Here is a 57643-nt window from a genome sequence, read left to right as displayed (position 1 = left end):
AGTTTTCAAAGAGCAATTTTTCGAGACAGGATATTATTATATCATCTCATCTTTATTGTGTCAATCACTTTTTTTAAAACTTCTAAATCAACTCAGCGACAGTTATTAATAATATATTAGAATATCAATCTCGTCAAGAGTTTTTTTAAAACCTGAAAATTAAGGAACAATCACTACTAGGTTTCCCTCTCAGGAATTTCTATATTACTATCATGCAGCAGCAATGTCAATAAAAGTTTTAAATTTATTAAATTCATGTTCACTTTGCCCTTAATGAATATTACTCCTAATCTACCATTTGCCCACAATAAAAAAGCACCTGAGCATAATTAGGTGCCAGGCACTACTTTAAATAAATAATTAATTTTCACTTTCAAGAATGTCCTTTATTTTCTTGAGATCTTTGTTGTTTGCTCTTTTCATCATGGTGGACATGAAGGGGGCAGCTATTTTCGAAAAGCCGGTTGGATTTCCTTTATTCCTTAATTTCATTAAAGTACTGTTGTCAGAAAGAGCTTCCCATGTATATGTGGTCTCCATTGGAAAAGGACCATTCGCTGTTCTCATTACAAGCTTCTTCCCTGGAATATACTCAGAGATTTCATAAACATAAGCTAGTTCACGTCCAAGAAATTGAGCTTTAAAAGCAACTTTTGAACCAACTTTCAAGGGCTGTGGTGTTTGCCACTCCGCTGATTGAATATTTACATACCATTCTGGTGCATTGTCCGGATTCGTTGCGTATCCTGATACTTGGTCAACTGGACGCTGAATTTTTATCTCTGTAAAAACATCTACCAAGAATGTTCCCTCCAAGTCCCTCGTATTATTTTTCACAATATTTTTTAAGCAAGTCTCTAAGCAGGTATTTCCAACCCTCTGCATGGTCTTGTTCCCAGCTATCTCTAAGGACGCCAGATGCAGTATGAGAAAGCTGCAGTAGAGTTCCTCCATCTTTTTCTAGAAGACGATAGGTATAGGAACTGTTTACCGCCCCTTGCATTCCTAAGTGGCCATGCAAACGGATTTCTTCCGGGGCGTTCACATAATAAACATTCCCCCAAACAGCCCCCTCATTTTCACGCCATCTTTCGATAAATTGTCCACCAGGGAATGGATCGAAGGTAAAATGTGATGGTACTCCTTTGGGAGCGATGCGGAATTCCCACCAATCACCCGCATTTTCTGTTAATGCTTTGAATACTTGTTCACGAGGAGCATTGATGTGCACCTCTTGCTCGATACGAAAAGCTTTGCTTTGTTCTTGATTGGTTATTTCCATGGCTGACTCTCCTTCTGTTTTATTAGTTTCAACTACCGTACGCAGATTTAATAGTGAATTGGCCGTGGTTTGCATGTATTTCCCCACCCAGCGGTTATGCACTTCCTGAAGCGGGACCGCGTTAAGAAAATTCCGCCGGTACTTCCCCTCACGTCTGACGATGACTAAATTTCCTTCTTCCAAAATCGATAAATGCTTCATGATAGCAAATCTTGTGACTTCGGGAAAATATTCAATTAGTTCGCCTGTTGTTTTGGCTGATTGTTTAAGGATATCCAATATCTCTCTTCGTATCGGATGTCCTAAAGCTTTAAATAAGGTTGAAAGTTCGTCACTCATTACAACGATCCTTTCTATACGAGCTCTAAATTTATTATATGTTACTATTTGGTCACATATAATACGTGACCAAATAGTAACATATAAATCACAATGGGTCAAGTCACAAAACAGATAGCATTATCATACTTTAATTTACCCAATTATTATTTTGAATCACTATGAAACCTGGATGGCTTGCATAAGTTCGGCCTCCTGAAAATATGATTAAATTAAGAATCTTCAATAAAGGGGTTGTTCGAATGATCATTTTTAATAAAATCGCTTTATTTTTTGTAGTTCTATATTCAGTTTTCATTATTATTAATACTTATTTAGGAGAAACCGAACGGATCCAATCAAATGTTATTTACCTCTTTATGAATGGATTTGCCTACATTGTCTCAGCTTTAGAACTTGAAAAAGAAAAGCAGAAATTTGAAGTGAATTTTCTATAGTTACTATTGATACCTACCCCTATAAACGAAATGAAAAAACTAATCAAACGTTTGATTAGTTTTTTCAGATTTCGGCAGCCCATTCCAATTCGTCATTCGAAGTGTTTTGTGTCGAATAGAGTTCTTTATCTTTGCGGTATTTGTACGGAATTTTTGCGGTTTGCTTTATAAATCCACAAAAATAAGATTCTACCATTTTGATAGAATCACGATTTCTTTGATAATAAGTTTTTCGCAATGAAAGCCGCGTCCTCTCCAACTCCTAAAAGAAGAGCTGAGCCTCGGCGATGCTGCCAGGGTATTCCTAGTAAGTATAGTCCGTCAATCTCCGTTATTCCTCTATGATGCTTAACATCCCCATTAACATCCACTAGATTCTTAATATCAATCCAAGAATAATCTCGTCTAAAGCAAGTAGCCCAAATAACATTCTCAACTCTTATTGTTGAAAGATCCTCAAATTCAATCTCATTTTGCATAATTGATTTAGTTCTGCTCTTTAACTTAACAGCATGATTTTTTATCTTCTCTTTCAGTTCATACCCAAATATCGGATCAGGTTGGCTTTGCACTTTTTTCCCGATCCAAGAGTCTCGACTCGCCTGTAAAACCCCCAGTTTATCGAACCACCAGAAGATGCTTCTGCCAGCTATGGTTAAAGGAAGAAATCGAATTTTTGGGCCAATTGATAAGTACGTTTCATGATGCTGTGATACTTCTACGGCTATCTGCCCGCCAGAATTCCCGCCACCGACAACTAAGACGGAACCTTCGTTAAGTTGGGCTGGATTTTTATATTTAGATGAATGAAGCTGAACAACGTAATTTGGCAGTTTTTTTGCAAAAGGTGGAATATTAGGAGTTTGAAAAGGCCCTGTTGCAACGACCACTTGTTTTGTTTTAATATCTGATTTATTTGTTGTTATAGTAAAAAGGCCATTATCTTTCGCTACTTTCTGAACATGGCAATTTAAATGAATGGGTAAATCAAATGTTTTGGCATATCGCTCCAAATAATCAGCAATTTCATCTTTAGTTGGAAAACCGGATGGGTCCCCTTCTAACGCCAATCCAGGCAAAGAACTATAAGCACGTGGTGTGAACAATACAAGGGAGTCATACCTTTTCCGCCACACTTCCCCTATAGCAGCGTGGTTGTCGAGAATGATAAAAGATAAAGAGGTTTGCATTAGATAATACCCCATTGATAATCCCGCCTGGCCGGCACCAATAACCACCACATCATAGATTATGAATATCTCTCCCCTACAAGATTACATAAAAAACTACTGGCTGTTTCCCAGTAGCAGGTGTTAATACTATTCATACATTCTACTAATTTCCATTTCTCCATGCTTATTCTTTTATTTCAATTACAAACGGGAAGGCTCTTACTTTTCCATTTTGCTTGAACTCTGCCCAAACTTTGTAGATACCTGGCTTTTCAAACTGTGTTTCAAAAATTGGTTCCTTATCGTTAGAAGGATGAACATGGAGAAACTTTTTACCATATTCATCAAGAATCACAACATGCCCCATTGCTCCTAAATATGGAGTCAAATTTGTTTGATCTAAGTCGAAGGATAATGTTACGGGTTCTCCTGCCTTAAAGGAATTCATGCTTAATTTTACCGTTTCACCATCTACCGTTTTGCTAAAATTAGTGTCAGGTACTAGCTCATGACCGTGTTCTGGAGTGCTAGGATTGCCCGCGATAAACGGAACCGGCTCTACCTCATATGCTAGACTCTTTGGTTTAATATCGATATATGCTTTGTAAAATCCTTCAGGGAGATTCTTTTCAATTGTAAATTCGCCTTTTCCTGTTCGTTCTGGGTGTACGTGGTAATACTTCTGTAATTGTTCATCTACGATAATTAGATGCAAAATCTTCTCATGGTTTACTTCCAATTCATCAACCGGGCTTCCAGCTTTATCTTTTAAGAAAATCTTGATATTTCCTTGATTAATTTGCACAAATGCATTGACTTCGCTGCCTTGCTGATGTGAATTGCCTTCATGCGCATGGCTGCTTCCAGTTTCATCACTGTTATGATTTCCATTCTCTTCTCCCTCGGTACCATGCCCTTCCTCCTGAGCCATTGATCCGTGGCTGTCTGCTTCGGCAGCCATTCCTTTATCATCTGCAATCCATTTATCATAAGCACCGAATCCAAGCACGACTAAAGTAACGTAAAGAATTCCTGCAATTGCCCATTTTCTCATCCTTTTCACTCCTAAAGGTTTTCACCTGTATTAGATGATTATATTGTACGTCGATTCTATTCCGTTCAAACCGCAGATATTTTGAGTGATACCGCAGAATTTTGTGGTAGTGCCGCACGGTGATTGTTATTTAGAAACCATGAAAAAAACCTTAACTGGATATGTTAAGGTCATTAATGCTGGTTTTTTTACTTCTTTTTTGAAAGGTAAAAAATACGATTCCCCCCAAAATTACTATTGCAATTAGGGTGATTTTCAAAAGCAAAGGCAGAATCATAAATGCTATGGCAAACCATGCAAACAGAAGTGAAATCGGGCTGGTTGACCTGAGTATTATATATATAACCTTACCGCAACCTGAACGAATGAATGATGTTGCTTCTAATAACAATATCGTCGGGTTCATGATCGCCCCAAAGACCAACGGGATAACCACATCTGGGGAAAACTCTGTTTTTAGGGCTACTTCCAATAAATATGCGAAACCCACGGCGAAGGCTTGCATGAAAAAGTCGAGGTGTGCAGATTTGAGTTTCCTAGCATTGGTAAACAGCTTTGTCATGGTGGTATTCTTTTGATAATGTACTGCCGCAAGTGGGAGCGATAAGACGATTCCAATCATAAAAGAGAATAATCCCCACTGTAGTAGCTGATCGTTCATGTATCTTCATCCTTTCCGTTTCCATCCTTTTTTAATAAGTAATTTTAAAATTAAAACCCGTTTTTGAATTAAAATAGTTAGTTTAAAAATATTTGGCCTGCTCTAATCGAACGTGATCCCACTTTTCGGTTTGACAGGTTTTATGAACTGCTCTTATCGACCGGCACTGTACTTTTTCCTGTCTCTCGGGCTTTATGAACCTTTCTTATCGACTCACACCGCTCTTTTTCTTGTCTCTCGGGCTTTATGAACCACCCTTATCGACCGGCAAAGCACTTTTTTTAGTTTGAGGGTCTCTAAACTACCTTTCAGAGTGACCTCGGCGCTTCTTTTTTACCCTTGACGGGCAGTCTGAACACCTCAGAGTGATCGCGACATTTCTTTTTCACCCTTGACGGTCACCCGAACCCCTCAGAGTGACCTCGGCGCTTCTTTTTCACCTTTGACGGGCACTCTGAACACCTCAGAGTGACTACGGCGTTTCCTTTTTACCCTTGATAGACACTGCAAAAAAAAGACCAGTCTTTTTATAGTTAGACACTCCTCAGCGCATCAATTGGATTCAACCTCGAAGCCTTCCTGGCTGGTGCAATTCCAAAAATGATTCCGATTGCCGCCGAGAATCCAAGGGCCAGGATGACCGTTGATACCGAAAGGGCAAAAGTGGCGCCAATCAACCAACACACGGCAAAAGCGATTAACGTTCCAAGCAAGAAGCCGATGGTACCACCAAAAAGGGATAAGAATACGGCTTCGAGCAGGAACTGCTGTTGAATCCGTTTTGGTTCTGCTCCGAGAGCCTTTCTAAGCCCGATTTCTGTCGTTCTTTCTGTTACCGAAACCAACATCATATTCATAATCCCAATCCCGCCGACAACAAGCGAAATCGAGGCGATCCCGCCAAGCATGAGGGAAAGCATTGTTGTAATCTTATTCATCGATGCAAGCATATCCTGCATGTTTATTACAGTGAAACTTCCGTTCTTGTAATTAAATGCCTGGTTTAACACAGATTCGATATCACTGGTTATTTTTTCAGATTTATTGGCATCACTCATGTAAACATCCACGCTAGAAATATACCCTGTTCCAAGAAGGCTCATTGAAGTGGTATAGGGGATTATGACAGCATCGTTATTAGAGGCATCCGAAAAGCTGCCCGTCTCCTGTAATGTGCCAATCACCGTGTAGGTCACACCAGCGATACGAAGCTTTTTGCCAATGGGATCCTCCCCCCAAAACAAGTCATTGGCAATGTTGGAACCAATCAGGCACACTTTATTTTTGTTCTCGATATCAAGAATATTTAGCCCCCTGCCTGTTTCGATCAGGTCATCAGTTTTTGAAAAATACACATCGTTCTTACCTTGTACGAACACATCTGTTTTTTCACTGCCGTTATAAACCACCGTCGTTTTTCCGGTAAGGGTTGGAGAAACTCCGGCAACATTATCGATCTCTGAAAGCCTTTTAATATCGCTGGCCATTAAACCTTGCTTGAGCGGTGTTCCCGTTGCCTGAACGGTTATTTTATCTGCCCCAAAAGAAGAAAACTCGCTTGTCATTCCAGTCATCGCTCCCTTCACGATCGTGATCAAAGCAATGATGGAAGCAACGCCAATTACAATTCCCAGCATCGTCAAGAAGGAACGCATTTTGTTATGGATGAGATTCATCCAGGACATTTTGATATTTTCTTTAAACATGCACATGCTCCTCCTGCAGTTTACCGTCTAATATCCGGACAATTCGGCTGGCGTTTTTGGCAATTTCAACATCATGGGTAATCATAATAATGGTTTTTCCTTCTTCATGAAGCTCGTGGAAAAGTTCCATAATTTGCTGACCTGTTTTTTGATCAAGTGCTCCAGTTGGTTCATCTGCCAGCAAAATAGTTGGCTCTGTTACCATTGCTCTTGCGATGGCTACCCTCTGCTGCTGGCCTCCAGATAGCTGATTCGGGCGATTATGCAATTTTTCACCGAGCCCGACCCGAATTAGCATATCCCGTGCCTTCTGTTTCCGTTCTTTTTCAGGCAATTTTGCATACACAAGTGGAAGCTCCACATTTTGAATCGCGCTCAGTCTGGGTAGGAGCTGGAACTGCTGAAACACAAATCCAACCTCCTTGTTACGAATCGCGGCAAGTTCCACTTCGTCTAATTCATCCACTTTCTGATCCGATAAAATGTAGCTGCCGCTTGTAGGAGAATCAAGACAGCCAATTATATTCATAAGCGTGGATTTTCCTGAACCTGAGGGTCCTAAGACCGCCACAAAATCACCTTTATGAATGGTTAGATTGATTTGATTTAAGACCACTTGTTCTTCCTCTCCCATGTAATAGGTTTTGGTAATCTGATTCATGTTGAGAATTTGCTCAGTCATTATTGATTACCTCCATGCATCATGGCTGGTGCGGCATTATCTTTATTTGAAATGATTACTCTTTCGCCGGGGTTAATTCCACTTTTAACCTCAATCGTCGTTCCGTCGTTAATTCCGGTTTGAATATATTTTTTTGATGTCATCCCTTTTTCTGCCGGAATTAGAACATACGGTTTATTTTTACTATCAAAATTGATTGCCTTCATGGAAAGGGTTGTTACTCCCTTCACGTTTTGTTTCAGTATTTTTGCTTCTGTACTCATTCCAACTTTAACCGCTTCATCCTTGGACAGGTCAATCGTTGCGGTAAAATAAGAAACACCGTTTTCGTTTGTTGCTTCCTTCGAGACGGCAGCAACCGTTCCCTTTATTTCCTTTTCAAGCGCATTAATGGTCACATTAACCTCCTGGCCTGTTTTTAAATATTTAAGGTCATATTCATCTACCTTTACGTTTGTTTGTAGAACGGAATAGTCTACAATATCGATGAGCTGTGCCCCTGCCATTAACTGTGCATTTTTCTCTACATAGATTTTTGAGATTTCCCCGTTTAATGCAGCCTTTATTTTTTTATCCTGTTTGGTAACCAGTAAGACATCGCCGTTTTTCACTTGGTCACCGGCTTTCACCTTTATTTCTTTAATCTGCATGGCTTCTCCACTCATGATTGTTTTCTTGTTTTTGGCTTCTACTGTACCTGAAAAGGTATAATAGGTTGTTATATCAGCGGTTTGAGCTTTTTCTTCTTCAACATTGCCAGATCCCTTCGGCGTGAATAGCACTGCTGACATAATTGTGGCTGCTAAAAGCCCAACAATCGACCAAATGACAAGCTTCTTTTTTCCCTTCTTTTTTTGTTTTGTATTCATTTCCTTACCTCCATTATTTGATGTTCATCTGAATAATTTCATTTTATTTCCAATTGATATCTTCAAAGCCGCACACTTTTGGAGAACTTCCGCAGATTTTTGCGGTAGTACCCCCAACGATTCTCATCTCAAAGGGTTTTTGCTCGAAAAAAAAGACCGGTACATTGTACCGGTCCCGCCTAATATAAATCTTCTGCTGGCAGAATCCCCAGGCTTTTCGCTTTTTTGATGGCTTCCACCCGTGAATTCACATTTAGTTTTTGAAAAAGCTCTGTCAGACTATATTCCAATGACCTCTGGCTGATCAGCAATGTCTTGGAAATTTCTTTATTGCTATGCCCCTTCGCCAATTCGCGCAGGAGTTTTTCTTCTTTTTTGCCAATGGTGGTCTTTTCATTTGTGTTCTCGCCTTGGACCACAATTTCTTGGCGTCTCAACTGTTTCAGCAGCTGCATCGGGATGATGGCCTCTTTCCTTGCTGCACTTCTTATTGCCTGGACCAATTGCTCACGAGTGGAGGTTTTTGAGATAAAGCCAGAGACACCTGAATCCATGAGCAAATTAAAATGCGGCGCAATATCGAATCCTGAATAAATCAGAATGATGGCGTCCGGGGCATCGGCGAGCACCTTTCGTGCCAAATCAGCTCCATTTATATTCGGCATATATAAGTCAAAAAGAATCACGTCAAAACTCTTAAGACGTACCAGGTCCGAAACCAGATAGACATCTGTCTCAATCGTGACATTCATATCCGGCTCTGCTTCAATTAACATTTTGGTCCCTTCGACAACTGATCTATGATCATCAACTAATAATATTTCCATAGTAATCACCTTTTTGCTGCATAGTTGTTGGGATATAGATATCTACTTGAAACCCTTGTTGAGGAGCAGAATATAGTTCCACTTTTCCCTCTAAACTAAGAACCCTGTTTTCAATTCCCGCAATTCCCATATGTTTAAATGAACCTCCAAAACCGGATAAATCCATTCCTATTCCATTATCAGCATAAGAAAAATGAATCGTATCCTTATTACTGGTTAATTTCATCGTTACATTGGTCGCCTTTGAATGCTTATTCGCATTATTTAACAGCTCTTGTACAATCCGATACAACCCCAATATCTGATCTTCCGTCAGCGGATTTTGTAGGTCCGTAGCTGAAAAATCAATTTCATAATTCGAAAACATCCGCGCATAGGAAAATAGGCTTTTTAACGATTCTACCAGTCCCATTTTTAGGAGAAAAGGGGGCCGTAATTCATTGCAGGTAATGCGGATTTGATGAATCGCATCCAGCAGCCCCTCTTCAATTTGCATCAATTCATCCTTTGTTTCATTATGAAAAGAAGAAGACGATCGTAATGATTCCAGCTTGCGATACCAGATAATCAAATCCTGCAGAACAGAATCATGCAAGTCACTCGAAAGGGATGCCCGTTCCTTTTCCGATAACCTATACAAAAGTTTTAGCATCCATTTTGGGGTTATGTTATAGGTGACCATGTCCTCTAGACGTTTCATCAGATCTTCAGTCCGCTGCAAATTATCATAGAGGATGGTGACATAATGAACGGCTGTTTCAAGCCACTCCTCCTCCATCTTTAGCAATGGCTGCTTGATGCCTATTCTTAAATAAATCCATTGCTCCTTTTCGGTAATCTTGACCCATTTTTCATTCTTGCTGCCCGGAACCTCTTCATGGTCTCTAGGTACTTCTTCAATGGATACTTCGGTAACTGGAAGTACCTGCTTTACTTCATCTATTAGTCGATTCTCAAGATCTGTTACTTTCATGACGTTGGCAAGGTCATTAGAGAAACGGTTGATGCTTTCTGTGAGCGACTTATATCTTTCTTCGCTTTGGATTAACTCCTGCTCTTCCTTTTTACGCTCGGTAATGTCTTTTACGATTCCATGTACACCATTGAGTTGACCAGAAAGGAAGATAGGAACAAAGGTAATATTAACGGTGCGCTGCTCTCTTTGCCCTGACCGAATGATCCGACATTCGACGTCCTTTGGTTCCCTCTTTTTCATGACCTCTGAAAGAACTTGATAAACATCTATATGGTCCTCATCATAAATCAACCCGAGAAAACACCGGTCAGTAAGTTTATCAAAATCGATACCTGAAATTTTTTCAAATGATCGATTAGCATTTACAAAATCCCCATTTAAATCAATGGAAAAAACCCCATCCAAATTATTCTCAAATAAGGACTTATATCGCTGTTCGCTCTCTTCTAATGCCAACTCAGACCGTTTTTTCTCGGTAATATCCAAGCTTATGCCATCAAGACGTTCAATCTCGCCCATATTATTCATATAAGGTTGGATGATCATTTGATTCCACCTTGTTTCTCCTTCTCCATGGATGAATCGGATTTGACTATTGACCGCCATTCCTTGATCTAGATTATCCTTCGCTTCTCCCATGAGCATCTCATTATCATCCGGATGGATATGATCATGCATACGTATTGGACTATTAATTATCTCATGTCTTGGGATGCCTGCTAATTTTTCAATGCTTCCGGAACAAAAGGTTAAGCGGGAAAAATCCTTATCCGTTGACCAAACTGCTGCGTTTACACTTTCCAAAATATTCTCCAGTAATTGCTCCGTCTGTTTTCGCTCAGTTATATCTCTTACGACGGCTACAACATATTTCACATTCCCAAAACTATCGAAAACAGGCTTAACCTTTGTCTCAACATAAACGGTTGTACCGTGTGAGTGCAGCAAGCGATATTCCAAATCCATTGGCATTTTAGTTTGAATCACTTGAACGTGTAAGGAACGAACTCGGTCTCGGTCCTCAGGGTGAATAATTTCGAAGGCATCCATTCCCTCATATTTTTGAACGGTAAAACCCGAAATCTGTTGAATGGATGGTGATACATAACGAACAATTGCTTGATTATCAACAAGCACTATACCGTCAGAGGTGTGATCAGCAACAATTTTGTACCTTATCTCCTCATTAAGCAGATCCGATTCATTTTTCATTCGCTCTCCCCCTTTTGCTCTCCGTTTCTTTTCTTTAGTAATTATTATAATAGAAGAAAAATATCGAAAACACGCAAAATTATGGGGAAGGAACGCAATTTATTAAAAGAACATCCTAAATAAAGAAATTATATAAGGGGATACTAATGTCATTCAATGGGAAATGGGAGGATATCAACTTGCGAAGCAATGAAAATACATTATCTATTTTCGCCTTGGGCGGCATCAATGAAATCGGAAAAAACATGTACGTGGTGCAATATGATAACGATATTATTGTCGTCGACTGCGGCGGTAAATTTCCAGATGAAGGTTTGTTAGGCATTGATTTGATCATCCCTGATATGACGTATTTAGAAGAGAATCAGGAAAAAATAAAAGCTTTACTTGTGACGCATGGGCACGAAGATCATATCGGCGGGATTCCTTATTTTTTAAAAAAATTAAATGTACCCATTTATGCAACCCAATTTACTTTGGGGTTAATCGAATTAAAAGTGGACGAGCATCGCCTTAAAGGGGAAACCAAATTGATTCCGATTGACTCGGAGTCCAGGCTTGAGCTTGGGCAGATAGGTGTTTCCTTTTTCCGTGTCAGTCACAGTATTCCTGACTGCCTGGGCATTGTTTTTCATACACCTGAAGGAAACGTTGTCCATACCGGGGATTTCAAATTTGATTTAACACCAGCTAATAACCAATTTTCCGATATTCATAAAATGGCCGATATCGGCAGCAAGGGTGTATTAGCTTTAATTTCGGAAAGCACCAATGCCGAAAGAACTGGACTATCCCCATCTGAACAAATGGTTGGCCACCATATGGAAGAGGCATTTAGGGATGCGACAGGAAAAATATTAGTATCGACCTTTGCATCTAATGTGAATCGAATTCAGCAAGTCGTGGAAGCAGCTATCAAGACAAACCGAAAGCTGGCACTTTTAGGCCGGAGCATGGTGAATGTGGTTTCTGTCGCAATTGAACGGGGTTATCTTGATGTGCCGGAGGGAATGTTGATTGAGGCACTGGAAGTAGATAAACTGGCTCCTGAAAAGGTCGCTATTCTCTGTACCGGAAGTCAGGGGGAACCTATGGCCGCCCTTGCCCGCCTTGCCAGCGGCAACTATCGTGATGTAGCGATTTACCCTGGAGATACGGTTATTTTAGCGGCCTCTCCGATACCCGGAAATGAAAAGGATGTTTCAAAGATCATTGACAACTTATTTCAACTGGGGGCAAAAGTGATTTATGGATCTGGCAGTACAACCGGAATGCATGTTTCCGGGCATGGCTATCAAGAGGACTTGAAGCTGATGCTTACCTTCATGAAACCAACCTATTTTATTCCGATCCATGGAGAGTATCGAATGCTGCACCATCACCGTCTTCTCGCCGAAGCGATTGGGGTGGAGAAAGGAAATACCTTCATTATTAAAAATGGAGATGTCGTCGATATCGAAAACGGGGTGGCTAGGCAAACTAGGAGAATACCTGCGGGAGATACGTATGTAGACGGAATGGGTGTCGGTGATATTGGGGAGATTGTGCTGCGCGACCGAAGACAGCTTTCTGAGGACGGAATGCTAGTAATTGTAGTAACAATCAGCAAAACAGACCGAAAAATTATATCAGGTCCTGATACGATTACCCGCGGCTTTGTCTATGCAAGAAATTCCGACGATCTCCTAAAAGAAGTGAATCGTCTTGTGAAGAAAACCGTCACTGACCTGCAGGAAGAAAACAGACATCAATGGAATGTAATGAAACAAAGCATCAAAAAATCTGTCGGGCAATATTTATTCACCCAAACAAAACGTAAACCAATGATCCTTCCCATTATTATCGAAATCTAGATACGACGGTGTCAGGCACCCTCCGTGGACAAATGTCCACGGAGGGTGCCTGACACCTTTTTGTTGTAAACGCTTATAAATAAATTGACTTGGGGATATGTTAGCGGTTACAATATAAACATAAGTTTAAGCTTTAAACATTTGTTTATAAGTTAGGGGGGACGTTTTATGCCTGAAGGTATGAATGAAAAAGAGCAATTGATTCTGAATTTAATACGCAAGAACCCCTATGTTTCACAGCAAGAGCTTGCCCAAATATTAGGCTTATCCCGGCCTTCTATTGCCAATATTATTTCTGGTTTAATTAAGAAAGGAAATATTTTAGGCAGAGCTTATATTTTAAATGAATCACAGCACGTTATTTGTATCGGCGGGGCTAATATTGACCGTAAATTACACGTCAAAGAAAAAGCCCAGTTAGGTACGTCCAATCCGATTTATGCCACTCACAATGCAGGCGGGGTTGCACGGAATATCGCTGAAAACCTAGGACGGCTTGGGCTTGAGGTGTCACTTATCTCTACGAGCGGCGCCGATAAGGACTGGTCATTCATCGAAGAAGCATCGTCACTATACATGAACTTAGAAACAGTGACCCAATTCCCTGAAAAATCAACTGGTTCTTACACGGCAGTTTTGGATTCCTCTGGTGAATTAATTATTGCGTTAGCGGATATGGAAGTGTATGAGGCAATTACACCTGACCTGCTTGTTAAGCAGGATGTATTACTGAGCAGAGCAAAATGTATTATGGCCGATTTAAACTGTCCGAAAGAAACTCTTCAATTCTTGTGTCATTTCGCCAAAAGCCATGACCTGCCGATTGTCTTAATACCTGTTTCATCACCAAAGATTAATCGATTACCAGATGACTTAGACGGTGTTACCTGGCTTATCACAAACCGCGATGAATCTGAGGCTTACTTCCAAACGGAAATCAAAAATGAGGAAGATTGGAAGAACACTTTAGAAAAATGGCTGTCACTTGGTATAGCCAATGTGGTCATTACCAACGGTAAACAAGGCTCAATGATTGGCAACAAAACAGAGGGGATTTTTCATGTTCCTTCTATTGAAACGAAGGAAATTGTCGACGTAACAGGTGCAGGTGACGCTTTTTCCTCAGCAGTTATTTACTCCTGGTTAGAAGGCAAATCCCTAATTGAAATTGCCAAAGCTGGAAGCATTAATGCATCGAAAACACTGCAATCATCTTATACAGTCAGACAGGATTTATCCGCAGAAAAACTACAAAAAGACATGGAGGAATAATCATGAAACAATATATTACATTATCAGAAGAAGTACGTACTGCTAAGGAACAAGGAAAACCAATCGTTGCCTTAGAATCTACGATCATCTCTCACGGTATGCCCTATCCACAGAATGTCCAAACTGCCCGTGAAGTGGAACAAATTGTCCGTGATCATGGAGCCGTACCAGCTACTATTGCCATTATAGATGGAAAAATTAAAATTGGCTTATCCGATGAAGAGCTTGAAATGTTCGGGAAAAGTTCAGATGTTGCCAAAGCATCACGACGTGATTTAGCCTATTTAATCGCTACAAAAAAACTTGGGGCTACAACGGTTGCCGCTACTATGATTTGCGCAGAAGCTGCAGGAATTAATATCTTCGTCACTGGCGGTATTGGCGGAGCTCACCGAGGCGCTGAGACCACTATGGATATCTCCTCAGACCTTGAGGAACTTGGACAAACAAATGTAGCCGTTATTTGTGCAGGTGCCAAATCAATTCTAGATTTAGGATTAACCATGGAGTATCTTGAAACAAAAGGTGTACCAGTTATTGGCTATCAAACCGATGTACTCCCTGCTTTCTATACACGTAAAAGTGAATTCCCGCTAAACCTACGTGCTGATGATGTAGAAACAATCGCCTCAACACTAAAAGTAAAATGGGACTTAAACCTAAAGGGCGGAGCCGTTATTGCCAATCCAATTCCAGAAGAATTCGCTATGGATGAGAAAGTCATTAATGGCGTCATCGAAGCTGCTTTAAAGGAAGCAGAAGAAAAACACATCACTGGTAAAGATGTAACACCATTCTTACTAGGTAAAGTCAAAGAATTAACCGAAGGCAAAAGCCTTGATGCCAATATTGCTTTAGTAAAAAACAATGCCGTTGTCGGAGCAAAATTAGCAGTTAGTTTCAATGCAATGAAATAATTTATTTTGGGGAGTGGATAGCTCCCCATTTTTTATAGATACTTTCTGAGCTTTTCCTTTGTTTCTTGGTCAGCAAAGGATGCTTCAACACTGTTGATGTAGATTTGTTTAAATTCCTCGTAACTAGCCTTAAATTCTTCGAAAACGATGTTACATTCATTCGACATCGTTGTATCGGATACGGTTCTGTTGTCTGTATTTACGGTTACTCTGATTCCATCCTTGTGGAAATCATAGATGGGATGATCGCTAAATTGACTCACTGCTTTTGTTTGGACATTGCTTGTCGGGCACATTTCCAGCACCACTTGTTTTTCCTTTACGACGTTATATGCCTCCTCACAGTCTCTGATAAAAACCCCATGGCCGATTCTTTCAGCACCCAAAAGCTCAACAGCTTCCAGGACATTTTCTCCGATTCCCGTTTCACCTGCATGAATGGTGACTCTGTAGCCATATTCTTTGGCAAGGGCGATTGGTTCCACGAATTTTCTAGAGAAACCGGCCTCTTCAGAAGCACATAAATCGATAGCCACAACCCCTTTACCTAGGAATCTCTTTCCTTTTTCAACAACCTCAAAAGCACTTTCCGGAGACATCGTTCGCATACATGACAAGATTAGGTTTCCTTTTATATCGAATTGAGCTTCAGCATCCTTCATACCCTCCAACACACTCTGGATGATTTCTTCAACCTCTAATCCCTTTTTCGTATGAAGTAAGGGAGCAAACCGAACCTCCATGTATTTCACATTTTCCTTGGCAGCATCTTCATACAGCTCAAACGTAATTCTTTTTAGATTTTCTTTCGACTGCATCACGAGGTTGGGTATTGCAAATTTCTCCAAATACTCGTCGAGTGATTCACAGTCTAACGGTGCAATGAGATCCTTTTGGAGCTCTTCTATATCAAAGGAAGGCAATTTAATCCCCTCTTTTTTGGCAATATCAATAATCGTTGCTGGTCTAAGACTGCCATCTAAATGGCAGTGAAGTTCTATTTTAGGTAGCTTTTCAAAGTTCATGGTGAACCTCCTTAAAATTTTTTAAAATAAAAAAAATTCCTGATTACGAAGAAAATACAGCTGCGTGTACCTTCTTCGTAATCAGGAATTATTGGTTCCTGGTAGAAACCTCCAAACCATATTATTGGAGTTATACGAATTTTTTTCATCAATTTTTATAAAAGGATAATAGAATTTATTTTTATTGTCAAGCAGCTTACTCAAACAAGTAATGTTTACCAGAGCATTCTGCTATAATTTTTATAACAATCTTTAAGAATAAGAAAGGCTGACTTTATGAAAAAAATGATACTCTCTATCGGATTGGTAATTTGTATTATCCTTTTATTATTTGGAACCTATAAATTAATGAATTCCCGTACATTCCAGTTATTCGGCGACTTAACCTACAAAGTGGACACCAATCAAAAAGTGGTTGCCTTAACCTTTGATGATGGACCAACCAAAAATGTCGAACAAATCCTTCCACTACTTGATAAATACCATGCAAAAGCTACTTTTTTTCTAATTGGCGGCGAGATTGAGAAATTTCCCGAAGATGCAGCAAAAATCGCAAAAGCAGGCCACCAGGTTGGCAATCATACCTATTCCCATAATCGAATGGTGTTCAAATCCCCTTCCTATATCAAGAAGGAAATTGAAAAAACCGATGATTTAATTCGGGAGGCTGGATTCAAGGGAGAAATCGATTTTCGTCCCCCTAATGGAAAAAAGCTGCTAGGATTGCCCTACTACCTCAATAAGCACAATCGAGATACGATTACTTGGAATCTTGAGCCAGATACCTACTACACCACTGCCTCTGATAAAGTGAAGTATGTAGCAGATCATATCAAACCGGGTTCGATTATCCTGATGCATCCAATGTATGATCGCACTGACAATGAGCTAGAGGCCATTGAAGGGATATTAAAAACCCTTTCGGACGAAGGATATAGGTTTGTAACCGTTAATGAACTTCAAGCTATTGGAAGCAACTGAGTATAAAAAGGTGATGAAATGACAAACATTAGAGATTTGGCAAAAATGGCTGGTGTATCGGTAACGACGGTGTCCCGCGTGCTAAATAATCACCCATATGTAAGCGAGAAGAAAAGAATCGCAGTTTTGGAAGCCATCAAGCAAAGTAACTATCAGCAAAACATTAATGCCGTCCATTTAAGCATGGGAAAAACGTTTCTTATTGGTGTCGTTGTTCCTTTCATTGAACATCATTATTTTGCCTTATTAATTAAAGGTATCGCTAGTGAGGCATTGGAAAACAACTACAAGCTGGTATTAATTCAAACCAACTATTTGAAGGATAGAGAACTGGATGCTATGCAAATGCTGAAACAAAAGCAGATTGATGCGTTGATTATCTGTTCAAGAGAATGTGAATGGTCGATCATCGAAGAATATTTACCCTACGGTCCCATTGTCTTGTGCGAAGATACAAGAGGCAAAAAGGTGTCTTCAACCTTTGTCGATCACTATAAAAGCTTCATGTTTGCGTTAGAATACTTACATAGTAAAGGTCATCGAAGCATCGGCTACTGCATTGGCCGCCGCACCGGAACAAATAGCAGATTCAGAGAAACGGCTTTTAAGGATTTTCATGTGAACCATCACATTCCTTATGAACCTGCTTATATTTTTGCGGATTGTCTTTTCTTTGAAGATGGCGAGAAAGTTATCGAACGGATGGGGCAAATGCCTAATCCTCCCTCTGCCTTATTGGTGACCAACGATGATGTTGCAGCAGGAATCATCTTGTCTGCACAGAAACGAAGCCTGTCAGTACCGGGTAATCTCTCCATAATTGGATTTAATAACCAGCCGATTGCAAAAATGATGAATATCTCGACGATTGAAATTCCTCTGGTGGAAATCGGGAGAAAACTATTCCACCAAGGTATGAACGATAGCAGTGAAATTATCCACCAAGAAATACCTGTTACACTAATTGAACGAAAAACGGTTTAGACTTGAGGCTGGTAATGCTTCAAGTCTTTTTTTATCGCAAAAATCTTTCCAAAAACGCTTGACCTGAAACGCGTTTCATAAAATATGCTGATTTTGTAAGATTTACAACACCAGGCCGGCGTGATCAGAATCCTTTCCGAGCGTAACGGCGTTGTTGTATTTTTCCCGGAGGTGTAGGAAATGCAAAAACCAATTGTGTTTTTTGATATTGATGGAACATTATTAACCGAAGAAAAAACCATTCCCGATACCACAAAGAAAGCCGTTCAATTGCTTCAGGAAAAAGGAGTTCACACCGTTATAGCCACTGGTCGTGTTCCAAAGATGTTTTATTGGATTCAAAAGGAATTAAATATTGATTCCTATGTATCTATGAATGGACAATATGTAGTCTTTGAAGGGAAGGAAATTTACGCAAACCCAATTGATCCAGAGAAGCTGCAATCACTTACAACCATGACCGCTAGTAATGGTCATGCCTTAGCCTACTGCAGCCACAACGATTTTAAAGTAAGCGAAAAAAATCATCCGGTAATCGAGTCTGGCTTCGACGCTTTGATGATGGCCTATCCTGAAGTGGACACCGAGTTCTATAAACACTCTTCCATTTATCAAGGACATCTATACTGCGAAGGTAAGGATGAGAAATTGTATTTTGATCACTTCCCTGACCTTAGTTTCGTGAAGTGGCATGATAGTGCTTACGATATTCTCCCAAAAGGTGCATCAAAAGCAGTCGGCATCCGAAAAATGCTTGAAGTATTGGATATGAAGATGGAAAACAGTTTTGCTTTTGGAGATGGGTTGAACGATTTGGAGATGCTGACAGCGGTCGGAACGGGAATCGCAATGGGAAATGCCGTGCCCGAAGCAAAGGCTGTCGCAGATGTCATAACCACTTCCTCCTCTAATAATGGAATTCTCAATGGTCTTATTCAGGTAGGATTATTGGAAAAATATCTTGTTTTATAAAATATGTAAAGGGTACCGCTCGGTTAAAGTCGGTACCCATTTCATTATTTTGCTCCAATTTCCCGGCGCACGACTGGCACTACTTTTGTGGCCAAAAGCTCGATGCCTTTCGCCACTTTTTCAAAAGGAAGACCGCCTATATCCATTTGGGCGATAAACCGTTTATGTCCAAATAACTCATACTGTCTGAGGACTTTTTCAATAATTTGCTGCGGACTTCCCACAAACAACGCGGTTTCGGGACTGGCCAATGGTTCAAAATCAGCTCTCGACAAGCTGGTGTCCCTGCCTAGTTGAAAATTGAGGTATTTCCAGTAATTAGCGTAATAAGGAAAAAATTCTTCTTTCGCCTTTTGAGTTGTTTCCGCTATATAGGTATGACCTGTCACACCAACCTTTAACACCTCAGGAGCATGACCTGCTTCACCTGCGGCCTGCCGGTATGCATCGACTAAAGGCTTAAACCGAATTGGATCACCGCCGAGGACTGCTACTGCTAAGCCCGTTCCTAATCTGCCAGCCCTTGCAGCACTTTCAGGAGTCCCGCCAACCCCAACCCATAATGGGATATTTTTTTGAGCTGGCCGGGGGGCAATTTCGGCATTATACAATGGTGACCGAAAACGTCCTTTCCATGTAACCCTTTCGTTTGCATTCAACTCTTGAAACAACTTGATGTTTTCTTCAAACAAATCATCATAATTTTCAAGTTCATATCCGAAAAGTGGGAAGGACTCAACAAAAGCCCCACGCCCGACCATAATTTCTGCCCTCCCATTAGACAAGAGATCGAGTGTCGCAAAATCTTCGAATAAACGAACGGGATCTACGGTACTTAATACTGTTGTCGTACTTATCAGTCTTATTCTTTTTGTAACTTGAGAAATAGCAGATAAGACCACCGGAGGTGCTGATACTGCATAGTCTAACCGGTGATGTTCACCAACACCGAATAAGTCGAGACCTGCCTGATCAGCGATTTTTGCTGCTTCGATGATTTCTTCGAGACGCTTTCCAGCACTGATTGTTTTACCTGTAAGTGGGTTAGGACCTAAATCAGCTAATGTATAAATGCCAAATTCCATTCCAGAATGGTCGTTCTGTTGTTTTACGTCCATCATTTGTTTTCCCCCAACGTATGTTAAATCACTAATCGAATTTGGTTTCCGGATGGATCACTTGTTACATAATAGTCAGCTTCTTTAGTGATTTGGGCACCTATATGCTTCAATTGGTTTATGATGCCCTCTCTAGTATATTCGTCCGGAAAAACAAGTGTGTACCAATTTAAACCGACACTGTTTTTCGGCGGAGTCTCTACACCCACCCCCTGCCACGTATTGATGGCTATATGGTGATGGTAGCCTCCTGTAGAAAGGAAAGCCGCTTGTGGGTAGTGGCTTACAGTCTTAAACCCAAGCCCTTTTGTATAAAATTCTTCTGCCTTTTGCAAATCACCTACATGGAGGTGGATATGCCCCATTAGCGTGCCAGCCGGCAAGCCCTTCCACTCGGCATTGCTTTCTGCCAGGATTCCTTCTCCATCAAGTTCTTCTGTAGCCATTGAGACGAATCCGTTGTTCCACGTCCACTCTGATGAAGGGCGGTCGCGGTATACTTCAATCCCATTTCCATCCGGATCATTAAGATATAACGCTTCACTGACATAATGATCTGCCGCCCCTAACGGATAGCCGGTTTGAAGCAGATGCCGCAAGAAGACGGATAAGTCTGAGCGGGTAGGCAGTAAAATAGCAAAATGATACAGCCCTGAGGTACGGCCTGTTTTTGGAATGACATCTGCGGGCTGCTCAAGCGTCACTAATGGTGTTTTCCCGTCCGTGGTTAAGACTGCTTTACGATCCGTTTTCTCCAAAACTTGAAATCCAAGGATATTTTGGTAAAAATGAAGTGCGTAATCTAGATTTTTTATCTTAATGTTGACTTCTCCAACATATACGTTTGGTGCCTGATGGAATTTCTCCATAATCTTCACTCCTCTTCTTTTATTCTTATATATCGTTTTTATCTTTTCCCACTTTATTCATTCAGTCATAGTCCTGTATTACATGTATAATTATATCTTCATTTTATTTCAGTTTTAAAAATTTTTAATTCAAGATTTATCTGTATTTTTAATAAAATTCATACTATTCTAAAAATATAGTAATATAAAATGTATAGAGAAAATATGGGGGTATGACATTGAAAAAAAGAAAGCTGACATTCATTATATTCGGTGGCCTTATTTTATTATTCTTAATTGTAACCGGTTTCAATACTTTCATGGTTAAATCAAAGCAACCTGCTCCACATCCAGCAATAATAAAGATTAATCAGGAAGAAGCCGTTCAACATTTATCCAAAGCGATTACATATAAAACCGTCTCCTACCAAGAACGAAGCAAGTTTGATCTTAAGGAATTCGATAAGTTTATTACTTTTTTGCAAGAAAGTTTTCCAGAGGTTAATCAGAAGCTTTCGTTTGAAAAAGTAAATGGGTATGCGCTCGTATATAAATGGAAAGGCTCTGATTCTAGTAAAAACCCAATCGGCCTGACGAGCCATTATGATGTTGTACCTGTATTAAAAGGAACGGAAGCCAATTGGGAGCAGGATCCCTTCAGCGGTGCCGTGGTAGACGGCCGAATTTGGGGACGGGGAACCTTAGATGACAAAATTGGCGTCATTGGTATTTTGCAAGCCGTTGATTATCTATTAAAAGAAGGCTATGAGCCCGACCGGGATATGTATTTTATGTTTGGCTTTGACGAAGAAATCGGCGGTGACGAAGGGGCAAGCAAAATCGTCGATACTCTTAAGGCTAAAGGAATTACGTTTGAATATGTTTTAGACGAAGGCGGAGCGATCGTTGAAAGCATGGTGCCAGGTGTGATTCAGCCAGTTGGTGTTGTCGGTATTTCTGAGAAGGGATCAGCAACGGCCGAATTATCGATTGAAGGCAGCGGCGGCCACTCCTCTCAGCCAAAGGATCACACCAATATTGGAAGAATAGCCAGTGCAATTGCTAAATTAGAAGATACCCAGTTTAAAGGTGACCTTAGAGGTCCTGGGAAAGACATGTTTGAATTCGTTGCGCCTGAAATGAGCTTCGGAATGAAATTTGTGTTTGCCAACAAAGCGATTTTTGAACCGGTTATTGAAAAAATTTTACTGGGACAGCCTGCATCTGCCGCATTAATTCGGACTACGATCGCGCCAACGATTTTTCAAGCCGGCGAGCAATACAATGCCTTGCCTGAAAAGGCCTCTGCCATCATCAACCTTCGGCTAATGCCTGGTGATTCTTTGGAAGATGTAAAGCGATTCATTGAAGATACGATTGAAGATAAAGATATAAAGGTGACAGTGACTGGGAGCGAAGCCTCAAAGGTATCCTCGGTTAACAGCTGGCAATTCAAATCAATTCAGCAGGCGGCTAGAAATGTTTACAGCAATGCTGTTGTTGCACCCTATTTGATGTTTGCCGGCTCTGATGCGCGTCAATATGATCCCGTCTCAAAAAATACCTACCGGTTCCTCCCAGTGCAGATCACGTCCGAGGATCTTAACCGGATGCATGGAACGAACGAACATGTTTCTATTGAAAATTACATTAACGCGATTAAGTTTTATGTGGAAGTGATTAGGGAAGCTAACAAACGACATTCTGTAAAGTAATTTTTTTGTTGTTGAGGACACGAGGCTTTTGTTTACAGCTGGCCGTGGCCTCTATCGCTTTTATTGCAGACTCGATTCTTCCCTTTTTGGGGTCCTGTGTCCTCTATCGCCCTTATAGCAAACTCGGCTCTTCCTTTTTTGGGGTCCCGGGTCCCGGGTCCCCTATCGCCCTTATAGCAGACTTGGCTCTTCCTTTTTTGGGGTCCCGGGTCCTTTACCTACTTTTTATAGACACGAGGCGTTTCTCTGACTCTTAAATTGTGTCCCATAGAATAGATCTATGGGACACAACAAATTTTACAATTACAGCTCCCCCTATACAAAAAAGGCAGACGAGTTCCCCCGCCCGCCCTTTCAACAATCTTATCCTTCTTTTTTCACTGCTGTTAAAGCAGGCTTTTTCTCTTCTTCTTTTTCCTCACTCGAAACCAATTCCCTTGTTGCCGTTTTAAATTCTGATAAAGTTCGGCCAAAGGCACGGCCGATTTCCGGCAGCTTCGAAGGTCCGAAAATAATGAGAGCAATCACAAGTATGAGGATTAATCCCGGAATACCAATATTAGAAAACATAAAACGACCAACTCCTTCATTAATGATTTGGAACTTTAACTCCTTTTTTCTCTAACTGCTTTTGATGGGCACGGCTATCCCTCTCAGAATCAATATTTAATACGGGTTTCATTATAGAGGGTGAATTTTAAGCACATGTAAAGATTTGTAAAGAAAGAGATCTTCACTATTTCTAAAATTAGGTATTTTTTAACAGGACAAAAATTTTTGAAACTTGACTAAGCTGATTTTTATGTAATTCTATTACTCTGTACATAATGCTAAATTCCTAGTTTTTTTTATAATATCTTCAAAAAAGTCGAACAAAACATTTTGATCAGTCTTTCTATACATAGACTTTACACTCTCTTAACACTAGGTTAAGAAAAAATCCATCATTCCCTAATAAAATGGAATTATCAAACTCATTGGAGGGATTGGATGAAGATTACCGTTGCTGGAGCAGGATATGTAGGACTTGTCACAAGTGCTGGTTTAGCCGATATAGGACATAACGTAACATGCATAGACATTGAAAAAGATAAAATTGACATGCTTCAAAACGGCCGTTATCCGATTTATGAGCCTGGACTGGAGTCACTTATTGAAAAAAATCTTCATAACGGGCAGCTGCAATTCACCATGAACCCCAAGCAAGCCTATTCAGAAGCTGATATCATTTTCATTGCGGTCGGTACACCTGAACAACCGGATGGTTCAGTAGATTTAAAATACATTCATGTGGTTTCACATACAATTGCTCATTATATCGATAAGGATGTAATTGTATGTACAAAAAGCACAGTCCCGGTTGGAACTAATGAGTTAATTAAACAGATTATTCACAGCCGCAAGTCTTCTGCTATTAAGGTCGAGGTGGTCGCGGTTCCTGAATTTCTTCGAGAAGGATCTGCTGTACTTGATTTTTTTCAAGGAGACCGAATCGTGATTGGTGCTGATGATCCAGATGCTGCATCGACTATGGAGCAAATTTATCTGCCATTGAAGATTCCCATAATGAAAACGGACATTAGAAGTGCAGAAATGATTAAGTATGCTTCTAATGCCTTTTTAGCTACAAAAATAAGCTTTATCAATGAAATTGCCAATCTTTGTGAAAAAGTTGGGGCCGATATCGAGGAAGTGGCATTTGGAATTGGTCAAGATAAACGGATCGGCCATGATTTTCTTAAGGCCGGCATTGGATATGGGGGTTCTTGCTTTCCAAAAGATACGAGAGCACTTGTGCAGCTTGCGGGAAATGCCAAGCATCATTTCGAATTGCTCGAGGCTGTTATAAAAGTAAATAACCGTCAGCAAACCCTTCCGGTTTTAAAAGCGAAGGAAATGCTTGGCTCGTTAAAAAATAAAAAAGTAGCTGTCCTAGGCTTAGCATTTAAACCTGATACCGATGATGTTCGGGAAGCTGCATCGTTGAAAATTATTAAAGAACTTCTTGAGGAAGGTGCGCATGTTAGAGCTTATGATCCGATTGCCATCCCGAATGCTAAAAAGGTTTTAGGGGATAGCATCGAATATGCATACAATATTCACTACGCTCTTTATGAAGCTGACGTAGCTTTGATTGTAACAGAGTGGGAACAAATAAAGCATGTCCGGCTGAATATGTTTCAAACTTATATGAAAGAACCTATTGTTATCGACGGAAGAAATTGTTACTCACTCCAGGAAATACAAAAGTATCCGATAACGTATGTCTCGATTGGTAGACCTGATGTTTATAGAGATAGACCAAAAGATGAGTTACGTATTATTAATTTTTAAAAGGAAGTGGCGATGATGAGATGGATCAATGTGTTTTATGGCTTCGACTGTCGTGTGTTTCAAACGGTGAATCGGCATTTTGATAAAAAGCTGTTAAATCTATTTTTCCGTGTGGTTACACATTTTGGCGGAGCGGATATTACCATCGCTGCAGCCTTCGTTCTCCTTTTCATCTCGTCAGGGGAAACTAGATTGATCGCCATTGCCAGCGCTCTTGCATTATCGGCCAGCCATATTCCCGTACAGCTTGCTAAGCGGCTGCTGCCAAGAAAAAGACCTTATTTGATAATAGAAGAAACAAAGTTCCCAGCAAATCCATTAAAGGATCATTCTTTCCCTTCGGGACATACAACGGCGTTTTTTGCCGTTGTGACCCCTTATATATTATTCCTGCCGCAGCTTTCTTTTTTTCTCATCCCCCTAGGGCTGTGTGTTGGAATATCAAGAATTTACTTAGGTCTTCACTATCCTTCTGACGTTCTTGCTGGCGGTATTCTTGGAATGGGCACGGGAATTTTATGCTTCTGTTTATTATGGCTGTGAGAGATTCGGTGAGGAGGGATTTTATGAAGATTGCTATTTTCACAGATACCTTTTATCCCGATGTCAACGGGGTTGCCAGGACGCTTAAGCGGCTGACGGATTATTTTGAAACGAAGGGTATTACTTTTAAAATCTTTGCACCTGATTCGAACGGCAGAGAGTATGTCTCTGACAATATTCATCGCTTAAGGAGTCTCTCTTTTTTCCTTTATCCTGAATGCCGTTTGGCTTTTCCAAATCCTTTTTCTCTCAAATCAGAATTACAACGTTTTTCACCCGATTTAATTCATGTGGCTACTCCGTTTAGTGCCGGGCTCTGTGGAATTTATTATGCCAAAAAATTAAACATCCCCCTCGTCGGTTCCTATCACACCAATTTCGATGATTATTTGAAGTATTATGACCTGCAATTTCTATCCACAGTCGTCTGGAAATATATGCATTGGTTTCATCGAACTTGTGAAAAGCTTTTCGTTCCCTCTCATGAAACTTTAAGGCAGCTTATGCAACGTGGATTTACAAACTTAGAAATATGGCCACGCGGCGTGGATTGCCAGCTTTTCCATCCTCATTATAATAAAACTGCGGTTTATGAGCGTTACGGCCTAGATCAAAAATATCTGCTGACTTTTGTTGGCAGATTAGCCCCTGAAAAAGATATCGAAACACTTCTTGCTATTGCAAAATCCATTCCTGAAGATATCAATGAAAAAATACATTGGCTTATTGTCGGAGACGGCCCGTTACGTAAGGAGTTGGAAGCTCTTCAAACAGTTTCCAACATGACGTTTACGGGATATCTAAGCGGAAGTCGTTTAGCTGAAGTCTACTCAGCTTCCGATTTATTTGTGTTTCCCTCCCCTACGGAAACCTTCGGGAATGTAGTTCTTGAAGCCCTTGCAAGTGGTACCCCCGTAATCGGGGCGAATGCTGGAGGTGTGAAGAACATTATTCAATCTGGGGTTACTGGCCATTTATGTCCAGCGGGGAATGTGGAGGAATTCAAAAATTCCATTATCCATCTATTAATAAATTTCGAGCTAAGGAAGCAAATGGGAATTGCAGGAAGAAACTACGCACTAACACAAAAATGGGATCAAATATTCGAAAACCTAACCACACACTACACCCAAACACTTAACGAACTTAACCAACAAAAATATGCCTAAAAAGTGAGTAATGGTGTCAGGCACCACTCGCAGACAAACGTCCGCGAGCGGTGCACACCATTGAAACTCTATCAATATTCGCGCCCTAGTTCTATTGCGGTTACTTTTTCACTGTTGAAGTGGGAAATCCGGAATGCTAGGGCGAAGTCTTCGAATTTACAGCGGTATTTTTCTAGTTGGCTTTGGCCGCAGGAGTTGCTGCCGAGCCCATTTTGTTTGTAGTCCAGATTCAAAACAAGATAATCCCTAGGCTTCAAATCGATTGTGTGCTTTGCTTTCTCAAGGTCATCAATTTCAAAATAAGAAGCACTAAAGTTGAACGTTTCATCCGTGATAAAAATAAGTCCGTTATTTGCTTGATCCGTAAAGCTTACCCAGTCACAATCTGAACGGTTGCCGTTTTCCTGCGGCTTCACATAATTAGTAAACAACTCCTCGACAGATGAACTGAAAACTCCTAAATGGCTGGCCTCCTTTGAATCTGGATAACTTTCACCCGGTCCTCTGCCGCGCCATTGGGTTTCAACAAAATCTCGATTTAGATGCATGAGTACACCTAAACGCGGGATCATGACTGGAGCATTTTCCTTCAGACCGGAGGCAACCCCATTAATACGGCAAACAATATCGCCGTCAGGATAAATACTATAATGATATTGAATTTGATAATACCAAGAGCTGTTTGTAGTACCGTATAGGGCATCCGTATGCCACTCAAATACTCCGTCTTTCAATTCATATTGGATATCCTCAACAATTTCATGGCCTAAATGCATAAAATATTTCTTGCGATAATCATCTAGAAGATACATATCATTATCAATTGGAGCCCGCCAAAAATTGAACTTCGGTCCCTTTTCAATTTCAACCACACCATTACGGATCACTTGTTTTAATGTTCCTTTGACACAATCAAATGTTACGGTAAAGTCGGTACCGCTGACATTTAGCAAGGCACCTTCCTTTATAACCTGAAGCTCTCCATCTAAATGAACTTTCGGTATCTTCTCTTTCCCTGGGAGCACGAAGGAAGCATTTGCTAATTCGTGGCCCTTCGCAGCCCATGGTGTATTCTGATTTAGTTTATATGAAAATACTAAATAATAATGGGCACCGTTGATTTTCTCCATATCCTTCCCTGCAGGCAGCTGAATCACTGCTGTTTCACGTCCAGCCAGCATCGGAAGCTCTACTGGAAAGCTTTCTAATAATTTATAATCCTCATAAAGTGAACAGGTTAATTCCAAATGTTCTAAAGAGAGAAAATCATATCGATTAATAAGACGGAACACACCATTTTCAATATCGATGCATTCCGTTTGAACTGGCTCAATCACCTTTTTATATTCAAATAAACTTGGTGACGGCGTCCCATCAGGCATAATCAACCCATCAATACAAAAGTTTCCATTCGTCGGATCATCGCCAAAATCTCCGCCATACCTGTAGTAAACAAAACCATCCTCCGCCACGGTTTCAATTCCGTGATCAAACCATTCCCAAATGAATCCGCCTTGCAGTTTATCATGTTTATAAAATAAATCCTGATATTCTTTTAGATTGCCAGGTCCATTCCCCATCGCATGGGCGTACTCGCAGAGAATATGCGGCTTTGTTGATCTTTCAATAACCTGATCCATTGTCAGCCTTTCCTTAAATGGCTCAAGCCACGTATACATCGTACTGTAAACATCAGTCACTTCTGCCTCAAAATCTCCTTCATAATGGACAAGCCGTGTCTGATCCATTTCCTTCGCCCTATTGGACATCGCACGGAAATTACACCCAAATGAGGATTCATTGCCAAGCGACCACATGATAATACACGGATGGTTTTTATCACGTGCAATCATCCTCTCAATCCTTGAAACATAAGCCGTTTCCCACGCAGGGTCATTGCTGATCCAATCATATTTTCCAGTCAGTTCAAAGCCGTGGCATTCTAAATCCGTTTCATCAATGACATACATGCCATAAAAATCGCAAAGGTCATAAAGATGAGGAGCATTCGGGTAGTGAGCTGTCCGGATGGCGTTAATATTGTTTTGCTTCATCTTCTTGATATCCCGCTCAATCTCCTCTTTCGTCACCACACGCCCGGTCTTGGGATTATAGTCATGACGGTTTACGCCCTTAAACTTGATCGCCACCCCATTGACGAGGAATGTATCCCCGGCCGACACAATCGAGCGGAAGCCCACATGCTGTTGAATCACTTCTATTATTTTTCCATCTGCCATGACCGTCATATAAAGATGGTAGAGAACCGGCTGCTCTGCACTCCACTTTAAAGGTGCAATAATATTTTTACATAAAGGTTCGTCCGCCTTTTTTTCCTCAATAAAAACTTGAATTCCTTCCGTGTCTATTAATTCATATACAATGGTTTGATTTCGCAGTTCAGTCAATTGAGCGGACACAGATAGTGTTGCATCCTCCCATTCACGATCAAACTCCGTTTTTACTGTATAGTCATAGAGTCCGAGAATAGGCCGAGAATACAATTCAACATCCCTGAAAATTCCACTTAACCACCACATATCCTGGTCCTCTAAATACGTCCCATCTGACCACTGGAATACACGTACCGTCAAGGAGTTCGCGCCTTCACGGCATAATTCAGAAATATCAAATTCAGATTGAATCCGTGCACCTTTACTATAGCCGGCGAATTCTCCGTTGACATACAATTCGAAGGCAGAATCGACGCCATTAAAGCGAAGAATCAATTGCTCTGTACAAAAGCTTCGGTCCAACATAAATTCGCGCCGATATATCCCTGTCGGATTATCAGTAGGAACCCGTGGCGGGATGATCGGAAAGTTATACCACAAATCTGAATAATGCATGTTTCCGTACCCCTGAAGCTGCCAGTTCCCAGGGACCGTAATATCATCCCATTCCTTTAGGTCCAATTCATCTTGATAAAAGCCATCCGGCCCATATTCCGGTGCTTCAAGAAAAATAAATTTCCACGTTCCATTAAGATTTTGATAGAAATGAGCTTGACGGGCATCACCAGTTTCTGCCGCCGCACGAGTTGGGTAACTGATATAGTGAGCCCGTGGAGCTAAGCGGTTAATGCCGTCTGTATGGATATCTTCCCATCTCTTTTTGTTTTTCATAAGAGTTCCACTCCTTGATGTTTATTCTTTTACCGATCCACCTAAAATCCCAGAGATAAAATGCCTTTGTAAAAGCAAGAAAAAGATCATAATTGGAATTGTCGATAAAGTGGTTCCTAGCATGAGCTGCCCATAATCAATCCGCGCCATTCCAATTAAGCTCGATAAAGCGACAGGCAGTGTAAACATTTCTTTTGAATTCATCGTAATAAGCGGCCAAAGTAAGCTATTCCATTGGGACATAAACAGAAAAATAGAAACTGCTGCAAGCGCTGGCCTTGTTACTGGGAGAATGACAGTAAAGAATATTCGTAATTCCCCTGCCCCATCCACCCTCGAGGCCTCAATAATCGAGTCTGGCACAGCCTTCATATTCTGCCTCATTAAATAAATCGCAAAGGGAGAAGCAAGCGTCGGCAATATAATCGCTTGATACGTATTCAGCCAATTAAAGGAGACCATCATTTCAAACAATGGGATCAAGGTTACCTGTGATGGAATCATTAAGGTACATAAAATAATGAAAAAGAATACCTTCTTTCCCTTAAATTGAAATTTGGCAAAAGCATAGCCAGCCATCGCGCTAATAAGCGTGCTGACGAATGTATAAACAAGGGCAATAAATAAGGAATTCCAGAAAATTTTCGCAATCCCTAACGACTCATTCAGGGATTGAAAATTTTTTGCCAAGTAATCACCTGGCAGAAGCTTAGGCGGAAGATGAAAAATATCACCTGAAGGTAAAGTCGAACCGACCAGCATCCAATAGAAAGGTCCAATCGATAAGATGACCCCCACAATCAATAAACTATATATCCCTATTTTTCTAGAAGTGATCATTCATCATCACCTACCAGCTTCATTTGGATCCAGGAAATGATGGCCGTAATGATAACGAGAACATAGGCAATCGCGGACGCATAGCCAAAATCGAAAAACTTAAAGCCTGTTTCATATAGATAAAGCGTAATCGTCATCGTGGCAGCATTTGGACCGCCATTGGTCAAAATAAACGGCTCATCAAAAAGCTGCAAAGTGCCAATGGTTGACATCACAACGGTAAAAATAAACACCGGCTTCAATTGTGGAATCGTAATCATGAAAAATTGCTTCACTTTTCCTGCTCCATCAATACTTGCTGCCTCATATAATTCAGCAGGAATATTTTGCAAACCCGCTAAAAAAATTACCATATTATATCCGGTCCATCTCCAAGTCATAACGAGAATTACCGAGGCCTTTGCCCAAAATGGAGTATTTAACCAAGAAATAGCATCCAATCCTATAAATGATAAGAAATAGTTAACAAATCCGAAATGCTCATCTAATAGAATCATAAAGACAATCGAGGCGGCTACTAGGGCTGTAATCGCTGGCATGAAATAAGAGATTCGAAAAAATGCCTTGCCTTTTAACATCGAAGAATGGAGCCCCACCGCGATTAATAATGATAAAAAGAGCATGATTGGAACTTGGACGATTAAAATCTGAAAGGTATTTAATAGAGATTTATAGAAAATAGGATCATGGAATAAGCGAGAATAATTAGCAAATCCCACAAATGACTTCTGTAATCCACGAACCTCTTGAAAGCTCAAAATAAACGAAGAAATAACCGGATAGACGGTAAATATTAAGATTAATAGAAATGCCGGCCCGATAAAGAAATAGGGAGCATTTTTTGGAGTTAACACATTTTTTCTCGTTTTGACTTGAAGGTTTGCCGTGGTATTTACAGCCTTTTCTGTCTGATCCAAACGAGCCACCTACCTAACTTAAGTAAAATAAAGGAGCTGAGAGGAGTTGGAACACGACCTCTCAGCTCTCCTTAACATTATTTTTTGACTTCATTATCTAATTGTTTTTGTGCATCCTTTAAACCAGATTCCACCGATTTATTTTCAAGTAATATGGCTGCCTGGGCATTACTTGTTAGGGCACTTGCTTTTGCTAAGTGTTCATTCACATTGATTTTTGGTACTTGATTGACAATATCGGCAAATTTTTTGAAAATCGGGCTATTATGAAAGTACTCGCTATTGGCTGTAAATTGTGGTGCACTATAGGTTTCCTTCAAGGATGGGAAAAGTCCATATTTTTCAAAACCTAACAATTGTGAGGCTTGGTCGGTTGTAAAAAATTCAACGAAGGCATAGGCAGCCGATTGATTTTTGCTTGTTGATGGAATCAACAAGGACGAACCTCCTACGTTTGCATATCTCGTGCCGCCCTTTTCAAAGCTTGGTAAATAGAAGACATCCCATTTCCCCTTTAAATCTGGAGCCTGGTCCATAATCGAACCCGCATACCAGACACCATAAGGAACAGTGGCAACACTGCCATTTACAGTTGCGGTTACAATCCCGTCCCAGCCTTTATTATTAAGGATTAGATTGGCATCATGAAGTTTTTTGATGACCTCCATTGCCCTGATTGCTTCCTTGGACCCGAGGGTAATTTTCCCGTCTTTATCAAAATAAGAAAGCCCTTGCTGCTGCATCATCATTTGGAAGACACCGTCATAGTTCGGGATATCAATCGGCAGCAGCTGCGCACCCGTTGCGGCTTTAATTTTCTTACCTGCTTCAATATAATCATCCCAAGTTTGGATGGAATTAGGGTCCACATTGGCCTTCTCAAAGTAATCCACACGGTAAAACACACCTGCCGGCCCAATATCCCACGGAGCCGCAATGAAATCTCCATCTTTATTCTGAACGGCCGCTACTTTTGCTGGATTGAATGAATCCTTGTATTTGTCATACCCAAGTTTATTTAATTTTAAAAATCCTTCGGGAAACTGGTGCAGGTAGCCTGGGATTCGTTCATCCTCCATCAACACCACATCTGGAAGCCCGGAACCTCGTGCTGCAAGACCAACGGTTAACTTGTCATAAAGGTCAGAGCTATTAAAATCCTCCACCTTCACTTTTACGTCCGGATATTTTTTCTGAAAGTCCTTAACCGCTGCTTTCATCGTTGCTGCCGCAACGTCCCATCCCCATACAGTAATGGTTCCAGCTGGATTTTTGGAATCCCCTGATTTCCCTTCATTCCCAGCCGTATTATTGGAGCAGGCGGATAACAATAACTGCAGCAAGACGAGCATTATCGACATGTACTTTTTCATTTTTATAGCCCCCTATTTTCAAAAATAATGTCGTTTTATTTAACAGATTCACATGTTTCCGTGTTTTTCAAATACATGCGCCAGGTGATGCACCATTTCTCTGGATGATCCAAGTAATCCTGCTCGTCTATTTTGTGAATGGTGCTATTATGCGGGGCAGTTTTGACGATTGCTGGATTTTCATAGGCTTCTTTAGAAATTTGCTCGAGAGCTAGGATATATTCATCTAAATCTTCTTTGGAATACGACTCCGTCGGCTCAAGGGTGAATGGCTGCTTGACGATATATGGATGATGGCTGGTCCAATAATGGAGACCAAAATCAGTCATCCTTAACGTAACATCCTCAGTGGTTACTCCCGTTTCCTTTGTCAGCTGCTCCCAGCTGTAACGCACCTGCTCAAGGCGGTGTCCTTTGACATATGGTGCACTTGCACCGCGAATCGCCAAAACTTTGTGATACATATAGTTATTGTTTAATACTGCTATTTTCGCAACTTCCTTCAGACCGTCCGCACCGAGAGCGCGAATCCATGCATAAGCTCGCAGCACCGTTTGGGCGACACCGTGGAAGGAGCGGACCTTTCCAATTGAATGCTCTAAATCGTTCTTCAGAGTATATTTTCCATCGGCAAATTCCACAATCGGCGCTGGCAAGAATTCTTTCAATTCTGCAGTCACTCCAAGGGCTCCGGTTGCCGGGCCGCCGCACATATGCGGTGCTGCAAAGGTTTTGTGAAGATTAAAGAAGCACATATCAAAGCCTGCTTCTTTTGCACGGGTGATTCCTAAAAGACCGTTGGCATTCGCCTGATCGTAAAAACAAAGGCCGCCGGCTTGGTGAACAATGTCGGTAAACTCTTTAATCTTCGGATTGAAAATGCCGGTATCTTCCGGATTGGCCACAACAAATCCCGCTGTCCGCTCGGATATTGCTGCTTTTAATTTTTCAATATCAGGAAAGCCGTTTTCATCCGGATGCAGAGTAATAATCTTATAGCCCTTGACCGCTGCCGTCGCAGCTTGAGATGGGTGGGAGAAAATCGTCGTGATGATTTCATCCCGCTTTTCCCCCTCGCCCTTTTGTTCATGGTATTTCCTTACGATTGATGCCATGGCAAACAAAGCCTGGGTGCCGCTGCTTGGCTGGAAGGAGAAATAATCCATTCCTGAAATTTCCCTCATGCATAAGTCCAGCTTATGAAAAACCTCGAGCATTCCCTGAACGGTATCTTCATGCTGCAGAGGATGCAGCTCCATCATTTTCGGATCACGAATCAGCAATTCGTTGATTTTCGGAATGTACTTCATTGTACAAGTCCCTTGCCCGATTTCTACGTTAAAATCGGAACCAAGCGTTTCCTGTGATAGTCTTAAGTAATGTCTTAATACACGCGCCTGGCCAATTTCCGGAAGATTCGGCTTGTTTTTCCGCTGCATTGACGCCGGAATCGCTGATGTTCCATCACCTACTGCCAAGGCAATATGTTTATTGACAGGAGGCAGCTCTACTCCCTTTTCCCCAGGCTGATGAAGTTCGAAAATAATCGGTTCATTCCATTTTGCTTGGTGAAAGTCACGGGTCTTGCTCGTACGTTGAATCCTTTGCATGTGAAAAAACTCCTCTCTATTTCGTTAAAATCTCTTGAATGGATTGAACGAGATGGTCTATATCCTCTTTCGTATGAACCTCTGTTACACAAAACAATGCCGACTGGCCAAACTCAGGAAACTCTTGTGAAAGATCCTTGCCGCCAAAAACCTTCTTTTCTAACAATTTTTGATTAATTTGTTCTACTGTATATCCTGATTGATTAAAATCAACGATAAATTCTTTAAAAAAAGGTGAGTCCAAAAGAGATCCTTTTACACCCTCAATTTGATTTAATTGCTGTTGCGCATACTGACTATTTTGCATAATGGTTTGACCCACTTCCTGCATGCCTTCTGGCCCTAGAAGTGCTAAATATACCCCGGCAGTAATTCCCCATAAGGCTGTCTGTGTTCCGACCGATTCTTTGCCCTTTTCTCTTTGGGCAAATGAAGTCCGCTCATAGGCGACATCGCCAAAGCCATATTCTCCTTCCTTCACAGTAGGGACGATCCCAAACAATCGGGATGGATATTCATGGACAAAACTCTCCTCATTACGGGTTGCGATGAAACCTGCCTGACCCCCGCTGTAATTCATGTGCATGCCAAGCGGCTGCAAGTCGCCGCAGACAATATCAGCGCCATAATGACTTGGCGGTGCAAGAACACCAAGTGAAATCGGGTCAACCCCAACCACCATTAAGCTCCCATTTGCCTTAAGCAGTTTAGAAATTTCCAGGCCCTGCGCCTCTATAAAACCAAGGTAGGATGGATTTTCAAAATAAACGGCGGCTACATCTTCGGTTAATTTTGACTGTAAGTCTCCTAAATCCATCGCTCCGGATGTTGTATCAAATTGCACAAATTCGAACTTTAATTGCGGTGTGCCGTAGTTAATGATAATTTTGCTCCGTTCCGGTGCGACCGTCCTCGCAAGCAATACCTTCTTCCTTCCCGTAATACGGGCAGCCATTCTCACTGCCGTGGCCGCCGCCTGCCCCCAGTCAAAGGTTGGTACATTGACCACATCCATATCAACTAATTCGGCTACTAAGCTTTGATATTCAAAAAGTGCCTGGAATCTTCCATGGTCCTCATAAGGCTCGCCTGCATAGGCGGTTAAAAATTCGGAGCGCTGATTAATTTCATCACAAACGGCCGGAATAAAATGCTGCCAGCAGCCGGCTCCGAGGAAATTGATATATTCCTTTGTACTAGTGTTCTTATTGAGAATTCCTTCAATATGTCGTCTGAGTTCGTATTCCGTTAAAGCCGGCGGAAGGTCTAGCGCTTCCTTTAGCTGGAGCTCATCAGGGATACAAGAGTATAACTCCATAATCGATTCGGCTCCGATAACCTTTAGCATCTCAGCTTGTACTTCTGGTACCATATTCGGTATATAAGGGTGCACCTTTTGTGCCATGACCATTACCTCCTGCAGTAATTGATTTTTGAATTTTTAGAAAAATTAAGCTAATCCGCCGCCGTCCACTATTAAATCTGTCCCAGTTACCCATGCTGACAGGTCACTTGCGAGGAATAAAACGCCTTTAGCAATATCCCTTGGTGTGCCTAGTCTTTCTAATGGCCTGCCTTTTGCTGATGAAACTAAGAAAGTATCCTCTTTCAGGTTTAGTTGCTTCGCTTCGTCCCTTAATAACGGTGTATCTGTATCACCAGGACAAATACAATTCACGCGGATATTTTGCGGCCCATGGTCGATTGCCATCGCTTTTGTTAAATTGACAACTCCAGCCTTTGCTGCGCAATAAGCGGCTGCTTGATCTCCGCCTTTAATTCCCCAGCCGGAGCCCGTATTGATAATACTGCCTCCTCCGCTCTCTGCCATCAGTGGAATAAGGTATTTGGACAATAAATAGATTCCCTTTAAAGAGACATCAATCACTAAATCCCAGTCAGCCTCTTCTAAATCCACAACCGTTTTTCTTCTGATAACTCCTGCATTGTTAAAAAGAACATCAACCGAACCGTGATCTTTTTCAAAATAGTCTTTTACAGCGATACAATCCGATGCCTTGGTTACATCACAGCGGAAAAACTCAGCCTTATAATCCTTCGATTGCAAGTCAGCCGCCGCCTGTTGACCATTTTCTTCATTAATATCTAACATCACTACCTTCGCGCCGACCTCTGCTAATAGAGTGGCCGTTGCCAATCCAATCCCTGATGCTCCACCTGTAACGACACATACTTTATCTTTTAAGCCGAAATAATCTTTCGTTACCATCGTAAAACCTCCCGTTTATTCCATTAGTGAATGAGCCAATAGCAGAAAGACACTGGATGTCCATGTGAAAGCAGGGTCCCGTAAGCCTTCGCCCGTATGAGCATGGAAATTCTCAGCCATTCCTGACTTATTAGCCATAGTGCAAAACTTCTCAGCAATTTCTCGTGCCAATTCCGTTTCACCTGAATCCATTAAACCTTTGTAAATCAGCAAAGTGGTCGGGGCCCAAATCGGTCCTCTCCAGTAGCCATCCTCTCGAAAAAATGGGCTGCTTGGCTTTTCGGTAGCCAGACCAAAATCGGTTAAAAAGCCATTGGAGACTAATCTTGCTACTAAACTTTTTCTAAACGGTTCTGGCAATCTTTTACCGAGAATAATAGGAACATAGAGAACTAGACTGTCGGATTGAATTTCAGCGTGATCCCCAGACCTAACAGCAATAAACTGATTTCCCTTCCAAAACATGCCTATCATTCGGCCAAGCAAATGTATAGATTCACTGGCCCATTTTGCTGCTTCCTCTTTTTTTCCTAATACTTCGGCAATCTCTGCCAGCACTTCCATTTGAATAAGTAGAAATGATGATACATCCGGGCTTTTCACGGGGGTTCCTTTATGAAAAATCGTGCTGTTATCCCAGCCGCTGTCATTGCCGTGATTATAGTGCGGGAGCCCTTCCCCATCATTATCCCTATACTTGAACCACCATTCCGTCCACTTAACAAGTGGTTCATATACCTCTTGAAGTTTTTCCTTTGTAACGAATGCACGATTTTTCATAAGCTGCTTTAATGTCCAGCCATGAATCGGCGGTTTTGTAAAATTCCATAAGGCAAAGCGGTTATTAAGAAAATCAGGCAGCATTCCTGATTCATCCTGATGGTCGAAAAATATCATGAATTGGTCCCATGCTAATTCCGGTGAATTCTTAGCAAGTGCCTGCGCATTAAAGCAATGGTCCCAGCTCCAAATATTCGTCATCCAATTTTTCGACATATACATAGCAGGCCTGTTTAGCAATCCCTCCGGCTGGACCACACAGGACCAAGTAATATAGGAAGCTAGCTCTCTCCCATTTCTCCACCTGGAATCGCATTCCAGAACGGTTTCAATCCAGGTCTGATATTCCTTCCGGACCAATTTTTGCCCCTCTGAAAAAGACAGGTAGGAACGGTCGGTGTATACTGTAAAGAACTCCTCAATCACACCCTCCATTTCCTTCGTTTCAGGATCTGGTAAAAAGTCAGCGGTAATTTCTAAACAGCGCTGTTCTTGAAAGGGAGCATCCACCTGAAAAGGACCCTTAATTGGCGTTAACATATAGCGGATTTCCTGACTGGAATGGTTAACCTCCCAGCAGCCCTGATGAGCGGGAACGGCATAATCGTAGGTTCCAGTCATCCCGGCTAAGCGGAGTCCTGCCCCTAGACCTCTAACCTGTAACACCCTTGCTTCAGAGATAATAATTTCTACAAAGCCTCCATCTGCCTCCAGCCTTAGAACATCTGGGAACATTTGGGATTGATAAGGCACAACCTGGCCTTCCAATAGAAGCTCGAGGCGAAAAACCTCCCCTAAATCGTGATCTCCATTTCGAATATTACGCAAATAAAGATGGTTTTCATCCTTTCCGTGCAGCGGGGAAATCACGATATACGAACCGTAACGGCTGAACGGAACCTTTGAAATATCAAACATGTTCTGTCTCCTTTCTTATCCCTTCACACCAGACCTTGAGGTATCTTCGACAATATAGCGCTGGGCAAAGAAGAATAAGATCAGCGGCGGAATGCTGATTAAGAACGTCACCGCCATGATGCCCTCCATATCGACACCAAACATTCCCTTAAATTGTGCCAAGCCAAGAGTCAGCGTATATTTACTCTGATCATTTAAGAAAACCAGTGGACCGAGATAATCATTCCAGCAGGTTAAAATATTAAAGACCGCCACCAAAATCAAAGAAGGCTTCATTAATGGCAGATAAATTTTGTAGTAGATTTGAAATGGATTGGCTCCGTCCATTCTCGCTGCCTCATCCAGTTCCTTTGGAATCGACATAATGAATTGGCGCATTAAGAAAATATAAAACGGTGCTCCAAACCAGGATGGAATAAACAACGGCTTTAAGGTATTAATCCAGCCTAGGTAATTAAATTCCATATACTGCGGAATCATCGTTACCTCCCATGGAATCATCATCGATGAAAGGAGGACGATAAATAAAAAATCCCTTCCCTTAAACTTGAATCTAGCAAAACCGTAGGCTACTAATGACGATGAAAGAAGCTGGCCAATCGTCGACATTCCTGTCACGATTACGGTATTGATAAAAAATTGATTAAACGGCTGCGACATCCACGCCTCTTTAAAATTGCTCAATTCAAACTTGGATGGAATCCATTTTGGCGGGAACAGGTAAAGTTCCTCCGGCGATTTCACTGAAGTGCTCAGCATCCAGAAAAACGGTGCTAAGAACAAGAGTGAAAAAAAGATTAATAGGATATAAATGGTTGTTTTCTCAATTCTTCTTTTAGTTTTCATGCGAGACGCTCCTGCCTAGTCTTGGGTCATGCCGACTATTTATTTTTGACTTCTCCTTCGTAATACACCCAAGCAGATGATGACTTAAATACAATAAGCGTTAACACTAAGACAATGACAAACATAAACCAAGCATTAGCGGAGGAATAGCCCATTTTAAAATACTTAAACGCATTCTCATATACATACATCGCATAGAAGTAGGTGGATTTGAGCGGGCCTCCGCCCGTTAATACAAGAGCCAGTGTTAATTGCTGAAAGGCGCTGATAATCGTTGTTATTAAATTGAACAAAATCGTCGGCGTTAGCATCGGAATTGTTATTTTGAAAAATTGCTGAATTTTATTCGCCCCATCAATCGAAGCCGCTTCATATAACTCTCCAGGAATCGCTTTTAGTCCTGCTAAAAAGATGAGCATCATCGTGCCCTGGCCCCACAGGCTGGCAATGACCATCGCGATTAAAGCCCAGTTCGGGTCATTGAGCCAATCGGGACCCTTAACCCCGATAAGGGATAAAAAGTAATTGAGAATCCCATATTCTCCGTTATAGACCCATGCCCAGATCATCGCGAGGGCGACACCTGAGATAACGGACGGCAAATAGAAGAAGGTACGGAAGAACGAATATCCTTTTATCTTTTGATTCAATAAAATTGCCAAGAAAAGGGCAGTAATGATATTAAACGGGACAAAAAGGGCAGCAAACTTTACTGTTACCCCTAATGACTCCCAAAATAACGGGTCTTCGGTAAACATAGTCTTATAGTTATCTAGACCAATAAACTTTGCCTCGCCAACAATTGGCCAATCAAAGAAACTAATAAATAGGGAGTAAAGCAATGGTCCGAGTGTGAAAGCTAAAAATCCGATGATCCATGGTGCGATAAAAAGGAGGGGGACAATGATGTCCCACCGTTTTTTTGTTTTTTTGACGGTTTCGATAGGTGCAGCTGCGGCATAAACGGGTTTCAAAAAAAACACCTCTTTTTAATTTTTACTGCCCAACGTATTTCTCTGAGTCTTTCACTGCTTTGTCCATTAATTTATCGGCATCCTGGCCAAGCATGACTGCATTTATGGCCGCTGATAGATTTCGGTTGATTTCATCCCAGTTTTTATTTAACAGGAATGCCGGTGTATCATTAGATCTCTCCAGCATTTTGTAGAATGGACTGATTAATGGGTCTTGTTCGGTTTTCATTTCTTTTACGACACTGATGCGTACTGGTAAATCTGCTGTTCTCATTTTGATTGCTTCAGCGGAGGAATAGAATTTAACAAATTCCCACGCCAACTTTTTGTTCTTCGAATCCTTTGCAACGGAAACTGCTGAAGAAGCAATGACCCCTTTGACTGGTTTCTCTTTAAAAGCTGGCATTTCCACTGTTCCAAAATTAACCTTTGCTTCTTTAAAGCCCTCTAATGGCCAAATGCCGCTTTCCCACATCGCAATCTTACCTGCTTTAAAGATATCGTCGCCGCTTTGTTGGTTTTTGCCGCCTACAAGTACAGCACTTTTATCCTTCACCATATCTCCGAACATTTTGATGGATTCAATCGTTTCCGGACTATTCATGTAGCCATTGATTTTCTTTCCATCTTCACTGATAAAGCTCGAGCCATTGCTCCATACAAATCCTTGTAGATCATAGGTATCCGGCTCTGGTCTTACCCCAAATCCATATTGCTTCTTTGCAGGATTGGATAATTTCTTAGCTGCTGCTTTAAAGTCATCCCAGGTCCAGCCATCCTTAGGATAAGGAACACCCGCTGCATCAAATAAATCTTTGTTATAATAGACTACCCTTGTAGTAAATCCGGCTGGCATGCCGTACACTTTTCCATACATACTTGAATAGTTGAAAAGGCCTTGGTAAAAGTCGTCTATGTCCATCTCCGCATCGCTTTTGATAAAGTTATCGAGTGGTTCAAGCGATTGAAAATAGGCCGGAAAATTCCACATATACATGACATCAGGAGGATTTTTCGCTCCAAAGGATGCGGCCAGCTTTTGATCAAAGCCATCGCCGTACGCTTCAACCTGCACTTTTACGTTCGGATTTTTTTCTTCAAATTTCTTTGCAATTTCTTCTTGAATTTTCAAGGCTTCACCTGAATCCCAGGTTGCAAAGCGAAGGGTGGTTTTTCCTTTGCTATCCTTAGCTGCTTGATCAGATCCGCTGCTTGATTTATTGTCTGAACAAGCGGCTAGAGCAAAGACCAAAATCAATACCAGTAATGTCGTGAGCCATTTTCTCATCTTAAATCCCCCTCTTTTCTGTAAACATAATAGAAACCGCTTTCATTGTAACGTGAATGAAAGCGGTCTTGAACTTAATTTCATCTTATTCTTTTGGTAATATTGTTTGAATTTTCCCAAAAACGAGGGAAATTTGTTAGCTTCCATTCGCCTTTTTGTTTTGCCGGTAATCCGATGGGGTAACACCGATACATTTTTTAAACCATTTGCTTAAATATTTTCCGTCCTGAATGCCTATTTTCTCCCCGATTTCCTGCAGAGTCAAAGACGTATTTTCAAGCAGCTCGCAGGCCGCCTGGATTTTTATTTTTTCCGTAAAGGAAATAAAGCTTTCCCCGACCGTTTTTTTAAACATCGTACTAAAATGACTTCGGCTTAATCCTACTTCATTTGCTATAAAGGTGGAAGAAAGGGATTCATGCAAATGCTCCATTATGATTTGCACAGCTTTTTGGATTGGATTCGGCCAGTCTTTCATTGAAATCTTAAATTGCTTTTCAAACTTTAACTGCCGGTATAGGGCTGAAACTCCGTTCATCCATTCCGTTATCCCTTGATTAGGGCCATTTACGTTCCAACGGATGGAGGCATCTTTGCTTCTAGCTTCAACCAGTTGATGTTCAAACTCCTCTTTGGCTGTTGCCGGGATAAAGATAAAGGCTTGGTCTTGGCCGCAATGGATCTTTGCCAATTGTTTTTCCCCAACAGGCCATTTTTTATGAAAATTTAGTCCGTTTACGAGAAAAATGGAAAAGGGCTCCTTCATCCATTTCCAATCTTCAAGAAATTTCTCGTCTAATTGTGCGAGAAAGGAATTTTCAAAACCACATAACCATTCATAAAAGTCCTTTTCTAATGATGAGGATCGATTTTTCCCGGAGCTAGTTAATTCATTTTCAAAGCGTTCCAGGTATTCCTCAAACTGCTTGTCTTGAAAGGCTGTTTTCAATATATACCCGGAAGCGCCAATATTCATCCCCTCTTGTGCATAAGTAAAGTCACGGTGGCAGCTTAACAATAATATTTTTACAGCAGGGGAAGTCTGTTTTATTTTTCTCGCGAGTTCAATTCCAGTCATTTCTGGCATGACAATATCTGTTATGACCACTTCAGGGGAATGCTCCTGAAAAAGCTCCCAGGCCTTTTGCCCATTTGGAGCATCGGCAATAACCTCCATATTAAATTTTGCCCAATCGACTGTGGCGATTAATCCCTTTCTTACAATCAACTCATCATCTGCAAGTAATACTTTAATCATTACAGCTGCCTCCTTTTTGGCCATTTTATCTTAAAAATTGTCTTTATTCCTACTACAGATTCAATAGATAAGCCATATTCTAATCCAAAATGGAGCCTTACACGCTGATCGACATTATAAACGCCAATTCTTCTTCCTTTTTCATCAGGATGTGCCGGAGCTAACAGTTTCGTTGCCGTTTCTTCATCCATTCCCTTTCCATTATCCGTTAAAGTTAGTTCTAAATAATCAGGCTTTGCCGATACCATGAGTTCGATTCTTCCCTGCCCGTCTTCAAAGGCATGAAAAAAGATATTTTCAAATAGCGGCTGAAGGGTCATTCTCGGGATCAGATAGTCCAAACATTCAGAATCGACTTTTTCGCTATATTCAAAGGTAGGTCCATAACGAACCTCTTGAACTTTCAAATAATGCTTAATCGTCTCAAGTTCTTTTTTCAACGGAATTAACTCGTCGGAAAAATTTAAATTCTCATGGAGAACCTCTGTCAAATGATAGATCATTTCTTGAACCTCTTTTGTTCCTGCCAGCCTTGCCTTCCACTGAATAGAGTTTAAGGTGTTAAATAATAAATGCGGATTAATTTGATAATGGAAAGCCCGCAGCTCTGCCTGTCTTTTTAACCGTTCTGTCTCGCTCATTTGCTCGATTAAGCCTTTAATTTGATTGACCATGTCATTGAAGCTTTGAGCCAATACCCCTAATTCATCCTTAGAGGTAACTGCAATCTGGGTATTTAAATCCCCTTCACTTACTCGCTCCATCGAGAACTTCAGGCGTTTGATTCTTTTCGACAGCGGGACTGAAAGAAATACCGCCAGAATACAGACTAAGAGAATCGAAAATAAAATGGCCAATAATGTATATTGGTAGATGACATTGGAAGATTGATAATAATATTTTTGTGGTATCCGGACAGCGACATCCCAGCCATAGGCTTCAAAATGATTATTCCAAACAATATCGGACTTTAATTTTTCGGGAGCCTTTTTTGTTTGATATACAACTTGATGCTTTCCATTTTTAAGAGTGATCGAGGCATGGAGTTTATTTTCTAAAAAGTTTATATAAGAAAACAATTCCTCTGCGTTTGTTTCGACCAATAGTTTACTTCCCTTTAATACACCAAACTGGCTTTCAATCGGAAAAACAAGTCCCATAATCTTTTCATCTTTTCTTCCGGTGTAATAATGGTCAGAATTATAAAACCCGATCCACAGGTCCCCCTCTTTTAGGCGATTTGCTTCTTTCCAGAAGGGCTTTTGAAAGAGCTTATGAATATCAACACGATCATTGCCATAATAGTAGCCTGTGTTGGTGATTAAATAGATTCCCTTCGTATTAAACGTCTTATGTGCTTCTAAGTATCTTTCAAAGTTTTTATTTTCAATAAATCCAGCATACGTACGGGGAATTTCCTCTTTTAATATGACCAGAGTAGGATCTGATAAATAATGATTAATATCCTTTGAAATGACATACATTTGCTCAAAAGTATTTTCGATTTGTTTGTCGAGCTGGGAGACTGAAAATTTTTCATACTCATTATATTGTTTATTTACGATTTCCGAGGATTTTTCATAGGATAAATACCCAAATAGCCCTAATGGAATCAGAGCTACCATCAGGAAAAACAATACCATTTTTGTACGAATGCTGCCAAAAGACAGCGTTTTCACCTTTAAAGCTATAATGTTTAGAAAATTTTTCATCGGAATCACCTTGAGGTTTCTTTAAACCTAATAATATCAAAAACATTAAAAATAGAGTGAAAATATTATTGTGGAAAAAAAGGGGAAATAGAAAAAGTGAAACAGAAGGACGAACCCTTCCATTTCACTTTTCACGCTTCTTTAAGGATTAACTTTTGTGTTAAATACTTGTTTGCCGTCTTTATATTCCAAAACGGTTGCTGATTTTACTGGGTTATGATTTTTATCGATTGTTACAACACCGGTAACTAGAGATAAGTCTTTTGTTTTTGCTAAAGCATCTTTGATTTTAGCTGTATCCGTGCTGCCTGCACGCTTGATGGCATCTGCTAATAGATAAACAGTATCATAGCCTAGAGCGTTGAACGCATTTGGCGCTTCGCCATTGTACTTTTCTTTGAAGGTAGAAACGAAATCTTGAATCTTCTTATCTGGGTCTTCAGAAGAATAGTGGTTCGTAATGAATGTGTTATTTAATGCATCAGCACCAGCTAATTCTACTAGCTTTGGAGAATCCCAGCCATCTGCACCCATAAACGGAACGCTAAGACCAAGTTCACGAGCCTGCTTAATGATTAAGCCCACTTCTTCATAATATCCTGGAATAAAGACGAACTCCGGATTTTTAGATTTGATACGAGTTAATGTAGCACGGAAGTCTGTATCCTTCGCAACATAAGCTTCTTCCGCTACAATCTTGCCGCCTTCTTTTTCAAATGTTTCTTTGAAAGATGCTGCTAAACCTTTAGCATAGTCACTGGCACTGTCAGCAAAAATAGCTACATTTTTCACCTTTAATTCTTTCGCCGCAAAGTTAGCTGCTACTGTTCCTTGGAATGGATCAATGAAAGAAGTACGGAAAACGTAATCGTTTAATTTCCCTTTATCTGTGACCGTTACATTTGGGCTTGTCCCAGAAGGAGTTAAAAGAACTGTTTTTGTATCATTGGCGATTTGCGTCTGCGCCACTGTGTCACCGCTTGTTGCTGCTCCAATGATTGCTGTTACTTTGTCTTGGCTTGTTAGTTTCACTGCGCCGTTTGTTGCTTCAGCTGCTTCTGACTTATTATCCACCTCTACAAGATCTAGCTTTTTGCCATCTACTCCGCCTTTTTTGTTGATCTCAGCAACTGCAATATCTATTCCTTTTTTCAGTGACTCACCGTAAGAAGCGACGCCGCCTGAAAGCTCTAAGTTTACACCTACTTTAATTGTATTTCCCCCCGCTGCATTTTCCTTTGGAGCGGAACATCCTGCTAATACACCGGCCAATAATGCTGAGGCCATAAACGTCTTTGCCCACTTTTTCTTCATCATGTGTGATTCCCCCTATCTGATTTTTCTGACAAAACAAATCGTGAGATGGTACCATATCATTTTATAAATGTTTTTGTTTAGTCAATCTACTTAATCTATAAATAGTATTCTAGTACATGTTTTTACTTTCGTCTAGTATATTATTTTATTTATTTAAATATTTCTGAAATTATTGATTTATCTGTAATTTTGGTAGCGTTTTCATTTGGAAATGCTATATAGAAATTATATCAGTAAGGGATTTCCATTTTTTTAAAAAACCACCAAACCTATTTCTAAAATAATAGTTTCATTATGTAATGTTATCGATTAGAGAAACGTTTTTATTATTGCATTAAAGTAGAAAACCCGCTGGCTCAGGCTCAGCGGGTTTTCCACTTTTAATTATTTGAAACTCCAGTATCCATCCAGTTTTTTAAAAAAGCGGTTTTGATTCGTTTCAAGGAGGTTTACCATAAATGGTGTTTCCCCTTTTTCTTTTAACACCTTTTCTACACAACCTTCTCCTATAGGCGTACAGAACAACAGATTTGTTCCAGACAATTCTATTCTTCTACATTTAGCATTTAATTGTTGGTCTATAAACTCGTCACTAGGCTGAAGATTTAACATCTGACCCCAAGTAATCATCGTTTGTTCTAAATCCCGTACGGCAAAACCGACATCCGCAAATCTTGGTTGTCCCAGTCTATGATTTCCTATTAAACCTTGTTTGTCTAATTCTGACATTCTCTGTTCATCCGACTTTTCCCATTGAATAAAGAAAGGAAGAGCAAGCTCATTGCCGGTGATTTCCGGGAACAACAGTGACCATTTAATGATTTCACCATCTCCTCGAACTCTTTCTCCCGAGATTGGACCATAAACCGTAAACCCATCCGCTTTTAGCTTTATTGCCAATTTTTCAATGCTATCGGTCCGAATGGCAATTCTAGCAGGGCCCTCCCCGCTTGCTTTTGGCAATTGTTCGACGATATGGGTTATCAACCGGTTTTCATCATGCTTTTCAGCAATCGATTCATTTTCAATCCCTAAAAACTCGATATAGCTTAAGCCAAAATAGCTCAGCGTATTATAGGTCCCCCATTTTTCATGCCTGCCGCCATTCGCTGCATGAATTCCCATTTGTTTAAGGATAGGAATGGCTTCTTCTGGCTTCTTAGAAAACCAAACTAGATGATCAAAGGAAAATTTCATTGCTTCACCTTCTTCATTTTTCTAATTGAAATTGATAACAGGATACTCCTTCAACTTGTTTAAAGCCTTCCTGAACATATAAAGCCTGTGCCCGCTCATTTTCTCCGTTGACGGAAAGGATGGTTCTTTTATAGGAGCTTTCTTTAGCAAAGTGAAGGGATGCCCTTAATAGCTGTCTTCCCAAGCCCTTGCCTTGGTATTCCGGAAGAATTGCCAGCGGGCCGATATTCATAATTGGGGCATCTTCGTATTCGTCTGCCGCTCCCCTTACGACACCGACAGGTTTTTCTTTATGAAACAGGAGGATCATTCCGCCTTCAAGGTAATCACTGCTTGAAACCATCTTGGCCACCATTTCGGGCGTGACAGGTGTTTCATTTCCTTTAAGTGTTGCGAAACCGGCATTTCGTACTTCACACCAAATTTCTTCATCTTTATTTGGTACAAAGTTTCGAATAAAATAATCTTCTGGCAAACGGACTTCAGGTATGTCCATGTCCTCTCGAACCAGCAGAAAGGCATACCGTTCTACTTTAAAATCCAGCTTCTCCATCATCTCTGCTAATGGTTTATTTGCCAATGGGATAAAAATAAACACCTTGTATAATCCGCCAGTATGTTTTATAAGTGATTCTAGCAGCTGATAGTGGAGTTTTTGATCATTGATTTCTGAATGAAAAATACGAAAACGCGCCCTTTTGCCTCTTCGATTGTACTCATCTATGATCAGCGAGGCTGCGGCTCTGATCTCCCCTTGTTGATCGGTCACAATGTATGTAGGATTTTCGGAATCCGGCTCAAATCTTTTTAAATGCTCATCATATAAAAAGGAATCATCGACTTCTTTTCTATGCTTCTTGCAATATACAACGAAATCCTTAACTCTAGCACTTTTCAAGGCTTCTATTTTCATTTGCCCCTCACCCCTTTTATCGTTAAGCCATCACCATTTTATCAAATTAATTTTATCAAAAGTACTGAAAATTGCGAATAAAAATGGAGCGTGAATCCACGCTCCATTCGATTAGGAACCTTTAAGATGAAATATGAAGGTAGTATAATCATTTTTGATCAGCTGAAGTCTGATACCTATTTTCATTAGCTCATCACCATAGTATTCGTTCAATCCTTCGTCTATTCTGTACTTCATCGACGGATGAAGTCCGGACAGTTTAAGACTGATAAAGGGCGGGTTCGGTTCTGCCAGTATTTTGTAGTAAAAAACAACCGCCTCTTCCTTATTTGGTGCCACGTACATCCATGCTGTATCCATTCCTTCAAATGGACTTAACAGCCTGAACAGGTCGCCAAAGCAAACGAGATCTTTGATTTGATGGTATAGTTTGATTTGTTCGGTAACTACCTTTTTATCAAGGCTGCTAAGCTTATCTATATTTAATTCAAAACCAAAATTGGCGGCCATGGCCACATGGCATCTCATTGTTAATGGAGTTACTCTTCCTACCTGGTGGTTTGGGACATCGGAAACATGGGCCCCCATTGTAATCGCTGGGTAGACGATGCTGGTTCCATATTGGATTTTTAACCTTGCAACTGCATCTGTATTATCACTCGTCCAGGTTTGCGGCATGTAATAGAGCATGCCTGTATCAAAGCGGCCGCCGCCGCCGGAGCAGCTTTCAAACAAAATATGCGGGAATCTCGTTGTCAATGTTTCCAATATCCGATACAGCCCAAGCATATAGCGATGGGCTGTTTCCATCTGCCTCTCGGGTGGAAGTGCAGCCGATCCCACTTCGGTCATATTGCGGTTCATGTCCCATTTTACATAGGAAATACGGGCACTGGTGAAGATGTTGGTGAGTGTTTCAATTATATATTCGCATACATCTGCTCTGCTTAAATCTAAGACTAGTTGATTTCTTGAAAGTGTCCGGTTCCGTCCTGGCACATGAAGACACCAATCGGGTTGTTTCCGATATAAATCACTGTCTGGGGAAATCATTTCCGGCTCTACCCATAGACCGAATTTCATTCCCTTTTTTGTAACATAATCAGCAAGTCCCGCTAGACCATTAGGCAGTTTTTTCTGATAAACATGCCAATCGCCGAGGGAAGTCTTATCATTGTCACGATGCCCAAACCAGCCGTCATCGAGGACAAACAGTTCAATTCCAAGCTCTTTTCCAGCATCAGCAATTTCCTTTAACTTTTTTTCGTTAAATTGAAAATAGGTGGCCTCCCAGTTGTTGATGAGAATCGGGCGTGTTTTATCACGGTACACGCCGCGGCATACTCTTGTGCGCAATAATTTATGATACGTTCTAGACATTCCGCCAAGGCCCTTTGATGAGTAAACCATTAATGCCTCTGGTGTTTGAAAGATATCTCCTGGGTTTAATCGCCACTGAAAATTAAAGGGGTTAATTCCGATTGAGAGCCTTGTGGTTTGAAAAGGGTCTACTTCAATGGAGGCTTGGAAATTCCCACTGTAAACAAGGCTGAAACCATAGACCTCCCCATGCTCCTCGTTCGCGTTTTTGGAAAGTATGGCAACAAAAGGGTTGTGCTGGTGGCTGCTCGCCCCTCTTGAGGAGGAAATGGATTGAATCCCATGGTTTAATGACTTTCGCTCGATATGACGCTCGCGTCCCCATGTGCCATGTAGATGAAGCCAGTCCCAATCAGATTGGTGGAAATCGACAGACATGCTCATACATTTCAGAATTTCAACTTTCTGGGTGCCAAGGTGTTCAAATGAAACCGATCTTGTAATTACATCAAGGTCGCGGTAAATCGTATAATGGAGATTCATTCCCACTCCTAGCATGGAATCTACCATGGTGATAATTAGCGTTTCCGCCTCAGACTTATCTTCGATATATGCTTGTGGCAGTCCCTTTAGACTGGGTTTTCCTTGAATGATCTCATGTGAATCATAGACGAATTCTGTAACAGTAGACCCATCTGCTGTATGGAGCTGGTAACCTGGTGTCCTGAAATCTCCGTTACTTGACGCTGGATATTCCTGTGGCAGAGTATCAAGTGAAAATGCAGGGTTTCCTGGTTCTGTTGTTGGCGAAAATGCCCTGCCTTTAAATTGGAGGATGGAAGATTGCTGCAACGCCTGAACCCGCTCTCCCCAGTATAAATGGGCCGGATATTTTCCATGAACAATCTGAATTAGATAGCTTAACTTATTATTGTATAAATGGAAGATTCCTTCCTCCTCATTCCAAGTGATTGGCAATCGGCTCTTTCCCTCCTATTGTTTACTTATATTTAAAACAATGTAATATTATCTGTTTATGTTACCTGCTTTTTGTATATGCTATGTTCGAAATGAATTTGGAGGTGTTTTTATGTCAGAACTAGAGCCAGTGGAATATGAAACAGGAACTGCCGTGCGCGATTATGACATTATTGAGATTACACAAACGGCAATGGGGTATGAAGTGCTGCTTGATATTAACTTAGACAGCGGTTATTCGTTAACTGGAACAAAGCTGGAAATTACGCATGAGGATTTACAGGGATATGAGACGAACGAAGTGGAAGAAGGCATTAAATATGCATTAGGATTTTTTGGACATATATCTCAATAAAAAAAATGTAATCAAACGTTTGATTAGTTTTGAAGCAACGGTACTTACCCGCGAGGGACAAGGACTCAAGTCCGTTTAATCAAACGTTTGATTAGTTTTTCTACAAACAAAAAACCCTTGTGTACCAAGGGTTCAAACCTAGTTAATCAAACGTTTAATTAGTTTTTTAAAGCTCAATTGTATAGTGTTGGTCATTGACCTGACCATTTGTGAATACCCGCTCAACATACTGTATTTCTTTATCTGACATTAACATAATCGTAGAGCTTCGAGTTCCATAATGCTCGCTTTTGATAAACAAGGGAGATAGCATTCTTTCAAGATCTAATGGAACACCTGTGTTTGGTAGTAGTTTATCTGGAGCCGCTTCGGAATATTGGAGAAGCATAAAAAGATTTTCAACCATATCCTCCTGCTTTCCACCGATAATTTTTGATAAACCATCCTTACCAATCTTAACTTTTGGCCATTCAGTATTTAATAAATGATTGCTGACACCATAAATACCAGGCTCTAGCTTTTGCAGCTCCTGCCCAATATTTGAATAATAATAGAGTTCATCAGCATTTCCTGCTAGTAAGTTATAGCCCGGATACCGCGCCTTGTTTTCCGCAAGCTTTGCCATATAGTTCTCTAAATTTCCATCGTATTTGAGAGCATCTGCCACCAATTCCCCGCGTGAACGTTTTCCCTCCATAACTTCTTTGGGGTTGCGATAATTGGTCAATGCGGCAAAACGTCCACGGCTGGTCACTCCCATCCACGTTCCCATCTTTTCTAAATCCCTTCCGGCAAGAATTTCCGGGCTATCCTCCCAAAAATGAGCCGGTGCCGTTGGCCGCTTATAAAACTCATCTCGATTTGCCGCCAGAATCAACTTATATTCCGGATGAACATTATAGGCAAACAAAATTAAACACATTAACAACCACAGCCCTTATATCAATTTTATAAAGAAATTAAATCGACTTATTTTGCCAGCGGCAGTTTGATTTCAACCAGGGTTCCTTCATTTTCTTTGCTGGTGTAGGTGATGGTGCCGTTGTGCTGTTTGATGATTTTGTGGCAGATCATGATGCCGAGGCCTGTTCCTTTTTCTTTTAGGCTATAAAATGGTTCACCTAATCTTGGAAGCAGTTCTTCAGGAATCCCGCAGCCCTGGTCTTGAACAGAAATAACGCAATCTCCTGCTGCACCCTTTGAAAGGCTGATATGAATATCGCCGCCACCTTTCATGGCTTCCATCGCGTTTTTTAGTATGTTTAGAAACACCTGCTTTAATTGATTTTTCTCACCGGTAATAAAATAAGAGGATTCTTCGGCCTTTAGCTGAATTTGAATGTCGTACATTAAAGCCTCAGGAGCCATCAGCTCAAGGGTATTTTCAATTAAATCCCGTACATTTATCCGATTAAGCTCAACCGCTTGCGGTTTTCCTAATGATAACAGCTCAGTAGTAATCGATTCAATCCGTTCTAGTTCACTCAATAACAATTCATTAAAATCAAAGGTCTGAATCCCGCTTTTATAAAGCTGAACAAACCCTTTTATCGTTGTAAGAGGATTTCTGATTTCATGGGCCACTCCGGCCGCTAACTCTCCAACAATTGATAACTTTTCAGACTGCAGAAGAATTTCTTCCGATTTTTTTCGTTCAGAGATATCCCGGCTAATGATAACAATATGCTCGATGGTTTGTCTTTCACCCTCCACTGGCATACAACGAGACTCAAATTCGATCCAATTTCCTTCTCTATGCCGGAGGCGGAATTCCATCGAGTGTGACTCCTTATTTTCAAACATCCTATTTAAAGTATTTTTAAACAAACAGACATCATCCGGGTGGATAAACTTACATAATTTAACCTTTTCCAGTTCAGTACTTTGGTAGCCTAAAACTAACACATGGGAAGGTGAAAAATAACTAATGCTATGATCTTGGTTCATCACCATAATCAAGTCTGATGTGTTCTCAGCAATCAGCCGATATTTGGATTCACTCGCCGCAAGCGTCATCTCCATTTGCTTTTTCTCTGAGATGATTCTATACAGCTTCATATAGGACTCGATTAATAGTCCTCCAAGGATAACTCCCAGCATCACAAACAACATATACGTAATATGAAAGGATGGTTTATCCCTAAATACATTAAAAATGAATGGGACCGTGATGACATATATAGCCACATACGAACCAAATAGGATAATACATTTTTTCACTGGTGTTAAATGTTTAAACAAGAAATGTACAATTAAAAAAACAATTAAAATGAATAGCCAGCCACTAATGGCAGGTGACCAATGGCCGCTGGAAAACAGCCTAGCCGCCAGTGCACAAGTCCCTGCAAGCGAGCCTGCCACCGGGCCCAGGTAAGCGAAGGTTAAAATAACCGAAGCATATCGTATATCATATGAATATCCTTGCTGTTGAAACGATAACATAACTAAAATAACTGATACCAATCCGGCATATAAACCGCCCCAAAGGCGCACCGGCTTAATCAGCTTATCATTAAAGATTGACTGTATCACTAATGGAGCGCTTACCAATAGTGAAAAAATTGAGAGATTAATAATATAGTCAAAAAGAATCAACAGACTCCCACCCATACTTCGTTGAATTCATCCTATTTTCTTTAATGATAAACTAGAGATATAACTATTTCCATAATATTTAACTGCTTTTATCTGGCAACTTCTAAAAGCAGAAAAGGGGCGCTATCCTTCTTTGGATATGCCCCTTTTTCCTTATGCGGATTCCTTCACTGCAAAGACCTGTTTTAGTTGTTTTCTTGCCCGGTAAAGCCGAGTCTTCACGGTTGCAGCCTTCAAATCGAGCAGGCTGGCAATTTCATTTTCCTTTAATCCATAGGTCACTTTTAGAATAAGCACCTCTTGGAATTCTTTAGATAGGTGCTCCATTGAACGGCCTAAGTCTTCTTGGAAAAGGCGGATGCCAACTGCTTCCTCCGTGTTTATCCCGTTATGATCATTTCCCATCATAAGTTCTATATCAGTGATGTCAACAGGTATCCGTTTGTTTCTTTTTTCTGACCTTAGAAAGTCGATCGCCGTTCTGGCAGTGATGGCAGACAGCCAAGCACCTAATTTTCCAGTATCTTCTATTGTATCTATTTTTTTAAAGGCTTTAATAAATGATTCCTGTACGATATCTTCCGCCCAAAGCCAGTCTTTTGTATATTTATAGGCAAGACCGTGCAGGCGCTTCGCGTAAGTTGAATACACTTGATTAAAATCGACGGAGTTCACACTGCTGCCTCCCCTATTTAAAATGTCCTTTAACAAATTCCGGAGCATGCTTTTCATCAAAAAACATGACCTCAAAATAATCGCCAAAATGATAATAAAAGATAGACACGTATCCATGACTCGAGTCCGGGCTTGCGTTATCTAACATTTTTTGGATTTGTTCCTTATTCGTTACATCGAATTTATCTGCGCTTTTTTCCACTTCATTTTTTATATTTTCAAGGTCGACCGTTTTGGACGTATCTCTTTTAGCAACAAGGACATGAGTGATATCATCAGCCGTTACCATCGTTCCTTTTAACAATTCCTTTTGTTTCAGCCATTTCGTAAAGTGTTGATAAGTAGGCTTTATTTCAAAGTTTAGAAAGTGGTCACTGCCAAGGGACACTTCGATCATCGAACCTTGACCTTCGAAATAATGTCTGTCTTCATAGGATTCCGCCAATACATCTTGTCTTAATGCCGCAATCGCTTCTTTAATTTCGTCTGGATTCGATAAGGTTACACCTTTTGTAATCGGTCCTCTTCCGCCAATAGTGAGCTTCTTAATTTTATTTTCCTTTAATTTAAAAACCTCATTAGTCGTCAGCTTATATTCCTTTGATTCATAAATAGGCTTGAAAAAGTCTTCATAAAGCCGCTCATTTACGGTATATTCCCTAGTTAAATAGCTGCCATCTTTCATTTCATAGCGAATAAAGAAATTTACTGATCGATCGTCTTGCCTTTGCTGATTGATTTTTTCATCTGCGACAATCTGCTTGTGAAGCTTCCGAACTGCTTCGATGTTGGCTTTTTCCTTCATTGGCACCGGCGAATAGTACTCTGAATAAATATCATCACTGCCCATATAATAACCGAAATTATCAGTTAGAATGACGTTTTTGATTTCAGCCTCTTCTGGTATTTTATTTTCATAGATTCCAAGAATTTGAACACCTATCCCGAATACGGCAATAAGTGCTAAATAGATGATTAATCCTTTTACACGGGCGAAAACCCTCCAAGTTTTTTGCAAAATCATTTCAGCGGCTAAATAGCCAAGAGCAGCCCCAATGGCATAACCAAAGATGGTCCAGCTATTACTGTTAAAGGAAACTTCATGAAAGTACGAACCCCCAAGCAGCATCATGCAAAACGTAACACCATATTTAAAAACTGAACGTAATTTTGGAAAGGCAATCGCTTCTGAGGCAGTTTCTAGGTTTCTTTTTTTATAAAGAAGCAGCGCGAGTCCATACATGACGATTATCAAGATGATGTAAAGCACCCCATCGTTCCAAGGAAACCTTTTGCTATCAAGGACAGCCGCATACGTAATCGGGGACAATTTTTCGAACTGCCGACTAAAGAAATAGTCGCTGGGAAATCCATAGAGTAATATTTTCAAGTTATAAAACATCAGTAACGTTATCCCTACTGGAAAAAAGAGAAACACATACGCTAAGACAGCCTGAACGGTCGACATTCCGGTCAACATCGCGATAAACACAGCTGCTGTGTACAAAAGCAGGGTAATTACAGTTGTCGTGCCAGCCCAGTAAAAAATATCCTTTACACTAAACAGGCTGCCTAGGTCTAGGGTGTTATGCATAAGAAGGATAATAAAAGTGATGGCAACGACAGGTATGATTAAAAATAGCATTCCTGTCAGAGCATAATAATGAAAAATCCTGGTTCTTTTTAACGGGAGACTGTGCATAAGGTCAGTTGCTTGTTTCGCATGAAGAAAGCGAAATAAGAACACTGCCAGAATTATTGGCACAATAGCAAATAGTCCAATTTGAAATTCAAAATTATAGCTAAAGAGATTGTCTGTATTTTGGTAAAGCCTATCATCCTCATCGGAATATATTATTAATAGTTGAATGGGAAGGATAAAGAGCAAGCCAAGGAAGTAGACAACCGAAACCCAGCCTGTACTTCGTCCAATTTGAAGCATTACTTCTTTATTAAACCATGACATTTTTGATGGCATAGCCGATATCCCCCATTTCGTAAATAAAGATCTCCTCGAGAGTGAGAGGCAGCAAGTCAAAAATGACAGGGTTCGTTTGACGGATTTGTTTTGTGAGGGCTGCTACTTCGCCTCTGACAATGAAAAGGTAGACGCTTCCCCTTTTCTCTGTATGAAGCGGATTAAGATTTAGAAGCAGCTTTTCTGGAGGAGTACCGTCTTTATAGGCCACCTGTATTTTATGAATATCAGCTTTCAGGTCATCGAGTTCTTTTTCTATAAGCAGTGTGCCGTTATGGATAATTCCGATATAGTCGCATATGTCTTCTATCTCGTGAAGATTATGTGATGATATTAGAATTGTCATTTCTCTTTCGGCCACATCATGAATTAATAGGTTCTTGACCTTTTTTCGGACGACAGGATCCAGTCCGTCCAGTGGCTCATCTAAAATCAGTATCTCCGGATTGGCGGAAAGGGCAAGAATGAAAGCAATTTGTCTTTGCCAGCCTTTTGAAAAGGTGTGGATTTTTTTGTTCTGGTTCACTTCAAATAACTCAGCAAGTCTCTGAAAACGGTCTTCTTCCCAGCATGGGTAGCAGCTTTTATAAAAACGGGCCATTTGTTTTGTTGTATATTGCGAGAAAAAATAAGGCTGATCTGGTATGTAAAAGACCTTTTGCTTTATGCCGGTATTTTCATAGACTGGTTCATTATTAATGGTTACTTCGCCGTGATCCTGACGGTATATCCCGGCAAGAAGCTTAATTAATGTTGTCTTGCCGGCTCCATTTGACCCGATAAGACCGTAAATCGAGCCTTTTTGGATTGATAAATTGACCTTTTCCAGCGCGGTAAAACGGTCAAATTTCTTGCTAACCTCTCTCATTTCAATCATTGCTTTCCCCTCCCCCTTTTGATGCGTCTAGCTCTTCGATTAATTTGATAAGCTGACTTGCCGGGATTCCAAGATATAAGGCTTCGATGACAAGTTTTTCAAGTTCCTTTTTTACTGTCTCTATTTTCTCTAAGTCCTTTATTTGATTGTTTGGATTGACGAAGCTGCCTTTTCCTTTTACCGAGTAAATAAATCCTTGGGTCTCGAGTTCTCTGTAAGCCTTTTGAATCGTATTTGGGTTTATCGTGAGCTCTGTTGCTAATGTTCTTACTGAAGGCAGCTGCTCATCTGGCTTGATTACCTCATTCATAATTAGCTCCTTCATTTTATCCACCAACTGTTCATAAATAGGTTTTCGGCTCCTCATGTCCAGTTCAAACATACCGGGAGGCCCCCAATCTGTACTAAGTGTACTATCATTCGTAATACAGTTTGATTATATTCCATCTCTTTCCAAAAGGAAAGGGTTTTTTATTGTGATTTTTTTAATTTTGAGGACTGGAATTAAGTGAATGATCGCTTAAAGGGATTCTATGTGACTTAAAACAGGTTTTAGGGGGAGATTCAGTTCCTAGGGAGGTTCTATGTTACCCAAAACAAGGTCGTGAAGAGGATCCGG

At 40.7% G+C, this 57643-nt stretch carries 49 protein-coding genes and 1 riboswitch; of the genes, 12 read left to right on the top strand and 37 right to left on the bottom strand.

The window, feature by feature from the left end; genetic code table 11:
• Positions 1-360: 360 nt before the first annotated feature.
• Positions 361-801, bottom strand: coding sequence for an SRPBCC family protein (locus ACIFOT_RS14700; protein ID WP_430065725.1), 441 nt, complete (start codon positions 799-801; stop codon positions 361-363).
• 25 nt (positions 802-826) lie between these two features.
• Positions 827-1621 (bottom strand): SRPBCC domain-containing protein, encoded by a 795-nt coding sequence (locus ACIFOT_RS14695; protein WP_430065723.1) that lies wholly within the window; start codon positions 1619-1621, stop codon positions 827-829.
• 242 nt (positions 1622-1863) lie between these two features.
• On the opposite strand from ACIFOT_RS14695, the gene ACIFOT_RS14690 reads away from it, so the two are divergent.
• Entirely contained in the window at positions 1864-2058 is a 195-nt protein-coding gene (locus tag ACIFOT_RS14690) for a hypothetical protein (RefSeq protein ID WP_430065721.1), read from the top strand.
• A 206-nt stretch (positions 2059-2264) separates the two neighbouring features.
• Here the strand turns inward: ACIFOT_RS14690 and ACIFOT_RS14685 are convergent, their stop codons facing one another.
• The 8 genes from ACIFOT_RS14685 to ACIFOT_RS14650 all read right to left on the bottom strand — a co-directional run bounded on the left by ACIFOT_RS14685 (position 2265) and on the right by ACIFOT_RS14650 (position 11217).
• Entirely contained in the window at positions 2265-3308 is a 1044-nt protein-coding gene (locus ACIFOT_RS14685; protein WP_430065734.1) for a flavin-containing monooxygenase, read from the bottom strand.
• A 106-nt stretch (positions 3309-3414) separates the two neighbouring features.
• Entirely contained in the window at positions 3415-4284 is an 870-nt protein-coding gene (locus ACIFOT_RS14680; protein WP_430065719.1) for a hypothetical protein, read from the bottom strand.
• A gap of 151 nt (positions 4285-4435) precedes the next feature.
• Entirely contained in the window at positions 4436-4945 is a 510-nt protein-coding gene (locus ACIFOT_RS14675; RefSeq protein ID WP_430065717.1) for a hypothetical protein, read from the bottom strand.
• Positions 4946-5478: 533 nt separating this feature from the next.
• Complete coding sequence (locus tag ACIFOT_RS14670; protein ID WP_430065715.1) at positions 5479-6651, bottom strand: ABC transporter permease; 1173 nt, start codon at positions 6649-6651, stop codon at positions 5479-5481.
• Positions 6644-7333 (bottom strand): ABC transporter ATP-binding protein, encoded by a 690-nt coding sequence (locus ACIFOT_RS14665; protein WP_430065713.1) that lies wholly within the window; start codon positions 7331-7333, stop codon positions 6644-6646. Before ACIFOT_RS14665 ends, ACIFOT_RS14670 begins: the two co-directional genes overlap by 8 nt.
• The gene (locus ACIFOT_RS14660; RefSeq protein ID WP_430065711.1) at positions 7333-8202 is read right to left on the bottom strand and encodes an efflux RND transporter periplasmic adaptor subunit; all 870 of its coding nucleotides are present in this window, start codon (positions 8200-8202) and stop codon (positions 7333-7335) included. The genes ACIFOT_RS14665 and ACIFOT_RS14660 overlap by 1 nt, the downstream gene beginning before the upstream one ends.
• A 179-nt stretch (positions 8203-8381) precedes the next feature.
• Positions 8382-9029, bottom strand: a complete 648-nt coding sequence (locus ACIFOT_RS14655; RefSeq protein WP_430065709.1) for a response regulator — start codon at positions 9027-9029, stop codon at positions 8382-8384.
• Positions 9010-11217 carry a PAS domain S-box protein gene (locus ACIFOT_RS14650; protein ID WP_430065708.1) on the bottom strand — a complete coding sequence of 736 codons (2208 nt, stop codon included), beginning with the start codon at positions 11215-11217 and terminating at the stop codon, positions 9010-9012. Before ACIFOT_RS14650 ends, ACIFOT_RS14655 begins: the two co-directional genes overlap by 20 nt.
• A gap of 179 nt (positions 11218-11396) precedes the next feature.
• On the opposite strand from ACIFOT_RS14650, the gene ACIFOT_RS14645 reads away from it, so the two are divergent.
• From ACIFOT_RS14645 to ACIFOT_RS14635, 3 genes are all read left to right on the top strand, one after another.
• Positions 11397-13070 (top strand): ribonuclease J, encoded by a 1674-nt coding sequence (locus tag ACIFOT_RS14645; RefSeq protein ID WP_430065706.1) that lies wholly within the window; start codon positions 11397-11399, stop codon positions 13068-13070.
• 168 nt (positions 13071-13238) lie between these two features.
• Positions 13239-14342, top strand: a complete 1104-nt coding sequence (locus ACIFOT_RS14640) for a carbohydrate kinase (RefSeq protein ID WP_430065704.1) — start codon at positions 13239-13241, stop codon at positions 14340-14342.
• 2 nt (positions 14343-14344) lie between these two features.
• On the top strand, positions 14345-15259 hold the full coding sequence (locus ACIFOT_RS14635) for a pseudouridine-5'-phosphate glycosidase (RefSeq protein WP_430065702.1): 915 nt from the start codon (positions 14345-14347) through the stop codon (positions 15257-15259).
• Between the two features lie 32 nt (positions 15260-15291).
• Here the strand turns inward: ACIFOT_RS14635 and add are convergent, their stop codons facing one another.
• On the bottom strand, positions 15292-16284 hold the full coding sequence (add, locus tag ACIFOT_RS14630) for an adenosine deaminase (RefSeq protein WP_430065700.1): 993 nt from the start codon (positions 16282-16284) through the stop codon (positions 15292-15294).
• A gap of 58 nt (positions 16285-16342) precedes the next feature.
• A riboswitch (purine riboswitch) is annotated at positions 16343-16442 on the bottom strand.
• A 118-nt stretch (positions 16443-16560) separates the two neighbouring features.
• Between add and ACIFOT_RS14625 the strand changes: the two genes are divergently transcribed.
• The 3 genes from ACIFOT_RS14625 to ACIFOT_RS14615 all read left to right on the top strand — a co-directional run bounded on the left by ACIFOT_RS14625 (position 16561) and on the right by ACIFOT_RS14615 (position 19221).
• The gene (locus tag ACIFOT_RS14625) at positions 16561-17265 is read left to right on the top strand and encodes a polysaccharide deacetylase family protein (protein WP_430065698.1); all 705 of its coding nucleotides are present in this window, start codon (positions 16561-16563) and stop codon (positions 17263-17265) included.
• An 18-nt stretch (positions 17266-17283) separates the two neighbouring features.
• Positions 17284-18249 (top strand): LacI family DNA-binding transcriptional regulator, encoded by a 966-nt coding sequence (locus ACIFOT_RS14620; protein ID WP_430065697.1) that lies wholly within the window; start codon positions 17284-17286, stop codon positions 18247-18249.
• 180 nt (positions 18250-18429) lie between these two features.
• On the top strand, positions 18430-19221 hold the full coding sequence (locus tag ACIFOT_RS14615; RefSeq protein ID WP_430065695.1) for a Cof-type HAD-IIB family hydrolase: 792 nt from the start codon (positions 18430-18432) through the stop codon (positions 19219-19221).
• A 44-nt stretch (positions 19222-19265) separates the two neighbouring features.
• Here ACIFOT_RS14615 and ACIFOT_RS14610 read toward each other — a convergent pair whose 3' ends face one another.
• Together ACIFOT_RS14610 and ACIFOT_RS14605 are read right to left on the bottom strand one after the other, a co-directional pair.
• Entirely contained in the window at positions 19266-20339 is a 1074-nt protein-coding gene (locus ACIFOT_RS14610; protein WP_430065732.1) for an LLM class flavin-dependent oxidoreductase, read from the bottom strand.
• Positions 20340-20362: 23 nt separating this feature from the next.
• Positions 20363-21208 carry a VOC family protein gene (locus ACIFOT_RS14605; protein ID WP_430065693.1) on the bottom strand — a complete coding sequence of 282 codons (846 nt, stop codon included), beginning with the start codon at positions 21206-21208 and terminating at the stop codon, positions 20363-20365.
• Positions 21209-21426: 218 nt separating this feature from the next.
• Between ACIFOT_RS14605 and ACIFOT_RS14600 the strand changes: the two genes are divergently transcribed.
• Positions 21427-22902 carry a M20 family peptidase gene (locus tag ACIFOT_RS14600; protein WP_430065691.1) on the top strand — a complete coding sequence of 492 codons (1476 nt, stop codon included), beginning with the start codon at positions 21427-21429 and terminating at the stop codon, positions 22900-22902.
• 363 nt (positions 22903-23265) lie between these two features.
• On the opposite strand, the gene tatA is transcribed toward ACIFOT_RS14600, so the two are convergent.
• Positions 23266-23472 (bottom strand): twin-arginine translocase TatA/TatE family subunit, encoded by a 207-nt coding sequence (gene tatA, locus ACIFOT_RS14595; RefSeq protein WP_430065689.1) that lies wholly within the window; start codon positions 23470-23472, stop codon positions 23266-23268.
• A gap of 420 nt (positions 23473-23892) precedes the next feature.
• Here tatA and ACIFOT_RS14590 point away from each other — a divergent pair, with 420 nt between their 5' ends.
• Genes ACIFOT_RS14590 through ACIFOT_RS14580 form a run of 3 tightly spaced genes read left to right on the top strand, consistent with a single transcriptional unit; the run spans position 23893 to position 26948 of the window.
• Positions 23893-25236: a UDP-glucose dehydrogenase family protein gene (locus ACIFOT_RS14590; RefSeq protein ID WP_430065687.1), complete on the top strand. Its 1344-nt coding sequence runs from the start codon at positions 23893-23895 to the stop codon at positions 25234-25236.
• Between the two features lie 12 nt (positions 25237-25248).
• Positions 25249-25779, top strand: coding sequence for a phosphatase PAP2 family protein (locus ACIFOT_RS14585; RefSeq protein WP_430065685.1), 531 nt, complete (start codon positions 25249-25251; stop codon positions 25777-25779).
• 23 nt (positions 25780-25802) lie between these two features.
• Positions 25803-26948, top strand: a complete 1146-nt coding sequence (locus ACIFOT_RS14580; RefSeq protein ID WP_430065683.1) for a glycosyltransferase family 4 protein — start codon at positions 25803-25805, stop codon at positions 26946-26948.
• Positions 26949-27019: 71 nt separating this feature from the next.
• Here the strand turns inward: ACIFOT_RS14580 and ebgA are convergent, their stop codons facing one another.
• The 17 genes from ebgA to ACIFOT_RS14495 all read right to left on the bottom strand — a co-directional run bounded on the left by ebgA (position 27020) and on the right by ACIFOT_RS14495 (position 50544).
• Complete coding sequence (gene ebgA, locus ACIFOT_RS14575) at positions 27020-30073, bottom strand: beta-galactosidase subunit alpha (protein WP_430065682.1); 3054 nt, start codon at positions 30071-30073, stop codon at positions 27020-27022.
• A 21-nt stretch (positions 30074-30094) separates the two neighbouring features.
• Positions 30095-30913 carry a carbohydrate ABC transporter permease gene (locus ACIFOT_RS14570; protein WP_430065680.1) on the bottom strand — a complete coding sequence of 273 codons (819 nt, stop codon included), beginning with the start codon at positions 30911-30913 and terminating at the stop codon, positions 30095-30097.
• Positions 30910-31767 carry a carbohydrate ABC transporter permease gene (locus tag ACIFOT_RS14565; RefSeq protein ID WP_430065730.1) on the bottom strand — a complete coding sequence of 286 codons (858 nt, stop codon included), beginning with the start codon at positions 31765-31767 and terminating at the stop codon, positions 30910-30912. Before ACIFOT_RS14565 ends, ACIFOT_RS14570 begins: the two co-directional genes overlap by 4 nt.
• Before the next feature lie 140 nt (positions 31768-31907).
• Positions 31908-33203: an ABC transporter substrate-binding protein gene (locus ACIFOT_RS14560; RefSeq protein ID WP_430065678.1), complete on the bottom strand. Its 1296-nt coding sequence runs from the start codon at positions 33201-33203 to the stop codon at positions 31908-31910.
• Positions 33204-33238: 35 nt separating this feature from the next.
• Positions 33239-34813: an aminomethyl-transferring glycine dehydrogenase subunit GcvPB gene (gcvPB, locus tag ACIFOT_RS14555; RefSeq protein WP_430065676.1), complete on the bottom strand. Its 1575-nt coding sequence runs from the start codon at positions 34811-34813 to the stop codon at positions 33239-33241.
• Positions 34814-34829: 16 nt separating this feature from the next.
• On the bottom strand, positions 34830-36218 hold the full coding sequence (gene gcvPA, locus ACIFOT_RS14550) for an aminomethyl-transferring glycine dehydrogenase subunit GcvPA (protein WP_430065674.1): 1389 nt from the start codon (positions 36216-36218) through the stop codon (positions 34830-34832).
• Positions 36219-36263: 45 nt separating this feature from the next.
• A complete protein-coding gene (locus tag ACIFOT_RS14545) occupies positions 36264-37043 on the bottom strand; it encodes an SDR family NAD(P)-dependent oxidoreductase (RefSeq protein WP_430065672.1) in 780 nt (259 codons plus the stop codon).
• Between the two features lie 15 nt (positions 37044-37058).
• The gene (locus ACIFOT_RS14540) at positions 37059-38741 is read right to left on the bottom strand and encodes an amylo-alpha-1,6-glucosidase (protein ID WP_430065670.1); all 1683 of its coding nucleotides are present in this window, start codon (positions 38739-38741) and stop codon (positions 37059-37061) included.
• A 15-nt stretch (positions 38742-38756) separates the two neighbouring features.
• Positions 38757-39587, bottom strand: coding sequence for a carbohydrate ABC transporter permease (locus ACIFOT_RS14535; protein ID WP_430065668.1), 831 nt, complete (start codon positions 39585-39587; stop codon positions 38757-38759).
• 35 nt (positions 39588-39622) lie between these two features.
• A complete protein-coding gene (locus ACIFOT_RS14530) occupies positions 39623-40531 on the bottom strand; it encodes a carbohydrate ABC transporter permease (RefSeq protein ID WP_430065728.1) in 909 nt (302 codons plus the stop codon).
• A 52-nt stretch (positions 40532-40583) separates the two neighbouring features.
• The gene (locus ACIFOT_RS14525) at positions 40584-41849 is read right to left on the bottom strand and encodes an ABC transporter substrate-binding protein (RefSeq protein WP_430065666.1); all 1266 of its coding nucleotides are present in this window, start codon (positions 41847-41849) and stop codon (positions 40584-40586) included.
• Positions 41850-41985: 136 nt separating this feature from the next.
• A complete protein-coding gene (locus ACIFOT_RS14520; protein WP_430065664.1) occupies positions 41986-43107 on the bottom strand; it encodes a response regulator in 1122 nt (373 codons plus the stop codon).
• On the bottom strand, positions 43107-44819 hold the full coding sequence (locus ACIFOT_RS14515; protein ID WP_430065662.1) for a sensor histidine kinase: 1713 nt from the start codon (positions 44817-44819) through the stop codon (positions 43107-43109). The genes ACIFOT_RS14520 and ACIFOT_RS14515 overlap by 1 nt, the downstream gene beginning before the upstream one ends.
• A 141-nt stretch (positions 44820-44960) precedes the next feature.
• Positions 44961-46136 carry an ABC transporter substrate-binding protein gene (locus ACIFOT_RS14510; RefSeq protein ID WP_430065660.1) on the bottom strand — a complete coding sequence of 392 codons (1176 nt, stop codon included), beginning with the start codon at positions 46134-46136 and terminating at the stop codon, positions 44961-44963.
• A gap of 384 nt (positions 46137-46520) precedes the next feature.
• Entirely contained in the window at positions 46521-47333 is an 813-nt protein-coding gene (locus tag ACIFOT_RS14505) for a VOC family protein (RefSeq protein WP_430065658.1), read from the bottom strand.
• 13 nt (positions 47334-47346) lie between these two features.
• Positions 47347-48246: a GNAT family N-acetyltransferase gene (locus tag ACIFOT_RS14500; RefSeq protein WP_430065656.1), complete on the bottom strand. Its 900-nt coding sequence runs from the start codon at positions 48244-48246 to the stop codon at positions 47347-47349.
• A 111-nt stretch (positions 48247-48357) separates the two neighbouring features.
• A complete protein-coding gene (locus tag ACIFOT_RS14495) occupies positions 48358-50544 on the bottom strand; it encodes an alpha-galactosidase (RefSeq protein WP_430065654.1) in 2187 nt (728 codons plus the stop codon).
• 112 nt (positions 50545-50656) lie between these two features.
• Between ACIFOT_RS14495 and ACIFOT_RS14490 the strand changes: the two genes are divergently transcribed.
• Positions 50657-50899, top strand: a complete 243-nt coding sequence (locus tag ACIFOT_RS14490) for a hypothetical protein (RefSeq protein WP_430065653.1) — start codon at positions 50657-50659, stop codon at positions 50897-50899.
• Positions 50900-51065: 166 nt separating this feature from the next.
• Here the strand turns inward: ACIFOT_RS14490 and ACIFOT_RS14485 are convergent, their stop codons facing one another.
• The 6 genes from ACIFOT_RS14485 to ACIFOT_RS14460 all read right to left on the bottom strand — a co-directional run bounded on the left by ACIFOT_RS14485 (position 51066) and on the right by ACIFOT_RS14460 (position 57406).
• A complete protein-coding gene (locus tag ACIFOT_RS14485; protein ID WP_430065726.1) occupies positions 51066-51821 on the bottom strand; it encodes an NRDE family protein in 756 nt (251 codons plus the stop codon).
• Positions 51822-51868: 47 nt separating this feature from the next.
• Complete coding sequence (locus tag ACIFOT_RS14480; protein ID WP_430065651.1) at positions 51869-53494, bottom strand: ATP-binding protein; 1626 nt, start codon at positions 53492-53494, stop codon at positions 51869-51871.
• 153 nt (positions 53495-53647) lie between these two features.
• Positions 53648-54169 (bottom strand): RNA polymerase sigma factor, encoded by a 522-nt coding sequence (locus ACIFOT_RS14475; protein WP_430065649.1) that lies wholly within the window; start codon positions 54167-54169, stop codon positions 53648-53650.
• Between the two features lie 13 nt (positions 54170-54182).
• Positions 54183-56147 (bottom strand): multidrug ABC transporter permease, encoded by a 1965-nt coding sequence (locus tag ACIFOT_RS14470; RefSeq protein ID WP_430065647.1) that lies wholly within the window; start codon positions 56145-56147, stop codon positions 54183-54185.
• Positions 56122-57024 (bottom strand): ABC transporter ATP-binding protein, encoded by a 903-nt coding sequence (locus ACIFOT_RS14465; RefSeq protein WP_430065645.1) that lies wholly within the window; start codon positions 57022-57024, stop codon positions 56122-56124. The genes ACIFOT_RS14470 and ACIFOT_RS14465 overlap by 26 nt, the downstream gene beginning before the upstream one ends.
• Positions 57017-57406, bottom strand: coding sequence for a GntR family transcriptional regulator (locus tag ACIFOT_RS14460; protein WP_430065643.1), 390 nt, complete (start codon positions 57404-57406; stop codon positions 57017-57019). Before ACIFOT_RS14460 ends, ACIFOT_RS14465 begins: the two co-directional genes overlap by 8 nt.
• Positions 57407-57643 lie beyond the last annotated feature (237 nt).

The organism is Neobacillus sp. NRS-1170 (genome assembly GCF_050468025.1).
Note: the sequence above shows the minus strand (reverse complement) of the source record. Positions and strands in the feature narration are given on the sequence as shown.

Excerpts from the sequence above, each read along its gene's own strand:
- ACIFOT_RS14470 (WP_430065647.1), bottom strand. The coding sequence starts at position 56,147 with ATGCCATCAAAAATGTCATGGTTTAATAAAGAAGTAATGCTTCAAATT.
- ACIFOT_RS14615 (WP_430065695.1), top strand. The coding sequence starts at position 18,430 with ATGCAAAAACCAATTGTGTTTTTTGATATTGATGGAACATTATTAACC.
- gcvPA (WP_430065674.1), bottom strand. The coding sequence starts at position 36,218 with ATGGCACAAAAGGTGCACCCTTATATACCGAATATGGTACCAGAAGTA.
- ACIFOT_RS14545 (WP_430065672.1), bottom strand. The coding sequence starts at position 37,043 with ATGGTAACGAAAGATTATTTCGGCTTAAAAGATAAAGTATGTGTCGTT.
- gcvPB (WP_430065676.1), bottom strand. The coding sequence starts at position 34,813 with ATGCAAAGGATTCAACGTACGAGCAAGACCCGTGACTTTCACCAAGCA.
- ACIFOT_RS14490 (WP_430065653.1), top strand. The coding sequence starts at position 50,657 with ATGTCAGAACTAGAGCCAGTGGAATATGAAACAGGAACTGCCGTGCGC.
- ACIFOT_RS14605 (WP_430065693.1), bottom strand. The coding sequence starts at position 21,208 with ATGGAGAAATTCCATCAGGCACCAAACGTATATGTTGGAGAAGTCAAC.
- ACIFOT_RS14510 (WP_430065660.1), bottom strand. The coding sequence starts at position 46,136 with ATGATGAAGAAAAAGTGGGCAAAGACGTTTATGGCCTCAGCATTATTG.
- ACIFOT_RS14675 (WP_430065717.1), bottom strand. The coding sequence starts at position 4,945 with ATGAACGATCAGCTACTACAGTGGGGATTATTCTCTTTTATGATTGGA.
- ACIFOT_RS14625 (WP_430065698.1), top strand. The coding sequence starts at position 16,561 with ATGAAAAAAATGATACTCTCTATCGGATTGGTAATTTGTATTATCCTT.
- ACIFOT_RS14655 (WP_430065709.1), bottom strand. The coding sequence starts at position 9,029 with ATGGAAATATTATTAGTTGATGATCATAGATCAGTTGTCGAAGGGACC.
- ACIFOT_RS14585 (WP_430065685.1), top strand. The coding sequence starts at position 25,249 with ATGATGAGATGGATCAATGTGTTTTATGGCTTCGACTGTCGTGTGTTT.
- ACIFOT_RS14680 (WP_430065719.1), bottom strand. The coding sequence starts at position 4,284 with ATGAGAAAATGGGCAATTGCAGGAATTCTTTACGTTACTTTAGTCGTG.
- ACIFOT_RS14560 (WP_430065678.1), bottom strand. The coding sequence starts at position 33,203 with ATGAAAAAGTACATGTCGATAATGCTCGTCTTGCTGCAGTTATTGTTA.
- ACIFOT_RS14460 (WP_430065643.1), bottom strand. The coding sequence starts at position 57,406 with ATGTTTGAACTGGACATGAGGAGCCGAAAACCTATTTATGAACAGTTG.
- ACIFOT_RS14535 (WP_430065668.1), bottom strand. The coding sequence starts at position 39,587 with ATGAAAACTAAAAGAAGAATTGAGAAAACAACCATTTATATCCTATTA.
- ACIFOT_RS14610 (WP_430065732.1), bottom strand. The coding sequence starts at position 20,339 with ATGGACGTAAAACAACAGAACGACCATTCTGGAATGGAATTTGGCATT.
- ACIFOT_RS14500 (WP_430065656.1), bottom strand. The coding sequence starts at position 48,246 with ATGAAAATAGAAGCCTTGAAAAGTGCTAGAGTTAAGGATTTCGTTGTA.
- ACIFOT_RS14695 (WP_430065723.1), bottom strand. The coding sequence starts at position 1,621 with ATGAGTGACGAACTTTCAACCTTATTTAAAGCTTTAGGACATCCGATA.
- ACIFOT_RS14690 (WP_430065721.1), top strand. The coding sequence starts at position 1,864 with ATGATCATTTTTAATAAAATCGCTTTATTTTTTGTAGTTCTATATTCA.
- ACIFOT_RS14520 (WP_430065664.1), bottom strand. The coding sequence starts at position 43,107 with ATGATTAAAGTATTACTTGCAGATGATGAGTTGATTGTAAGAAAGGGA.
- ACIFOT_RS14540 (WP_430065670.1), bottom strand. The coding sequence starts at position 38,741 with ATGTTTGATATTTCAAAGGTTCCGTTCAGCCGTTACGGTTCGTATATC.
- ACIFOT_RS14570 (WP_430065680.1), bottom strand. The coding sequence starts at position 30,913 with ATGATCACTTCTAGAAAAATAGGGATATATAGTTTATTGATTGTGGGG.
- ACIFOT_RS14505 (WP_430065658.1), bottom strand. The coding sequence starts at position 47,333 with ATGAAATTTTCCTTTGATCATCTAGTTTGGTTTTCTAAGAAGCCAGAA.
- ACIFOT_RS14660 (WP_430065711.1), bottom strand. The coding sequence starts at position 8,202 with ATGAATACAAAACAAAAAAAGAAGGGAAAAAAGAAGCTTGTCATTTGG.
- ACIFOT_RS14515 (WP_430065662.1), bottom strand. The coding sequence starts at position 44,819 with ATGAAAAATTTTCTAAACATTATAGCTTTAAAGGTGAAAACGCTGTCT.
- ACIFOT_RS14620 (WP_430065697.1), top strand. The coding sequence starts at position 17,284 with ATGACAAACATTAGAGATTTGGCAAAAATGGCTGGTGTATCGGTAACG.
- ACIFOT_RS14590 (WP_430065687.1), top strand. The coding sequence starts at position 23,893 with ATGAAGATTACCGTTGCTGGAGCAGGATATGTAGGACTTGTCACAAGT.
- ACIFOT_RS14635 (WP_430065702.1), top strand. The coding sequence starts at position 14,345 with ATGAAACAATATATTACATTATCAGAAGAAGTACGTACTGCTAAGGAA.
- ACIFOT_RS14525 (WP_430065666.1), bottom strand. The coding sequence starts at position 41,849 with ATGAGAAAATGGCTCACGACATTACTGGTATTGATTTTGGTCTTTGCT.
- ACIFOT_RS14640 (WP_430065704.1), top strand. The coding sequence starts at position 13,239 with ATGCCTGAAGGTATGAATGAAAAAGAGCAATTGATTCTGAATTTAATA.
- add (WP_430065700.1), bottom strand. The coding sequence starts at position 16,284 with ATGAACTTTGAAAAGCTACCTAAAATAGAACTTCACTGCCATTTAGAT.
- ACIFOT_RS14465 (WP_430065645.1), bottom strand. The coding sequence starts at position 57,024 with ATGATTGAAATGAGAGAGGTTAGCAAGAAATTTGACCGTTTTACCGCG.
- ACIFOT_RS14650 (WP_430065708.1), bottom strand. The coding sequence starts at position 11,217 with ATGAAAAATGAATCGGATCTGCTTAATGAGGAGATAAGGTACAAAATT.
- ACIFOT_RS14665 (WP_430065713.1), bottom strand. The coding sequence starts at position 7,333 with ATGACTGAGCAAATTCTCAACATGAATCAGATTACCAAAACCTATTAC.
- ACIFOT_RS14670 (WP_430065715.1), bottom strand. The coding sequence starts at position 6,651 with ATGTTTAAAGAAAATATCAAAATGTCCTGGATGAATCTCATCCATAAC.
- ACIFOT_RS14580 (WP_430065683.1), top strand. The coding sequence starts at position 25,803 with ATGAAGATTGCTATTTTCACAGATACCTTTTATCCCGATGTCAACGGG.
- ebgA (WP_430065682.1), bottom strand. The coding sequence starts at position 30,073 with ATGAAAAACAAAAAGAGATGGGAAGATATCCATACAGACGGCATTAAC.
- tatA (WP_430065689.1), bottom strand. The coding sequence starts at position 23,472 with ATGTTTTCTAATATTGGTATTCCGGGATTAATCCTCATACTTGTGATT.
- ACIFOT_RS14485 (WP_430065726.1), bottom strand. The coding sequence starts at position 51,821 with ATGTGTTTAATTTTGTTTGCCTATAATGTTCATCCGGAATATAAGTTG.